A 41119-nucleotide genomic window follows, 5' to 3' on the forward strand; every position below is an offset into this window, starting at 1 on the left:
TTCTGCGCCGCCGCCGCGCTGGTGATGACCCACATCTCGCGCATGTCGGAAGAACTGGTGATCTGGATGAGCCCGCGCATCGGCTTCATCGACATCGCCGACCGCTTCTGCACCGGCTCCTCGATCATGCCGCAGAAGAAAAATCCCGACGTGCCGGAACTGGCGCGCGGCAAGACCGGCAGAGTCAACGGCCATCTCATTGCCTTGCTGACCCTGATGAAGGGCCAGCCGCTGGCCTATAACAAGGACAACCAGGAAGACAAGGAACCCTTGTTCGACACCGTCGATACCCTGACCGACACGCTGCGCATCTTTGCCGACATGGCGCGCGGCATCAGCGTCAAGCCGGAAGCCATGCGCGCCGCCGCCCTGCAAGGCTACGCCACCGCCACCGACCTGGCCGACTACCTGGTCAAGAAAGGCTTGCCGTTCCGCGACGCCCATGAAGCCGTGGCGCGCGCCGTGCGCAGCTGCGTCGACCAGGCTTGCGACCTGAGCGATCTGTCGCTGGATCAATTGCGCGCATTCTCGCCCTTGATCGAGGATGACATTTTTGCGGTGCTGACACTGGAAGGCTCGGTGGCGGCGCGCGATCATATCGGCGGCACCGCGCCGCGCCAGGTACGCCTGGCAATCCAGCATCTGCATCAGCAACTGGCTTGATTCCATCTTTAGCATCATGGGATGCGCAATGTTTCCCATGATGCCAATTTGGCATAACGTCGCCAGCGCAACACCCGAACGCCGAGTATAATATGCGAAAACCGCGCAACAACTCGCCATAATCGACCAAAAGTCGCAACACCTCCGCGTAAAACATCCGCTTTACCTGGCTTGTGAGCAATTTGAGCGCCAGGAATTTCTGACCGAAAATCCCTTATACTTTGTTCACTTTTGGTGCGTCCACCCAGCACGCTCCGAAATAAAAACGCTAGCTGATTTCTTACTTCATAATGCTTTTCGGCAGCAGCTGCTCGCTGTCCGCTGCTGCCTGGAGACACGTGGTAAGTCGTCGCTCAAAAAAACGGTACCTGGAGGATTTATAAATGCGAGTCAACACACTCTTGAAAACACTCCCTTTGCTGATGCTTGCCGCCGGCCTGGGCAGCTCCGCGCATGCGGCCGACGTCAAGCTCGGCCTGGCCGCGGCGCTGACCGGACCAGCCGCCAAATACGGCGTCGCCATTAAAAACGGCTTTGCGCTGGCCGCCGATGAAGTCAACGCTGCCGGCGGCGTCAACGGCAACAAGCTGCAACTGATCATCGAAGACGAGCAAGGCAAAAAAGAAGAAGCGATCAATGTCTTCAAGAAACTGATCTTCAAGGACAAGGCCTTGCTGGTATTCGGGCCTACCCTGTCCAACTCGGCATTCGCTGCCGACCCGATCGCCAATGCCGCCAAAGTAGTGGCGTTCGGCACCAGCAATACCGCCGACGGCATCACTGCCATGGGCCCGTTCACCTTCCGCAACTCCGTCATGGAAGCCGACGTTCTGCCGGTCACCACACGTGCCGCGGTCAAGCATTTCGGCATCAAGAAAGTCGCCATCATCTACGGTAACGATGACGCTTTCACCAAGAGCGGCTACGATGTTTTCAAGGGCACCCTGGCGGACCAGAAGATTGCGGTCACCACCACTGAAGCGTATGCCAAGGGCGACGTCGATTTCAAGGCGCAGCTGACCAAGATCAAAGCGTCGAATCCAGACGCCATCGTTTGCTCCTGCCTGACTGAAGAAGCGGCCAACATCATCCTGCAAACCCGCGCGCTGGGCATGAAGCAGCCGTTCATCGGCGGCAACGGCCTGAACTCGCCGAAGCTGTTTGATATCGCCAAGGGCGCCGGCGACGACACCATCATGGGCAGTCCATGGTCGTCCGAGAACCTGACGCCGGCCAACAAGGCATTCATCGCTGCCTACAAAGCCAAGTTCGGCAGCGATCCGGATCAGTTCGCTGCGCAAGCCTATGATGCTTTGCACGTTGTTGCCGCCGCCTTGAAGAACGTCAAGCTGAGCGGTGCGCTTGACAAGGACCGGATTGCGTTGCAACAGGCTCTGCCGGCAGTGAAGATCGAAGGCGCCACCGGCAAATTCGCATTCCGCAAGGCGCCGCCGGTAACCGGCAAGGAAGTCGGCTATGACGCGCAACAGGAAGCGATTGTGAATATTGCCAAGGGTGGCAAGTTCGTATTGCTGAAGTAACAGAGTTAATAGGGGACAGAGTTTACGAGTCGCCGCCGTGCGACGAGTTACTCTGTCCCCTATTAACGGCGTCCGGAGAAAGAATGGCGGCAGTTGCGCCAACCAGAACATCGGATCCACTGCAGAATTTTGTACTCCGTGGTCCGTTAATTGGGGTCAGAGTAATTTACGACGATACAACTGTCGTAAAAAAACTCCGACCCCAATTAACTGCATTTGCGGCTGATTTTTAGAAAAAAACTCCATGCTTGAACAACAACTCATCAACGCCCTTTCGCTGGGCAGCGTCTATGCGCTGTTTGCCTTGGGTTTCACGCTGGTCTTCGGCGTGCTGGGCGTGATCAATTTATCGCACGGCGCCATTTTCATGCTGGGCAGCTACGCGGCGTTGCTGCTGGTGGAACATCTGGCGCTGCCGCTGTGGCTGGCGATGCTGGCGGCGATGCTGGCGTCGGGGCTGATCGGGCTGCTGGTCGACTATCTGGTGCTGAAGCCGCTGCGCGCACGCAACGCTCCGCATCTGGCGCCGATGATCGCCACCATCGGCGTCGCCACCATCCTTACCAGCCTGGCGCAAGGTTTGTTTGGCGCCGAAAACAAGCGTTTCCCGGTTGGCACCATTCCGGAAGACAGCTATAACTGGGGCCATCTGCATGTCACCGCGGTGCAAATCGGCATCGTCCTGATTTCCTTCATCCTGATGCTGGTGCTGCTGGCGGTCATGCGCCGCACCCAGCTCGGCCGTGCCTTGCGCGCGATTGCCGAATCGCCGAAAGCAGCATACCTGCTCGGCATCAATGTCGAAGGGCTGTTCTACCTGACTTCGTTCGCCGCCGCCGCCCTGGGCGGCGCCGCCGGCGTGCTGGTCGGCCTGTCGTTCAACGCGATCACGCCGTTCATGGGCCAGCCGATGCTGCACAAAGGCATCGCCGTCATCATCCTCGGCGGCATGGGCGACATTCGCGGCGCCATGATTGCCGGCCTGTTCCTCGGTTTCGCCGAGGTGCTGACGGTAGCCTATATTTCCAGCGATTTCCGCGACGCCGTGGGGTTCGGATTGCTGTTTCTGATTTTACTGGTCAAGCCTTCCGGGATGTTTGGCAAAGTACTGGAAAGGAAGGCCTGACATGAGCGAACTGCTTACAACGGTCGGCGCTGCCGGCTTCCTGGATTGGTGGGATGGTTTCTGGTCTACCTACAACACCGTCATTTTCAGCCTCGGCGTCAACGCCATGCTGGCGCTCTCGATTTATGTCACCCTGTCGTGCGGCCTGCTGTCGCTGGCCAATGCAGCGTTCATGGGCATCGGCGCTTATGCCGCCTCGCTGATCAGCATGCAGACCGGCCTGCCGTTTCCGGCGGCGCTGGCCATCGGCGGCGCATTGCCGGCGCTGGTGGCGCTGATCATCGGCATTCCAACCTTGCGCCTGTCCGGCGTCTATCTGGCGATGGCGACCCTCGGTTTCGGCGAGGTGGTAAGAGTGGTGGTGCTCAACATGGATATCACCGGCGGCCCGCTCGGCCTGAACGGCATTCCCTTGAAAACCGAATGGTGGCACATCGTGTTGCTGCTGGCGCTTACGCTGTACATCCTGGCGCGCATCCGCCGTTCGAAAATCGGCCGCGCCTTCGAAGCCATCAAGGAAGATGAAGTTGCGGCGCGCCTGATGGGCGTCAATGTCGCCGGCTACAAGCTGCTGGCGTTTGTCGTCGGCGCCGCCATTGCCGGCGTGGCCGGCGGCCTCAACGCCCACTACACTTTCACCATCGGCCCCGGCAACTATGCTTTCGAAAACGCCGTCGAGATCCTGACCATGGCCGTGTTCGGCGGCACTAGCACCCTGATCGGCCCGACCCTAGGCGGCATGGTGCTGACGCTGCTGCCGGAAGTGCTGCGCGATTTCAACAGCTATCGGTCGGTCGTCAACGGCTTGATCCTGGTGCTGGTGATCCTGTATCTGCCGAAGGGCATCTGGGATCCGCGCCGAATTCAAAGCTTGACCCGCGCATTTTTCCAGCGCAAGGCGCAGGCTGGAGGAAACCGCTAATGCTGCAACTCAAAAACATCAGCAAGAACTTCGGCGGCCTGCAGGTTTTGCAAGACGTCAACTTCAATGTCCCGCAAGGCGGCATCTTTGGCCTGATCGGTCCTAACGGCGCCGGCAAGACCACCGTCTTCAACCTGATCACCGGTTTGCTGCGCGCCTCCGGCGGCGCGATCGAATTCGACGGCCAGGACATCGGCAAGGTCGCAGCGCACAAGATTACCGAACGCGGCATCGCCCGCACGTTCCAGAACATCCGCGTGTTCAAGGAAATGACCTTGCTGGAAAACGTCGTGGTCGGCATGCACGATCATATGCATTACGGCTTCGGCAGCCTGCTGCTCAATCTTGGCGGCTTCAGAAAGATCGAAGCCCAGGCACGCGAGCGGGCATTGGAATTATTGTCCTGGGTGCGTTTGGATCACAAGGCGCAGATGCTGGCCGACAGCCTCTCCTACGGCGAGCAGCGCAAGCTGGAATTCGCCCGGGCGCTGGCGACCAAGCCGAAACTGTTGCTGCTCGACGAGCCGGTCGCAGGCATGAATCCCGCCGAAAAAACCGAGCTGATGACGGAGATCCTGAACATCAAGCAGCGCGGCTTCAGCATCTTCATGATCGAGCACGACATGCGTTTCGTGATGGGCCTGTGCGACCGCATCGCGGTGCTCAACTTCGGCCGCATCATCGCCGAAGGCAGCCCCGATCAGATCAAGAATAACCAGGAGGTGATTGAAGCCTACCTGGGTAAGGAAGACGCAGAATGAAGGCCGCAGCGAACATGAACAAGACACCGATTCTGCAAGTGCAGGACCTGGCGGTTTCATACGGCCATATCGAGGCGGTCAAAGGCATCGACCTGACGCTCAATGAAGGCGAAATCACCGCGCTGGTAGGCGCTAACGGCGCCGGCAAAAGCACTGCCCTGCTCGCCATCTCCGGCCTGCTGAAACCAAGCCGCGGCCAGGTGCTGTTCAATCAGCAAGACCTGACCAGGCTGGCGCCGCACAAGATCGTCCAGAGCGGCGTAGTACAGGTAGCCGAGGGCCGCGCCACGCTCACCACCCTGAGCATCGCCGAAAACCTGGCTCTGGGCGCATACACCCGCAAGGACAAGGCGCAGATCGGCAAGGATCTGGACTGGGTGTATTCCTTGTTCCCTGTGCTGCAACGACGCAAGGATGGCCTGGCCGGCAATCTGTCCGGCGGCGAACAGCAGATGCTGGCCATCGGCCGCGCGCTGATGGCCAAGCCGCGTGTGCTATTGCTGGATGAACCGTCGATGGGCTTGGCGCCATTGCTGGTGCAGGAGATTTTCCGCATCGTCAAGGAAATCAACCGCACCGGCCTGACGATTCTGCTGGTCGAACAAAACGTCCGGCAAGCGCTGCGCATCGCCCAGCGCGGCTATGTACTGGAAACCGGCAAGATCGTGCTGGCTGACAGCGGCAGCAACTTGCTGAACAATCCCAAGGTGCTGGAAGCGTATCTGGGGGGCTGACCTGCCCGTCTATGCCATCCTCGCATTAAACTCCGCATTAATCCTATGTGGCGATCAAATTCAAGGCCAATATTCATATTGGCCTTATGCATTTCCGACACACCTGCATATAGGTGAATCGGGTATCTTCCCTGCAAGTTCGGAAAATCCGACAAAACCATCGATAGTCTTGCAGAAGGAAATAAACCATGTTGGGCATTGCTCTCCTGTTCATCGGCGCGGTGCTAGTCGTCAATGGCGTCGGCTTGACCGGCCGCATCGAGGCGCGTGAAAACGCCGTCTTCAATTTTCTGGTCGGCATCCTGGCGCTGTTCATCAGTTTGCTGGGCCTGGTCCGCAGCGTCGACAATGCCGGTTACCTCAGTGCTGCGACTGGCCTGCTGTTTGCATTCACCTATCTGTATCTGGCGGCGGTGCAATGGAAAGGCATGAACGGCAGAGGTTTAGGCTGGTATTGCCTGTTTGTCGCCATCAATACCTTGCCGATGGCGTGGCTGGCCGTGAGCCAGGATATCCGTTCTACCGTGATGTGGCTGGCATGGGGCGCGCTGTGGTTCCTATTTTTCCTGGCTATGGCGCTTCAAAAAAGCATCCGCTCCCTCGGCCCCATCACCGCGATAATCGGGATTTTTTCGTGCTGGATTCCGGGCTTTTTAATGCTGGCCGGCCACTGGTAAAAAAGCAGTTACTACAGGCTGCCCCAGCGTTCCACCGCAGGTTCGGCCAGCGCCCATTTCCACACTTCGTCGCTGCTTGCATGCCGAGACCGATACCGGCCGCTGCCGAACTGCCCTCGGTCACGACGGAACTACACGCACTCAACATCACCACGCTACCCAACACCAGCCAACCACTTGTCTGCTTTAACTGCATTACCGAATCCAATATGCAAGCACCGGCCACGGAGGCATCGGTAGGCCTCGGTCAAAACAGCTGCTTGGCGTGCATAACAATCTCCCGTAGATGAACCCGCTATTTAAGCGGAGTTGCCGCGCCAGCGAAGCAGGTGAATCATTTGGCAGCAGCTAGCCACGGTTCGATACACGATGTTGCGCGGCGCAATGTGTCGCACATTGCTTTATTATTAGCGACTTATATTGCCATCATACCTCCCCACGTCACCTAATCGACTGACTAATTGATTGATTCAACCTCATGATAAAAATCTCCGGCCTTACCTTCGATTACCCCGGTCACCGCGCTTTGCATCAGGTCAGCCTGCAGGTAGAGACTGGCAGCGTGACCGCGCTGGTCGGCTCCAACGGCGCCGGCAAAACCACGCTGATGCGCTGCATTGCGGGCCTGGAAACACCGCTCTCAGGTTCGATCAGCGTGGCTGGCATGGATGTGCTGGAACAGCCGCGTGAAGTACATCGGATCATGGGTTACCTGTCCGATTTCTATGGCTTGTATCAAGCGCTGACAGTGGCGCAATGTTTTGAATACGCGGCCGCCGCCCAAGGTTTGCCGGCAGCGGCGATCCCGCAGGCGATCCAGACTACCGCGCAGCAGCTGGGACTGACAGAACGCCTGCAACAGACCTGCGACAAGCTGTCGCGCGGCTTGCGCCAGCGCGTCGCCATCGGCCAGGCCATCATTCACGGTCCGAAAATCCTGCTGCTGGACGAACCGGCGTCAGGCCTCGACCCGGAAGCGCGCGCCAGCCTGGCCGGACTGTTTCGGCAGTTGCAAGCGCAGGGCATGACGCTGCTGGTATCGTCGCATATCCTGGCGGAACTGGATGAATATTCGACCCATATGCTGGCACTACGCGATGGCAAAGTGCTGGAATATCGCGCGCTGGCGCACGACAGCACCGAACTCGTTCGGCACAAATCGCTGCGGATCACCCTGGCTCAAGCCAATCCCGGCTTGCGCGCGCAACTGGCCGCCGAGCCGTCGGTGCAGATAAGCGCCAGCGACGAGCGTAGCGCCGATTTCATCTTCAGCGGCGACGAGCACGCCCAGGCGGCATTGCTGGCGCGCCTGATAGCCGGCGGATTGACGGTTGCCAGCTACGCCGATCAAAAGGAAAACCTGCAGCAATCGTATCTGCGCTCAGTCGCCAGCTATGAAAATAACGGACAAACCGCCAGGAGCGCATCATGATCAATCCTGAATTCAAGCGTAACCTGTGGCTGCAATTCTCCCCGCATCGCCTGATCGCCATGCCGGCCATCTTGGGATTGATTTTTTTCACGCTCAACATCGCCAGTAAAAATTTTTCCAGCGGCATAGCACTGGACAGCGTGGCCGTCATCCTATTCGTCGGCATCATCTTCCTGTGGGGAACTCGCAACGCCAGCAACGCCATCATCGAAGAAATCCGCGACAAGACCTGGGACCAGCAGCGTATGAGCGCACTCACCCCATGGACCATGACCTGGGGCAAGCTGTTCGGCGCCACTGCCTTCAACTGGTATGGCGGCCTTCTTTGCCTGCTGGCATTCGTGATTGCCGCGCTGGCGCGCGAGCGCAGCATGATCTTGAGCGACGGCTTGACGCTGGTGGCGCTCGGCATCCTGATGCATGCGGCGACTATGGCCTTCAACCTGCATCTGATGCGTAGCGACGTACGCGCAGTACAACGCGGCGGCATCGCCTGGGCGGTGGTGCTGATCGCCTACGTGTTTATGCCATCCTTCCGCTCCGTCGCCGATAGTTCCGTGGTTTGGTGGGGTCAGGTGTTTTACTACAGGTCGTTTCTGGCGGCCAGCACGGTATTCTTCGCCATCTTCGCCGTATTTGCGGCATGGCGCAGCATGAGCAGCGCACTGCAAATCACCACCATCCCCTGGGCCTGGCCGCTGGCTTGCTGTCTGCTGGCAGTCTATATTGCCGGTTTTTACGACGGCGCCGGGCTGCTGTGGATAGCTCTGTTGCTCTCAGTGGCCATGACCTATGCGGCGCTATTTTCGGAAGAAAACGACATCGCGCTTTGGCAACGTGTCGTGGCCCGGGCGCAGGCCGGCGATTGGCATGGCCTGTTCCGCAATTTGCCAATCTGGCCGACCACGCTGGTCTTGAGTTTCTGTTTTGCGCTGCTGCTGCAGTTCGGTAACGGCGCAGACTTGCCATTCAGCTTGCCGGCAACCATTGCCAGTCTTTCTTTCCTGACTCTGACGCTGGCCCTGATGCTGTTACGCGATTGCTGTGTCTACCTGTTCTTCGCTTTTTCCGGCAAGAGCAAGCGGGTCGGCGCCACCACCATCCTGTACCTGGCGCTCATCAACGGTTTGCTGCCGTTCCTGAGCAAGCTGATGGGATTGAACGCCCTGGCCATATTCTTCATGCCTCTGCATATCGGCAATGGCTGGCTCATGCTTGGCATAGCAGCGCTGCACGCCCTGCTGGCTTTGGCGTTGCTGGGCTGGCGCTGGCGCCAGCAAGCCTTGGAGGACGACTTGCCACAAGCAGCTTAAGCTTAAGGCGAAAGTCTAAAAATTCCGTCATCTCCGCGAACGCGGACACCAAGGTGAGGGAATCCAACTTACTGATTAAAATGGATTCCCGCGTTCGCGGGAATGACGCAGCCTCGTAGGGTGCCGCAGGCGGCCTAAGCTAAAATGCGCGCCGATGCAAGCAAACCCTCGATGATCTTGTCGAGCTTGACCGCATCGGCGGCAAAGCCGCGTATCCCTTCGGCCAGTTTTTCGGTAGCCATGGCGTCTTCATTGAGCGCATAGCGGAAACTCGCTTCGTCGTAGCTGACAGCTTGCAAGCCGGCGCCAGCGGCAGCGTTCTTATCCAGCGCACGCGGCAAGGCGGCGTCGCTCGCCTGCAGTTGCGCCAGCAAATCAGGACTGATGGTAAGCAGATCGCAACCTGCAAGCGCGGCGATCTGGCCGACGTTACGGAAACTGGCGCCCATTACTTCCGTTTCAATGCCGAAGCGCTTGTAATAACTGTAGATCTGCGCCACCGACCTGACGCCAGGGTCGTTCGAGAGCGTGTTGGCGGATTCGTCCCAGGCGCTGCCGGCTGATTTCTTGTACCAGTCGTAGATGCGGCCGACGAAAGGCGAGATCAGGCGCACCTTGGCGGCGCCGCAGGCAACCGCCTGGCAGAATGCAAACAGCAAGGTCAGGTTGCAACGGATGCCTTCACGTTCCAGAATAGCTGCGGCCTGAATTCCCTCCCAGGTCGAGGCGATCTTGATCAGCACGCGCTCGCGGCCGATACCGGCAGCTTCATATAAAGCCATGATGCGGCGCGCCCGAGCGACCGTGGCGGCCGTGTCGAAACTGAGTCGCGCATCGACTTCGGTAGACACCCGGCCCGGCACCACTTGCAGAATCTCCAGGCCAAACCGCACCAGCACCCGATCGACGATCTGGTCCAGCGCACTGTCGGCATGGGCCGCGACTGTTTCCGCCAGCAACGGCGCGTATTCGGCTTGCTGGACTGCTTTCAGGATCAGCGATGGATTGGTGGTGGCGTCGCGCGGCTTGAATTGCGCCAGCTGTTTGAAATTTCCGGTGTCGGCCACTACTGTCGTGTATTGCTTGAGCTGGTCCAGCTGATTCATGGTTCATGTCCTTGTAGAAAATAGATTAAATAATTAGCAAGAATTCAGTCATGCAAGGCTTGCGCCGCCGCGAACAATCCGCGGAATTTCTGGTAACGCGCTTGCAGCGTCTCCTGCTGGGCGACAGCAGGAATGAAGCGTGCCTTTACCGGCATGCCCTGGCCCGGCAATTCGCGGCCGCATCCAAGCGCCAGGAAACCCAGCTTGGCGGCGCCGATGCAGGCGCTGAATTCACTGCCCGACAAGGTGCAAATCTCCCGGTCGAGGATGTTCGATAGCAATTGCGCCCAATAGTTGCTGCGTGCCCCGCCGCCGACCAGCGCACACTGGCCGACCGCTGCCCCTGCCGATTGCACCGCATGCATCGCATCGAGCAGGCCGAAACCGACGCCTTCCAGCACCGCGTAGCCGAGCATCGCCGGCGTCGTGTCATGCGCCAGATTCATGAATCCGCCGCGCAGCAGCGGATCGTTGTGCGGCGTGCGTTCGCCGGCAAGATAGGGCAAAAATAGGGGTATCGCCGCAGGCACCGGCTGAATAATCGGCAAACGCTGCTCCACCAGCTGCAGCAAGGCTTGTTCATCGGCCTGCCCCAGCAACTGGCTAACCCAGCGCAGGCAGCTGGCGCCGGCCAGCATCGCGCCCATGGTGTACCAGCGCTGCGGCAGCGCGTGGCAGAAGCTGTGCACGGCGCTAGCCGGATTGCCGGCCACCCGGTCGGTAACGGCGACAATAGCGGCGCTGGTGCCGAGCGTGACAAAGGCCTGGCCGGCGTCGATCGCACCGATGCCGACTGCCGCTGCCGGATTGTCACCGCCGCCGCCAGCCACCAGCACCGGCTGCTGCAACGCCAATAACGATGCCGCAGAAGCACTCAAGTCAGCCGACGCCGCCGAGCCCTCCACCAGCTGCGGCATCTGCTTCAGCGTAAGCCCGGTCGCTTGCAGCATGGGTTCGAACCAGCCGCGCTTGCGCACATCCAGCCAGAGCGTACCGGCGGCGTCGGAGACGTCGCTGATGCGCTCGCCAGTCAAGCGCAGGCGTAGATAATCCTTGGGCGACAACACGCAGCAAATCCGGCTGAATACTTGCGGCTCATGCTCGCGCAGCCATAGCAGCTTGGGAGCGGTCAGGCCGGCCATCGGCAAGCTGCCGGTGATATCGGCGAACTCGGGATGCTCACGGCCCAGCCATTGCGCCTGCGCCATGGCGCGCGCATCGTCCCAGAGTATCGCCGGACGCAACGCCTGGTCGCCTTGGCCTAGCAACACGGCCCCATGCATCTGCCCCGACAAGCCGATGCAACGGACTCTGGCATACGCATCCGGCTGCTGCTGTCTTAACTGATGCAAGGCCGCCAGGCAGGCTTGCCACCAGTCCTCCGGGTTTTGCTCGGACCAGCCGGCTTGCGGCCGCGCGATGCTCAGCCGGACTCCGGCATGCGTCAGCACCGTACCGCTGTCATCCAGCAATACCGCCTTCAGTTCCGAAGTGCCGAGATCTATCCCGAGCGAGATGGGACTAGCCATAAATATCCATTTGCAAAATTCCAAATTTCTAACGCAGGTTCAAATCAGGAAGGTATCAAAGACAGCCGCAGGAATTACGAATGCGCAGAGTCGGCGCCAACCGTACCGTCTGCTTTTTTCCTTCAGGCGTTTCAATCCGCTTCAGCAACAGCTTGACCGCCCGCGCTCCCAATTCCTTGACCGGTTGCGCCATCACGGTCAGGCGCGGAATAAAGAAATCGGCCCAGTCGAAATCATCGAAACCGACCAGGGCGATCTGCTCCGGCACATCAATCTTGGCGTCGCGCAAGGCATGCATGGCGCCGATGGTCATCAGGTTATTGGCGGTCATGATGGCTGTCGGCGGCTCTGCCAGCGCCAGCAGCTGGCGGGTTGCCTGCCGCGCCGGTTCGCTGCTGGATTCGCCGCTGACCTGCAGCGCCGGGTCGAACGGCAGGCCGGCGGCATCCAGCGCGGCCCGATAACCTTCAATCCGTTCATCGGTGGTAGGCAGGCCCACGCTGCCGGAAATCAGTGCGATGCGCTGGTGCCCATGCTGGATCAAGTGGCTGACCAGTTCCTGCGACGATTTCTTGTTTTCCACGCCGACCTGGTCGAAGCCCTGCGCCACCAGCCGGTCGACCAGCACCGCCGGGATCTCGTTGGCGCGCAGGTACTCCAGCGCCAGGTGCTGCGGATCGGCGGACGGCGCCAGCAGGATGCCGTCAACCCGCCGATGATGCAGCGCCTTGACCGCGCGCAGCTCTTGCTCGGGATCGTCGCGGGTATCGACATACAGCATCATGATGCCGTGCTTGGCGCATTCGGTTTCGATGGCGTGCACGGTTTCGCTGAAATAGTGATTGGAGAGCGCGGAAATCGCCACGCCGATGGTGTTCGATGTCGAGCGCGCCAGCGAGCGCGCCAATGTATTCGGTATGTAGCCGAGCTCCCGGATTGCCGCTTCCACTGCAAGTACGGTCGCCGGCCGCACTTTGCGCGTGCCGTTCAAGACATGCGAGACCGTCGAAGTAGATACCTTCGCGATTCTTGCGACATCATCCATCGTAGCCAATTTTCGTCCCCTTTTTTATGCTTTAAACCGGCGGCCGCGAATACCTCCGCTGCGGCAGCCGCCGCACCACCATTACCGCTGGCTGGACCAGCCTTTATAAGTAGCGACATTATCGTGGGTAATCAGCGTCGGTGTCAGCAGCACGACAGGCTTGGCCGGGCGTTTGCCGTTCAGGATGTCATAGCCGATGGCAACCGCATCCTGCGCCTGGGCCCAAGGGTCCTGGCTGGAGGAAGCCTGGATCGAGGTGTCCGACTTCAGCGCGGCTTCGATGTCCGGTGCGCCATCGACCGAAGTGATGACGATGCCCTTGCGCTTCAGCTGCTTGGCGGCGAGATCGCTGCCGATCGCTTGCGGATCGTTGATGGTGAACAAGCCGTCGATTTTCGGGAAGCGCGTCAGATAGCCTTGCATGGCATTCAGGCCGCCTTCGCGCGAACCCTTGCCATCCTGGTCGTCGGACAATATCTTGATGCCTGGCGCTGCGGCGAACACTGTCTTGCAACCCTTGACCCGGTCGATCACGGCAGTGACCTGCGGCCCGTTCTGGATAATCACGTTGCCCTTGCCGCCCAGTTTGTCGACCAGGTATTTACAGGCCAGCCGGCCAGCCATTTCGTTGTCGGTCTGTACCGTGGCGTCGACGCCCTTGGCGCCGACATCCACCGCCACCACCACAATCCCCGCCTTCTGCGCCTTCTTGATGGCCGGCTCGATGGCGACCGGATCGGTGGCGTTCAGCAAGATCAGGTCGACCCCGGCTGAAATGAAATTATCGATCTGCGTAAACTGCTTGCTCAGATCATAGTCGGCCGACACCGCAGTGACCTTGGCGCCGGGATTGATTTGCAGCGCCTTTGCCTTGGCGCCGTTGGCCAGCGTCACAAAATAGGGATTACCGAGCGAACCGACGGTGATGCCTACCGATTTCAGTTCACGTGCCTGGGCCGGAGCCGACAGGGTCAGGGCCAAAGTGAGCGGAAGTAATACCGATGCCGCGAGAGCGATTTTTTTCATGATGCACTTATCTCCTGTTGCTGGTCATATGAAAATCCCGGCGCGACGACCAGCTTGTCGCGCCGAGCGGTCTGTTAATCGATTTATTAAGCTTATTTATAAAATTTATGTGCGCGCGCCAGATTGCCGATAGCGGTCAAGCGCCACCGCGCCGATAATCACGATGCCCTTGATGATGTATTGCCAGATATCGGATACGCCCAGCAGCACCAGGCCGTTGGTCAGTACCGCGATGATCAGCGCACCGATCAGGGTGCCGCCGATGGAGCCGACGCCGCCGGTGAAGCTGGTGCCGCCCAGGATCACCGCGGCGATCGCATCCAGTTCATAGGATTGCCCCAGCTGAAGGCCGTTGGCGGCAGACAGGCGCGAGGCCGTCATCACCGCGCCCAGGCCGGCCAGCAAGCCCGATACCGCATACACGAACAGCAGCACCTTCCACACCTTGATCCCCGACAGGCGCGCCGCCTCGTGATTGCCGCCAACCGCGTAGATCTGCACGCCGATCACGGTGCGGCGCAGGATGAACCAGGAAAGCGCCACCACCAGCAAGGCGATGATGACCAGCCACGGCACGCCCAGCACCGAATCGTTGCCGATAAATGCGAACGGCAATTCCGGGTTGAAGACGGTCTTGTCATCCGCCAGCAGACGCGCCAGGCCGCGCATCGCGGTCAAGGCGCCGAGCGTGACGATGAACGGCGGCAGCCGCATGAAGGCAATCAGCACGCCGTTGGCCAGTCCCAGCAACAGGCCGAAACCGATGCCGGCGGCAATCCCCAGCATGCCGAATTGCGGCGACAGCGAAGCCAGCATGGCGACCACTGCCGACGCCGCCAGGATCGCACCGACCGACAAGTCGATGCCGGCAGTCAGGATCACAAAGGTCATGCCGGCGGCGAGGACGATATTTACCGAAGCCTGCTGGCTGATGATCGACAGGTTCTGCACCGTGAAGAAGTTTTCGCTCATCAGGGCAAACCCCAGGACCAGCAACAGCAGCACCGGCAACATGCCGACCGTGCGTAACAGATTGCGCATTTGTTCGCGCTTGCCGACTGCAACGGCGGCGCTATTACTTGCTAATTCCATGATGTTTGTCTCCTTGCTATTCTGATTCATGATGTCAATATGCTGTGCATTCAGGCGGCTTGCGGTTCGACCTGCTGAGCGCCGGTGGCCAGTTCGATAATGTTTTCCTGGCTGATTTCACGCCCCGAATGACCGCCCAGCTCCGCCACCAGCTCGCCTTCACGCATTACCAGTACGCGATCCGAGGTACCGACGATTTCCGGCAGCTCGCTGGAAATCACCACCACACCGATACCGGCTTGCGCCAGTTGGTTGATGATCCGGTAGATCTCTGACTTGGCGCCGATGTCGACGCCGCGCGTCGGCTCATCCAGGATCAGCACATGCGGCTTGATTTCCAGCAGACGCGCCAGCAATACTTTTTGTTGATTGCCGCCCGACAGCGCACCGACGTTGATATTCGGCGAGGCAACCCGGATCGCCAGCGACTTGATGGCTTCGCCGGCACGTTGCGCGCCGCGCCGGCGATCCAGCACGCCGCCATAACTGGCGTCAGGCACACAAGCGCAGACATTGATGTTGTCGCGTACGCTCATGTCCAGGAACAGGCCCTGCGATTTACGATCCTCGGTCAGGTACACCACGCCGGCGCGGATCGCATCGACCGGGCCACGCAGTGAAGTCACCGCTTTGCCGGCCACTTCAAGCGTGCCGGAAATGCGCGGATCGGCAGCAAAAATCAGACGCGCCAATTCGGTACGGCCGGCGCCGACCAGGCCGGCGATGCCCAGCACTTCGCCCGCATGCAGATCGAAACTGCAGCCTCGAACCCGCCCGCCATCAGCCATATCGCGCACCCGCATGACGACATTGCCAGGATCGTAAGGCGCATGTTCCTTCTTGTAGAAACCGGACAGATCGCGCCCCACCATCATCTTCACCAGCGCCTCGGCCGACAAGTCCTCGCGCGCCAGCATGCCGACGTGCTTGCCGTCGCGCAGTACCGAGACCCGGTCCGACAGCTCGTAGATTTCAGCCATCCGATGGCTGATATAGACGATGGCCAAACCCTCCTGGCGCAACTGCCTGATCAGTGCGAACAAACGATCAGTCTCACGCGAAGACAGCGGCGTAGTCGGCTCGTCCATCACCAGGATCCTGGCGTGGGCATGGATCGCACGCGCAATTTCCACCAGCTGGCGCTCGGCGATCGACAAGGTGCTGACCTTGGTCTGCGGCTTGAAATCGGCGCCCAGGCGGTTCAATACATCGATGCAGCCCGCCTCCATCGCCTTGCGGTCGACGGTCCAGCTGCGCCCGCGCAACTCCCGGCCGAGATAGATGTTCTCCGCCACGCTCAGGTTCGGACACAAGCTCAGCTCCTGATAGATGACGGCGACGCCATGCTCCTTGGCGGCGCGCGGACCGTAGCTGGCCACGCGCTGGCCGTCGATCCGGATCTCGCCGCCGGCATCGGCCTGATGGGCGCCCGACAGGACTTTCATCAGCGTCGACTTGCCGGCGCCGTTCTCGCCCATCAAGGCATGGACTTCGCCGGCAAACACGGTCAGGTCGACCTCTTTCAGTACCTTCAAGCCGCTGAAGGTCTTGGAAATGCCGCGCATCTCGAGAATGGGTGTTGCGCCTGATTCAGGTTTCATGAATAGCCCCTAAATTTGACCGATCAATCATTTTGATAAAAACGATTGCATGGAAAAACAGCTTGCGTGACAGGATGCAAATATTGCGAACCGGCTAACGAGATACGCGTATCGGCAGTTTCGAAATTGATGACCGGAGCGATCGCTCAATCTCAATTTTTGATGGAAGTGCGGAATGAGGCCGTAGCGCCTCTGTGCGATGCGGGATGTTCATTTGTCTCCTTGCGTCTTGGTTTTTTACCTAGGTAGCGCAACTGCCGGACAAAGCCGAACTAGTTCCAACGACCTGATTTGCGATCAATACTAGACGAAAGCAAGCGCTTGCGCAAGCGCTTGCTTTTTTTGATATTTACACAATGCAAACGATGGAGGCAAAAAAACACCTCCACGAAGGAGGTGTCGGATACTGCTCCGGATACCGCTCCGGATACCGCTAAAACCGCTTGACGCAGAGTGCCGGGACGCTCCCGATCAGTTCCCGGCCACGGTCATGCTTTCAATCAGCACCGAGCCGGTTTGCTTGGTGCCGCGAATCAGCGTATCGGCGCCGATCGCAACGATTTGCGCCAGCATGTCTTTCATGTTGCCGGCAATCGTGATTTCCTCGACCGGGTATTGGATCACGCCTTTTTCAACCCAGTAACCGGAAGCGCCGCGCGAATAGTCACCGGTGACGTAGTTGACGCCCTGCCCCATCAGCTCGGTCACCAGCAAGCCGGTGTCGAGCTTCTTCAGCATCGCCTTGAAATCATCCGCAGATTTGGTGAGCGAAGAAGTGATGCTCAGATTATGCGAGCCGCCGGAATTGCCGGTGGTTTTCATGCCCAGCTTGCGCGCCGAATAGGTCGACAGGAAGTAGCCCTGCACTACGCCATCCTTGACCACGTCGCGGCGCTGCGTCTTGACGCCCTCTTCATCGAACGGCGCCGAACCCACCGCGCCGATGATGTGCGGATCTTCCACAATCTGGATATGCGGCGCAAACACCGGCTTGCCCAGCGAATCCAGCAGGAAGGTCGACTTGCGATACAGCGCGCCGCCCGACACGGCTTGCACGAAAGCGCCCAGCAAGCCTGCCGCCAGCGGCGCCTCGAACAGCACCGGACACTTGCGGGTATCCAGCTGACGCGCGTTCAGCCGCGCCAATGCGCGCTCCGCCGCATAACGACCGATCGCTTCCGGCTTGGCCAGCTGCTGCGGATCGCGCATCGATGAATACCAGTCGTCGCGCTGCATCTTGCTGCCCTTGCCAGCGATAGGCGCCACCGAGATGGTGTGCCGTGAAAATGGATAGCCGCCCATGAAACCGCGCGAATTAGCGCTGACAAAGTGCGATTGCTGGGCGTAGACGCCAGCGCCTTCGCTGTTGGTGATACGTTTATCGACGGCAAATGCTGCCGCTTCGCAACGTTTTGCCAGTTCCACCGCCTCTTCGGCAGAGATCAGCCATGGCGAGCACAGCTTCAAATCCAGCGGATGCATTTCCAAAGTATCAACATCCGGCAAGCCGGCGCAATCGTCCTCGGCGGTAAAGCGGGCGATGTTGTACGCTGCTTCGACCGTGTCTTGCAGCGCTTTTGCCGAAAAATCGGAGGTGCTGGCATTGCCGCGCCGGGTATGGCCTTCCTCGCCCAGATAGACGGTGACGCCCATGCCCTTGTCCTTGTTTTGCTCGATGGTTTCGACGCTGCCCTTGCGCACGCCCACCGACAAACCGCTGCCTTCGCTGATTTCAACGGAGGCGCCGGAAGCGCCTTTTTCCCGTGCATAGCGCAAAACGTCCTGCGCAAGTTGTTGCAATTGCTCTTGGCTATGTATGAATACGGAGTCGCTCATGGGTCGGTTTTCTTCGAATAAGGTATAAAACGGTTATCATAGCAGTCGTTTACAGTATGGAAGTACCCTTAACATCATGCCAAATCCCAATCGGGGCTCCTGCGGCTTTCAGTCCAGCGAGTTCGAACAAGAATACGATCGTCCCTCCAAGTCCCAGCTCAAGCGCGAGATGACTGCATTGCAGAAGCTCGGCGAAGAGCTGATTGCCGAATCGCGCGACCGCGTCAAGCGGGTGCCGATGCCGGAAGATGTGCGCGACGCCATCCTCGAATGCCAGCAAATCAAGGATCACGAAGGACGCCGCCGCCAGACCCAGTACGTAGGCAAGAAGATGCGTACGCTGGAGCCGCACGAAATCGCCGAAATCCAGAAAACCCTGGATAGCTGGAGAGGCTTATCGAAAGCCGATACCGCCGCCATGCACGCGCTGGAACGCCACCGCGACCGTCTGCTGAAGGACGATAGCGCGCTGACCGAACTGCTGGCGCAGCATCCGGAACTGGATGTGCAGCACATCCGCACCCTGATCCGCAATGGCCGCAAGGAACAGGCCGAGAACAAGCCGCCCAAGGCTTATCGCGAAATTTTCCAGCTGCTGAAACAGCTGCAGAAACCTGCCGCCGGACAGGAAGATGGCGAACAGGACGACGAAGACCAGCAAGATGAGCACAACTAGTCCTGGACAAAGCTTGAAAATCGGCCTGGTCTCGATTTCGGACCGCGCCAGCACCGGCGTGTACCAGGATCAAGGCATCCCTGCCCTGCAAGACTGGCTGGCGGCGGCGCTCGTCAGTCCCTGGCAAGTCGAAACCCGCCTGATCGCCGACGAACGCGCGCTGATCGAACAAACTCTGATTGAGTTGACAGATCAACATCGTTGCGATCTGGTGCTGACCACCGGCGGCACCGGCCCTGCGCGGCGCGATGTGACGCCGGAAGCAACGCTGGCGGTCGCCACCAAGGAAATGCCCGGCTTCGGCGAACAGATGCGGCAGATCAGCCTGCAATTCGTTCCCACCGCGATCCTGTCGCGGCAAGTCGCGGTGATACGCGAAAGCGCCGATCACGCCGCATTGATCCTGAATTTGCCAGGGCAACCGAAGGCCATCAAGGAAACCCTGGAAGGCTTGAAAGATGCCGACGGCAAGCAGAAAGTGTCCGGCATCTTCGCTGCGCTGCCTTACTGCATCGACCTGATCGGCGGTCCCTACATTGAGACCAACGAAGCCGTCTGCAAGGCGTTCCGGCCGAAATCGGCGATCAAGCCCGCATAAATCCCTCTTCGCCTAACTCTTTCAGCGAACAGCATCCATGTTGCCAACGGTCTTTTCCAAGCCTCGCCTTGCCCAAATCTCATTACTGCCGATATTGACGCTGGCGCTGAACCCGCCCTCATTGGCTCAGCCTCAGACCCTGCGCCTGATCAACGAATATCCGGCAACGTCGATCACCGCCGTTGCCGACCTGCAATTTGCCGCCAGTGTCAAACAACTGGCCGGCGACACGCTCGCCATCAGCACCGAACAGGAAGCACAGAATCCGTTCAAGGGCAGCGCCCAGGTCAGCGCAGTGAGCGACGGCAAGGTCGAAATGGCCACGCTGTTTGCCGGCATCATCGGCGCCAGCGATCCCTTCTTCCTGCTATCTTCGCTGCCGTTCACGGTAAATGATTTTGACGATGCCGAGGCGCTTGCCAGTTGCTCGCAGCCGGTGCTTGAGCAGCATCTGAGCAAACTCAATGCGCATCTGCTGTACGTCACGCCATGGCCGCCGTCCGGCATCTGGTCGGCAACGCCGCTGACCGACTTGGCGTCTTTACGAGCGCTGCGGATTCGCACCTACGACGAAAACAGCCGTGCTGTATTTGCGCAAGTCGGCGCGCAAAGCGTGAATCTGCCGTTTTCGGCGGTTCCGCCCAAACTGGCTGCCGGCGAGTTGAATGCGGTACTGTCATCAGGCGACGGCGGCGCCGGCAACCGTTTGTGGGAACAGCTCGGCAATTTCAGCGCTGTCAGCTACGCGATTCCGCTGAGTTACACCGTCATCAACCAGGATGTCTGGCAGCGCTTGAAACCGGAACAGCAAGCGATACTGAGCGAAGCCGCCAAACGTACCGCAGCCAGCTCCTGGAACAAGGTCAAGGATCGCATCGCCAGCAATTACGCCAGCATGCGCGAACATAAAATGAGTTTGAATCTGACGCCTGCGCAAGAGATACAAGACAGTCTGCGCAGCGCTGCAAGAAGCCAGGTTTCGGCCTGGCAGCAAAAAGCCAACGCCGCCGATATCGTCGGACTCTGCTTCAGAAGCCCGTCACAAGCGTCAAAATAAGCCGGCAGCCGGCATCGATTAATCATCCACCACCTATATCCGGAACACCTCATGTCAAGCACTCTCGAAACCCTGGAAATCTCTACCTCCGAAACACCGACCGCCGCCGTCATCTGGATGCACGGCCTGGGCGCCGACGGCTCCGATTTTGTGCCGATCGTGAAAGAACTGGATCTGAGCGGCTGCCCCGGCATCCGCTTCGTCTTCCCGAGTGCGCCAGCGATACCGGTGACCATCAACAACGGCTACGTGATGCCAGCCTGGTACGACATTCTGGCCACCGACCTGACCCGCCGCGAAGACGAAGCCGGCCTGCGCAAATCGCAGATCGAGATCGAAGCCCTGATCGCGCAGCAGATCGCGCTCGGGATTACGGCCGACAAAATCGTGGTCGCCGGTTTTTCCCAAGGTTGCGCGATGGCGCTGCAAACCGGTTTGCGTTACCCGCAAAAGCTGGCCGGCCTGATGTGCCTGTCCGGTTACCTGCCGCTGAGCGACAAGACCGATGCGGAGCGGAATGCCGCCAACCAGCACACACCGATCTTCCAGGCCCACGGCCGTGCCGACCCGGTGGTGCTGGTCGACCGCGCCGAAAAATCGCGCGACTTCCTGAAACAACTCGGCTACCAGGTCGAATGGCATGAATACATGATGCAGCATTCGGTGTGTGCGGAAGAAGTTGCCGATATCGGTAACTGGTTGCGGCGCGTGCTGGCATAAAGCAGGCTGCTGCGCCAGCCCATAAAAAACCCGCATCGCACGCGGGTTTTTTATGGCGGCAAAATTTATATCACCTGCGGCGTATAACCAGCGTCCGTGATCGCTTCAGCAAGCTCATCCGCGCTTGCCTTGCTCTCAACCGACACGGTCCGCCCTTCTATCTTGATATCCACCTTGGCGTTTGCATCAACGCCAATGATGGCTTTGGTAATGCGGCCGGCGCAGTGGCCGCAAGTCATGTCCTGCACATTGAATTCGATCATTTTCCTGCTCCGTTTTTGCCTGCTTAGGCAGATGCATCGACTATAAACCTTCCCATCGCGGCAAGGTCAAGCCCTAGCTGGCGCAATACAGCGACACAACAAGCAAACGATCCAAACCCGCTGCAGGACGGCAAGCGCGACTTAATTCAAGCCGTTCTTGCCTTCGATTTCATTGGCTTTCAAACCACCCAGGCGCGCATGCAGGCGGCCACGGGTCGCCACTGCGAACGCCACCACGATTTCATCGGCGTTGGGGGCGTCGAAGAACCGGGTAGTCACGGTGTCGTAATGCGATGGCACATACAAGGCATTTTTGTGGGCCAGCGGAATATCGAGCTCAGTGCCGGGTACGCCGCGTTTGCCGGACGACGGGATCCAGGCCTTGCCGCCGCCGATGGCTGCGCGGATCGGCATCACCATGGCCGGCGTCAGGAAGGCATTGCCGTGCTCGTATTCACCGCCGATGCCGACGATGCAAGCCTTGCCGTAGCTTTCCACCTGGTCCTGACCCAGCGCGGCGACAAGCCGACGGCCGAATTCATGGCCGAGCGCTGGCGAATTAGCCAGGATCAGCTCCAGGTTTTCACTGAAACGCCCGGCGTAGGGATTGTGGATGGCCGCGCCGATCACGATCTTGCGCAGCAAGCTGCCATCGGCCAGCACGCCGTTTTCATTGGCCAGGGTGTCGTCGATCTGGGTGTACCACTTGCGGATATGATAATTGTCGAAATTGGCTGGTTTGCTCATGATGGTTTCCTGGCAAGTTGATCGATTTGAAGAAATCTGATGGACAGGAATCCTAACTTGCCTTCACCCCTCGCCGTATAGCGCATTACGTATAAGCAGTAGAGCTTTTGGCAGCGCACAAGGCGAACTGTTAAAATTGTGCTTGACCTTCCCATCATGGGAAGGCCGATCATGCATCATCCCCACTCATCAAGTTGAGCCCATCATGAGCAGCGCCGGCGCCACCCAAGCGACAGAATTCCAATTAGCGATAGACGGCATGAGCTGTGCATCGTGCGTCTCCCATGTCGAAAAAGCATTGCGCAAAGTTGCCGGCGTGCACCAAGTCAACGTCAACCTGGCGACCGAACTGGCGACCGTGCAAGCCGATGCGGCAAACACTATCGGGCCGTTGGTCGCCGCGGTGGAAAAAGCCGGCTACCAGGTCAGGCAGCAGGAATTGACGCTGGATATCGAGGGCATGAGTTGCGCTTCCTGCGTCAGCCGGGTGGAAAAAGCGCTGCATAAAGTGGCTGGCGTACAAACCGTTGCCGTCAATCTGGCCAGCGAGAAGGCCACGCTGACCACCGCCGGCGCGGTAGCTGTCGACAGTATGATCGCTGCCGTCAAGGCTGCAGGCTATGCAGCCTCGCTGCCAAAATCCACGCCGGAAGCATCGGCAAGCCAGGCCAGCAAGCGCCTATTGCCGGGCTGGTGGCCAGTCGCCGCTGCTGCATTGTTTACCCTGCCTCTGATCCTGCCGATGCTGCTGATGCCTGTCGGCGGCAGCTGGGCCCTGCCCGGCTGGTGGCAGCTGGCGCTGGCGACGCCGGTGCAGTTCTGGCTCGGCGCCCGTTTCTATCGGGCCGGCTGGCGCGCCCTGAAGGCCGGCAGCGGCAATATGGACTTGCTGGTGGCGCTCGGCACCAGCGCTGCTTACGGCTTGTCGCTGTATCTGCTGCTGGCGGCCGCACATGGCGCGATGGCGCATCTGTATTTCGAAGCATCGGCGGCGGTGATCACGCTGGTGCTGCTCGGAAAATGGCTGGAAACCCGCGCCAAGCGCCAGACCGCCGACGCCATCCGGGCCTTGAATGCATTGCGCCCGGAACGCGCCACCGTGCGGCGCGCCGGCGTTGACCGCGAGATCGCCATCGCCGACCTGCAGATCAACGATCTGGTGGTGGTGCGTGCCGGCGAACGCATCGCGGTTGACGGCCTGGTGTCAGAGGGTCACAGCCAGGTCGACGAATCCTTGCTGACCGGCGAGAACCTGCCGGTAGAAAAACAGCCGCACGACCGGGTGACCGCCGGCGCCATCAACGGCGCAGGTTTGCTGCTGGTGAGCACCACCGCAATCGGCGCCGAAACCACGCTGGCCCGCATCATCCGCATGGTGGAACATGCCCAAGCCGCCAAAGCGCCGATCCAGCGCCTGGTAGACCAGGTCAGCGCGGTCTTCGTGCCGGTGGTGCTGCTGATCGCCGCCGTTACCTTGCTGGCTTGGGGCTTGAGCAGCGGCGACTGGCAGCAAGCCTTGCTCAATTCAGTGGCGGTGCTGGTGATCGCCTGCCCATGCGCACTGGGACTGGCGACGCCGACTGCGATCATGGCCGGCACCGGGATCGCCGCCCGCTTCGGCATCTTGATCAAAGATGCCGAAGCGCTCGAAATCGCCCATCGCATCAATGTCGTGGCCTTCGATAAAACCGGTACCTTGACGGTCGGACATCCGGCCTTGCAGGCCTTTCTGCCGCGCGTGCAAGGCGCAAGCGCCGGCGACGACTTGCTGGCACTGGCCGCAGCCGTACAACGCGGCAGCGAACATCCGCTGGCGCGCGCGGTGATCGCCGCCGCCGAGAAAAAAGGATTGCAAGCCACGCCCGACATCCACGCCAGCAAGGTGCAAAGCATCGCCGGACGCGGCGTGCAAGCCACTGTCGGCGATCGGCAATGTTATCTGGGCAGCTCGCGCTGGATGCAGGAACTGGGAGTCGACCTCGGGACGTTGGCAAGCGAGGCGCAGACGCTGGAAGCTGAAGGCCGCACCGTTTCCTGGCTCGCCACCGCAGAGAATGGCAAATTATTACTCGCCGGTTTGCTGGCTTTCGGCGACGACATCAAGCCGACGGCCAGGGCCGCAGTCCAGCAATTGCAACAACGTTCGATCCGGGTTGCCATGCTGAGCGGCGATAACCACGGCAGCGCCAATGCCGTCGGCCGGCAGTTGGGAATCGCCGAAATCCATGCGGAAATCCTGCCCGGTGAAAAAGCCAGGGTGATCAGCAACCTGAAATCCGGCGCCGCCGTGGTCGCCATGGTCGGCGACGGCATCAACGATGCGCCGGCGCTGGCTGCCGCCGATGTCGGCATCGCCATGTCGACCGGCACCGATGTCGCCATGCAGGCCGCCGGCATCACGTTGATGCGCGGCGATCCGGGCCTGGTCGCAGATGCCATCGATATCTCGCGCCGCACTTACAACAAGATTCGGCAAAACCTGTTCTGGGCTTTTATCTATAATCTGATCGGCGTCCCGCTGGCGGCGCTGGGGTATCTGAATCCTGTGCTGGCCGGCGCGGCGATGGCGTTCAGCAGCGTCAGCGTGGTCAGCAACGCCCTGCTGCTGCGCCGCTGGCGGCCCTTATCGTTCAAGGAAATTCCACATGTCGACTAATGCGATGAATATCGGCGACGCCGCACTGGCTTCAGGCGTTTCGGCCAAAATGATACGGCACTATGAAGAAACCGGCCTGATCCCGAAAGCCAGCCGCAGCGACGGCGGCTACCGCACTTATGCCGAACGCGATATCCATCTGCTGCGTTTTATCCGCCAAGGCCGCCTGCTGGGGTTTTCGATGAAGCAGATTGCCGAGCTGATCGGCCTCTGGCTGGATCAATCGCGCCCCAGCAGCAAGGTCAAGCAACTGGCGCTGGACCATATCGCTGAATTGGACGACAAGATCAAGGAGTTGCAAGCCATGAAAGCCACGCTGGAACAATTGGCCTGCCATTGCCACGGCGATGCGCGGCCGGATTGCCCGATTCTTGAGGGTCTTGCCAAACAACAAAACATCAGCATTAAGTAATATAAATCAATGCTAGAATCCCATCCATGTTTGCCATGAACCGACTCAAGAACCTGCTGATTTTATTGCTGGCGCTGACACTCCCGATACAGGGATATGCAGCGGCGGCGATGGTTTTTTGCGGCTCGGAAAAAATCACGGCGGCAAGCGCCGCCGGCGATGGCGACGCAACAGCGCATCATATGCATGCGCAAAATGCGGACCTGCCGTCCAAGGCTCGGCACGGCGGTCATGAGCACTCAGCGCAAGACAAGAACTCAAGCTCCTGCAGCTCTTGCGCGGCTTGCTGTGTGGGCGCGATTCCCATGCAGTCGGCGCTGCCCGCGGCGCAAGCGCTGCCGGCCATGCATTTCACGCAACTCCCTCTTTCAGGTTTTGTCGGCTACACCCCGGAAAACCCCGAACGACCTCCCTCAGTCCTCGCGTAACGCTCCCAACTCAAACGTCTTGCCGCCCGACCGGGATCGGCAAGTTTGATTGATGGGCCATGCCCTGGCGCAGTCTGCCGCGTGTCTTTGACCCGGCCGCATGGCAGCCAGGCAGGCTCCATTGTTCGGCTAACGAGGACATCATGTTCATTTTTTTACGCAGGCGCATGCTGCCTGCCGCGTTGCTGGTCGCCCTGACCGGTTGCGCCAGCTTGAGCGCCGATCACGGTTTTAGCGCAGTCAGCGAGATTGCCAAACAACGGCTGGGACAAACCCCGCTTCAACCGCGCTCCGAACAGGAACATGGCGAAGCCCGGGCGATCGTTCAGAAACTGCTGCAAGAGCCGCTCACCGCCGATGGCGCGCTACAAATCGCCTTGCTCAACAACCGCAGCCTGCAAGCCGACTATCAAGAACTCGGGATTGCCGAAGCAAACTGGGTGCAAGCCAGCCGTTTGCCGAATCCCGGCTTTAGCTTCGGCCGCACCCGCAGCGGCGGCGATCTCAAGATAGACCGCAGCTTTTCGATGGCGATCATGGGCTTGCTGACTTTACCGTTGAGTTCGAACATCGAACAGCGCCAGTTCGAGGTCCGCAAGCTGACGATCGTCAATCGTATCCTGCAGGTGGCCGCCGAGACACGCAACGCTTACTACCAGAGTGTCGCCGCGAACCAGAGCATTGCCTACCAGGAGCAAGTGGAGAGCGCAGCGGCAGCCGGCAGCGAACTGGCGGGCAAGATGGCTGAGGCAGGCAATTTCAATCAGTTGGAACTGGCGCGCGAACAAGCATTTCACGCCGACGCCGTGACGCAATTGACACGCTCGCGCCAACAAGCAGTGGCGGCACGCGAGCAGCTGATCCGGCTGCTGGGCCTCGGTTCTGCGCAAGCTGCAATGCAATTGCCGCTGCGATTACCGGAGCTGCCTGCCCAGCGTCCGTCTTTGCAAGATGCAGAGAACCTGGCCATGGCGCAGCGGCTGGACATCGCTGCCGCCAGGCTGGAAGTCGAAGGTTTGCAGGCAACGCTGGGATTGAATCGGGCTACCCGCTTCATCAATGTGCTGGATTTGGCTTATCTGCACAATTCCGAACCCGGCATCCCGCACGAAACCGGCTACCAGATCAGCCTTGAAATCCCCTTGTTCGACTGGGGCGGCGCGCGCATCGCCAAATCGGAAGCGATCTATATGCAAGCAGCCCATCGTCTCGCGGCCACCGCTGTGGACGCCCAGTCGCAAGTACGCGTGGCATATCAGGGCTACCAGGCTGCTTACGATCTGGCGCGGCATTACCGCGATCAGGTGGTGCCTTTGCGCAAACGGGTGTCGGACGAATATCTGCTGCGCTACAACGGCATGCTGTCCAGCGTGTTCGAGCTATTGGCCGATGCCCGCGAACAAGCCAGTGCCGTCAACGCCGCCATCGATGCCAACCGCGATTTCTGGCTGGCGGACAGCGAGATGCAACTGGCGCTCGGCGGCTCCTTGCCGCCTCCCGCACCGGCATCGTCATCTTCACCTGCAAAACCACAAGGGAAACAGCCATGAAGCACTTATCACGACGCGCCTTTTTGCAAGGCTCGGCGCTGGCGGTCAGCGCTACCGCCGTCAGCCGGATCGGCGCCGCCAGCCTGCCGGAAGCAGTATTGCAAACCCGGGCCGATACCCAGCCGCCGCTCAGCCCGGCCAACGGCCGCCCTTATCAGCCGGTTGTCACCTTGAACGGCTGGACGCTGCCGTGGCGCATGAACAATGGCGTCAAGGAATTCCATCTGGTGGCGGAGCCGGTAGTGCGCGAAATCGCGCCCGGCATGAAAGCCAATCTGTGGGGTTACAACGGCCAGAGTCCGGGGCCGACGATAGAGGTGGTGGAAGGGGACCGGGTGCGGATTTTCGTGACGAATAAACTGCCGGAACATACCTCCGTGCACTGGCACGGCCAGCGTTTGCCGAATGGCATGGATGGCGTTACCGGCCTGACCCAGCCTGGCATCGCGCCCGGCAAGACCTTCGTCTACGAATTCGTGGCGCGCCGCGCCGGCACGTTCATGTACCACCCGCATGCCGATGAAATGGTGCAGATGGCGATGGGCATGATGGGCTTCTGGATCACCCATCCGAAAGACCCGTCGCTGATGCGGGTCGACCGCGATTTCGTGTTCTTGCTGAACGCCTATGACATCGAACCGGGGGCCGCCACGCCCAGAGTCAATCAAATGACCGACTTCAACCTGTGGACCTGGAACAGCCGCGCCTTCCCCGGCATCGATCCGCTGGTGGTGCGCCAGCATGACCGGGTCCGTATCAGAGTCGGCAACCTGACCATGACCAACCATCCTATCCATCTGCACGGCCACGAATTCGTGGTGACCGGCACCGACGGCGGCTGGACTCCGCCGGCCGGGCGCTGGCCGGAAGTCAGCACCGACATCGCCGTCGGCCAGATGCGTGCGATTGAATTCGACGCCAGCGAGCCGGGCGACTGGGCATTGCATTGCCATAAATCGCATCACACCATGAATGCCATGGGCCACGAGGTGCCGACCATGATCGGCGTCGACCAGAAATCGGTGCTGAAAAAAATCAACCAGCTGATTCCCGACTACATGGTGATGGGCGACAAAGGCGGCTCGATGGGCGATATGGAAATGCCCCTGCCAGACAACACCCTGCCGATGATGAGCGGCGCCGGCCCGTTTGGCGGGATTGAAATGGGCGGCATGTTTACTACGATGAAGGTACGCAAAGGCATCGCCAGCAACGATTACAAAGATCCCGGCTGGTACCGGCATCCGGCCGGCACCGTCGCCTATGAGTGGAAAGGCGGCGACGCCGCCATGCCAGCCGCCGCCCATGCGCCCGACGCCAGGCGCATGGCTGGCAAGCCGGGGGAAATGATCATGAATGCCGTCAAGGGAGGCTCACATAGCGACCATTAATCACATTTAACCGATTACGGCTTGCGCTCTGAAGCAAACCAATATTTTATTTTTTTATCAAAAGGTATTTCCATGAAATTCATATTAATTGCATCAACCCTGGCTTTGTCGCTGCTATCCCTCAATGCCTACTCCCACGGCGAAGAAACGCACAGTCCGGCCGCTGAAAAACAAGACGGGCATGCGGCGGCGTTGGGCAAACCCGGGGTTGCCGGCAAGGTATCGAAAACCATGAACGTCGATATGAACGACACGATGCGTTTCACGCCGGCGACCATCTCGGTCAAACGTGGTGAAACCGTCAAATTCATCGTCAGGAATTCCGGCAATATCAAACACGAAATGGTGCTTGGCTCCGTCAAGGAATTAAAGGAACACGCGGCCCTGATGGCGAAATTTCCGGAAATGGAACATTCCGACCCAAATCAGGTATCGGTTGAACCAGGTAAAACCGGAGAGCTGATCTGGGAGTTCAGCAAAGCCGGTACATTTGATTTCGCCTGTTTGCAGGCGGGGCATTTTGAAGCCGGCATGCGCGGAAACATCATCGTTAAATGATATTTTTCCACAAGACACACAGCAAAGGAATTTTCATGAAAACCAGTTCTGTTTTATCTGCAGCATTCGCTTTGACGTTAGCCGTTTCGTTCAACTTGCCGTTTTCGGCGATAGCTGCCGAGGAAGTCGAGAAATCCAGTGGCGTGGCGGAAATGAAGCCCGCCGACGCCGCGGCCATGTCGGCCGGGGAAGTGAAAAAAATCGATAAAGAGACTGGCAAGATCACGATCAAACATGGTCCATTGGTGAACCTGGACATGCCGCCGATGACGATGGTGTTTCGTGTAAAAGACCCGGCAATGCTGGATCAGGTAAAGCCTGGCGACAAGATCAATTTTGTCGTCGAAAAAGCCAACGGCGCTTTGACTGTCACGCAGATACAAGCTGGCAGCTGAGATTTATCTGCATATGAGACGGTGCACTTGCTTTCGCAACTATCCACCCCGTTTGACGATATGGATTTGATAAGGTGTGTGCGGGTGCATCCTCATTCAGGTAATGAAACAACGTGTTCCTGGCAGGCTATGCTGCGAGGAACACTTAAAACCATTGTTTCTGTTTCCTGACATCGGCAAAACAGGGCATTTATATATCTTCAACATGATTTAATCAATAGTTGAAGACGCTGATGACTTGCTGAATCCGCCACGTTGCGCAGCTTGTCTGATCGACTCCTGCAAATAAAAAAAGGATTGTTCTTCCAACGTAGGCAAAGTAACTCCAGAAGCATGTCCCCTCTATTTCGCCACCGCGTCCTTCAATTCCATCGCTGGACCGGTTTTACTCTTGGCTTGGTCATGGTCTTGATTGCGGTTACCGGCGCCGGCATGGTTTTTCGTCCTCAGCTCGATCCTGTAATCAATCGCGATCAGTTCACAATGGCCGCTTGCCATGCGAGTTTACCGCTTGACACCCTGATTTCCAATGCACGTGCGGCTAATCCGAAAGGCGGAGCACTCACTTACATACGACTTTACCCGGATACGAATGCGGCTACGCACATCCGCTTTAGTGATGACAAATGGGTGAACATGAATCCGTGTTCCGGCGCGGTGCTTGGGCAAGATGATCGCTATGGCGGTCTATTCGGTACGCTGGCGCTGTTGCATAGTTTTCATTTTATAAAGAGCGGCCACCTGATTGCCGGCACAGTTACCCTGGCGTTTGCCATCATGCTTATTCTGGGCGGCCTCGCGGTCTGGTGGTCCGGCAGGCCACGCAGCGGCAGAAAATTCAGCGGCCGCGCCTTGCCGCAGCATCTTCACAAGACCACGGCGCTATATACCAGCCTGATTCTTTTGACCAGCGCACTCACCGGCTTGCCGCAAGCCTTTGAGTGGTGCCGGCACGGTATCTACCTGCTTGCGGGATCGCAGCTGCCTGCGCCAATATCGCCATCGGCGGCGCCAGCGGGCATTCGACGCTTGTCGGCAGAAGCAGTCCGGCAGCATGCGCATTCCCTGATGCCGCAGGCCAGGCAAGTGCAAATTCGTTTCGCCGAAAAACCTGACGATGCGGTTGACATTAGATTGATCGGGACTGACGCACCACATGCCCAGGCATTCTCCTACCTGGAACTGGACTCCTACACCGGAAAGGTGCTGCGTTTCACTCCCTATGCCAAAAACAGTCCCGGAGAAAAAATCTATCTTTGGGCCTTATCCATCCACTACGGCTGGGTAGGCGGCCTGTTCGGCCAGCTGCTGCTGTTAGCCGGTGCACTATCCGTGCCGGTGCTGGCCTATACCGGCATCGGCAGCTATCTGCGCAGAAAATCCAAACAAGCCGCCAATAAACGAATGCTATTGCGCATCAGTAAAAAGACGATCGAAGCAGAAGGAATCTGCAGCTTCGAACTGGTAGATCCGGCAGGAAAGAAACTGCCTCCCTTCAGCCCCGGCTCCCACATCGACGTCTATCTGCGTACCGGCCTGGTACGGCAATATTCGCTGTGCAACGATCCGCGAGAGCGACATCGCTACCTGATCGGGGTGTTGCGCACGCAGGATTCGCGCGGCGGGTCGCAGGCTATGCATGACGATCTCGAAGAAGGTTCCATATTGGAAATCGGCATGCCGAAAAACCATTTTCCACTCGTGCCCGCAGCCAAACGATCGCTATTGATCGCCGGCGGCATCGGCGTGACTCCCATCCTGTCGATGGCGGAACAGCTTGCCGGCAGGGACGCCGATTTCAGCATGCATTACTGCAGCCGTTCATTGCTACGCACCGCTTTTGTGAATCGGATCAAATCCGCGACATATGCGCAACACGTGACATTTCACTTCAGCGAGGGTGCATCGTCCCAGCGCCTCAACCTGCAGACGCTGCTCGCCGATCCGGATGCGACAAGCCATCTCTATGTCTGCGGCCCGGCAGGTTTCATGGATACGGTAATTGACACCGCAAGGAAGAATGGCTGGGGCAATGAGCGCCTGCACCGTGAATATTTTGCGGCTGGGGTGAGCAGTTCAAGCCGCGATGCGGAATTCGACATCCAGCTTGCCAGCACGGGAAAAATCTACCGTATCGCAAAAGATAAAACCATTGTTGCCGCTCTATCCGAAGCCGGTATCCGGATACCGACCATGTGTGAACAGGGTGTATGCGGCACTTGCCTGACCCGCGTACTGAATGGCGAACCGGATCATCGAGATAGCTTTCTAAGCGAAGAAGACAGGATGAAGAACGATCGCTTGCTGCCTTGTTGTTCTCGCGCATTGAGCACCATGCTGGTGCTGGATCTGTAGCTGATACTTTACGGTAACAAGCCGGGAACAATAAAACGGATAGCAAGCGCTACAAACTGCCCCGCACTCTCTCGTCCGAATGCATTGCCGAAAGTGGTACTAAAATCAATCCGATCAGGTAGCAGCACAGTGCGCAACCCGGCTTGATACGAGGGTTTTCCTTTATGCTCGCCATAAATTTCAGCAATCACCATGAAGCGCCTGGACAACAATTTTTCCATCCCCATGCCCCAGGTCATACGTGCAGTGTGTTGCGTGTCCGAGTAAGTGATGCCTAGATTGGCATGCAGCAAAAACGCATCATCTGATAGCGATAGAGTGACCGGAATTTTCGCATAAGAGTGCAAAGAACGCTCTCTGCTGCCCGCCTCCGTTTCTCCATCTGTTCCCGCAATCAAGCCGATTCCGACGGCATTGGTTTGCAGTTCTCTCAAGACGGTTTTAAGCTGGATCTGCGTATGCGCCATGTAAAGACCTTGAACGTCTCTCTGCACCGCGCCCCCAGCAGCAATTTCAAGATTGCCGGTCGCATTGCAGGCCGGCATGAACCAACGTTCAGTGCGATCCCGGTTGAAACGTGCCCACGATTCAAACTGGCAAGCGTGCGGTTCGACGATCGCCGCATCGTCTACATTCAATGCGCCAGACGCCATGGCATTCGGAAACATAGCAATGCCGGATGCCAGCAATGCGGCGCTCACTAGGATTTTCTTCATAGAGATAGCGTGGCCAGCGAAAATGGCCGGTACAAAGAATCAGGGGATCTTATGCTCGAATGCGCCAGCCGCATTTTCTGCATTCCGCAGAAAACCGATAACGCTGCAGGCTTATCCGAGCGTTGCCAGGCTGGCGCAGCAGCGTCGTAATGAATCGCGCCACTACCTAGATTACTTAGTCGTGAAGCTGGCGCTGACTTTTGTTGTCTTATCTTTTAAAACCACCATCGCAACCACCTTTGAACCAGCTGGGATTTTGACTCCCTTAGCCTCGAATTTGTTGCCGCCGGCGGGCTTGAGTAGTGCTTCCGACTTGGCTCCTTTGCTGGTGATCGTCAGCTTGCCGCTCAGGTCGGCGCTCGGCAGTTCGTCGTCGTCATCCACGACGTACAACTCGGCTCCGTCTTTGCCCTGAACCAGTTCCAGCGACATGTCGCCATCGATCTGAATCAAGCCGCCATGTTCCGGTTTTGTATTGCCGTGCGCATGTGCCGCGTTGAACGTCACGGACATAGCGCCCAGCAGCAATAGAATTGCAATCTTCTTCATTGAATCACCTCTGTATAAAGCGGCACCCGTGGACGGGGAGCGCCGAAGGCCCGATACCAGACAGGCCGGCAGGAAAACTGCGGGCCAGGATTGTTCATTATTCGGGAGCGTGCGGCAGCACAAACGAAAGCGACGCCAGGTGTTCCACCGTATTCGTCTTCTTTGGATCTTCCGGCGGCGAATTGAAAATGGCGACGACGACGTTCAGCCCTTGATTCCTGACTTTGATCGTCACCGTACCGTCCGCGGCTGTTTTGAGCTGCTCGCTGTCAGGATCGTTGATCCAGTCATGCAATACGCGCGCGCCTGCTACCGGCTTGCCTTGATACATGACGCGCAGTTTCATCGATTGCCCCAATAGTGCAGGCAGCGTTGCATCGACCGGCAAGATCTGTAGCGTTTGTCCCGGCAAGAGCGGCAAAGGCGCTGTCATTTGACCGCGAATGAGCACCGCATATTTGTAGTTCTGCTCGCTGACGACGGCGTCAGGCACCTCGTCCTTGCCTTTCTTCAGCCATTTTCCTTCAGGTGTTTTGCTCCACGTGCCGTTGTCGAGAACCGCTGCCACCAGCGCCGGCTGGTTTTCCGTATCGACCAGGATCAAATGATCGGTTTTGATCAATGACGTCGGCACCGGCTTACCCGTTGCATCGAATCCGGCAATGCTTTTCACCATGGAAAAACGCTTGACCATGTCGAGATCGTCAGCTCCTATACCATACAACAACGCCAGTTGATTGTTGCGTTGGGCAAACCAGATGCCATGTGCATGCGAAGCCGCGCTTACCAGTAAGCTTGCAGCCACGGCCGCAGTCGTAAAGAGTTTGGTGATGTTATTCATTTTCTTCCTTCAGGTTGACGAAATTCAATCGGTTGACTAAGAAATCAATTAAAACGATGCTCAAGACGGCACATAAAGTTTCTCGAAAAATCCGCTGACTTTCACTTTTATCGTGACCGGCTTATCGCTGTGATTACGCCAGAACCAGCCGTGTATGCCGTCAAACGGCGCGACAAAAGATCCCTGGTCGCCCGCTTGCTGCTTATCTTTCCAATATCGGGTAAATTCCTTGCCGGCATTGGGCCGTTCGCCGTGCATGTCGACGGTAACTTTGCCGCCTTCGGCGGACCACGTATAGACGAAGTGTTCACCCTGCCGCATCAAGGCTTTAATTTCGCCACCTTGATTTGGTTGCAATATCAGAGACATTTCACTTTCATTGAACGGCATCTGGCTTTTGATCAAGGTCACTTCCGCGGCACCTGCGCTTGCTGTTGCGAGGGGTGCGGGACTAGGCGGCGCCTCGGCGTTCAATTTCTTGATCTGCAGAAGCTTGCCGATGCCGGTGACGTCAATTCCATACTCGGCAGGTAGAACGAAGGCGACCAGTATGGCTGTCGCAGCGACGATGGCGACGCCGGTTGCCTTGCGCAATTGCGGCACAGTCGGTAGCGTTGGATTGTTTGCGGGTGTCATGTCGGGATCCTTGGTGAATTCATGAAATAGCCAGTCAGCTGATAGCCCATTAAAATAAAACCGGCAGTCATCAAAACGACGTTGGCGGAAACCGCCTGACGCCGGAAATTTTCCGTGCGGCGCCAGAATCCCATTGCGATCATGATGGCGCTGAGAGCCAGCAACTGCCCCATCTCCACCCCGACATTGAAAGCGAAGATGTTCGGGATCAAGCCATCTTGCGACAGTGTCAGCTCTTGCAGCTTGGTAGCCAGGCCGAAACCGTGAAAGAAGCCGAAAATAAGCACGGCGGCCTTGGTATTCGGCTGGAAGCCCAGGACCAGTTTGAACGCTCCAAGATTGTCGAGCGCCTTGTAGACGACCGACAAGCCGATGATGGCGTCCACGATATAAGGATTGACATGGGTGCCTGTCAGCACGCCAGACAATAAAGTGGCGCTATGGCCGATAGCAAACAAGCTGACGTAGGTACCGACATCCTTCATCCGGTACAAGAAAAAAATGACGCCGAACAGGAACAGCAGATGGTCATAACCGGTAACCATATGCTTGGCGCCGAGATAGATGAACGGCAGCAGGTGGACGCCGGTGTTTTGTTCGATGAAGGTCTTATCTTCATCCGCAACTCCATGCGCAAAAGCATGTTGCGCGGTGAACGCCAGAAGCAAAAGCAGAGCGGGGATCAATGCGCATTTGGCGATGCCTAGCCAATGCGCCTTTCGACTTAATAAGTCTTGCATGCAAATTCTCCGGTGTGCATGATCAATCAATAAAACGTGCGTCGGATATGCTTCATATCTGCCTGAATAAATGTTCTGCCGCATGCTTGTGCGGCGGAACGCCTTAAACCAAAGCATTAGAATTTATATTGCGCCTTCAGCGTGATCGTGCGCTCCGTCCCCGGAGCAACCCAGAGCTGGCTGTAAGAGCTGGCGTAGTAAGTCTTGTTGAACAGGTTGTCGATGTTCAAGGAAATACGCAGCTTTTTGGTCGGTTTATAAGAGGCGATCATTTTGTAGGTGGTGTAGGCTGGCAATTTGAAATTGCTGCTTATCGCCACGTCACCGCTACGTTCGCCGACATAATTCGCACCGCCGCCGAAAGACGCGACGCCGTCCCCAAGTTTGAAATCCTGAACCAGGAGCAGGTTGGCGCTGTTTTTAGGAACATCCGGCAACGCGCTGCCAACCTTGAACAAATTGTCTTTGGTGATTTTGGTATCGGTGTAGGCATACGCTGCGGTAAGACGCAGATTACGAACGATTTCTCCGGAGACGTCGAGTTCGACGCCGCGGCTTTCGACCTCGCCGGCAGCGACCGAGAAATTGGGATCCAAAGGATCCACCGTCAGCACATTCTGTTTCTGAATCTTATAAACCGCCAGAGTGCTGCTGAGTTTGCCGTTAGCCGCATCGTACTTTGTACCGACTTCATAAGAACGGCTGCTTTCCGGAGCAAAAGGCAGACCGCCCGATGTAGTGCCGCTGCTTGGCCGGAAACCTTTGGATACGCTGGCATAGAACGATAGTGTCTTGAGCGGCTGATAGACGATGCCGAAGCGCGGGCTGGTCGCATTGCCGGATTGCTCGGTATAGCGCAAGAAACGCCGGTCATCGAAAGTTTGCGTGTAGTTATCGTAACGCACCCCGATCAAGGCCTTCCATTGCTTGGTAATGTCGATCTGGTCTTGCGCATACAAGCCATGTGCGCGCTGCTTTTCCTTGGTGCTGATATTGAGCGTCATGGCCGCCGGCACGGATTGACCGTATACAGGATTGTAAATATCGATCGCATACGGAGAGGCCGCAGTTGGATTGGCGCGCATCAAAACGCGATCGTCGTCGAAACGATAAGCGTCGACGCCAAACAGCAGATTATTCACCACGGGTCCGGTTGCAACTTTGCCGAGTAATTCCACGCGGCCAGAGGTATCGGTGGCCGAGAAATCACGAAGGCGGTGCTGCCGCCATAAGGTGCGTCCATCGGCAAGCAGTTTGCTGGCCTCTGTCGACAATCCCTTGAGCGAACTTTCGCGATAGGACAATCCGCTCTGCAGCGACCAGTCATCGTTGAATTGATGTTGTATAAACAGCTGGTGGCCGAGCGACTTGATGGTTATCGGGCCGTCGCCAGGTTCGCCGAGAAAGCGCGAATTGGGAATCAGGCCGAGCTGCCCTTTGACTGCCAGGACGCCGCGATCGAACGGCGTTCTTTGCTGGACCGCCTCCATTTCATAAGAAAGAGTGGTATCCGGCGAGATCATCCAGATAAAGGAAGGCGAAATCACGTAACTCTCCGAATGCTCGGTATCTCGGAAACTGTTGCCGTTCTGATAGGCGGCGTTAAGGCGGTAGGCGACTGTTTCGCTAAGGGGGCCGGTCAGATCGACTGCGGTTCTGTAGGTACTGTAGTTGCCGACGGATTGCTCGATGGTTTGAGACGGTTGAAACAAAGGTTTCTTGGTCGTGATATTGACGGTGCCGCCTGGATCGCCGCGGCCATACAGTGCAGAAGCAGGACCCTTCAATATTTCGACGGTGTTGGTATTGGCAGAATCGCGCTGGCCGTTATAGCCGCGGCTGGAGTTAAAGCCGTTGACCAGGAAGTCAGAGCCGAAATTCGGATCGCCCGTGAAGCCGCGCATGGCATAACTGTCCCACAGGCCGCCCAGATTGCTTTGGCGAGCGATGCCGCTGGCCAGATCCAAGGCGTCGGAAAACTTGACCGCGCCGACATCCTGCAACAGGTCGGCAGTCAATACGCGTGCGCTCTGCGGCAAATCCATCAAGAGCGTGTCGGTCTTGGTCGCGCCGGTAGCGGAGATGCTGCGATACGGTTGTTTTTGGCCGACGACGACCACTTCCGGAGAACTATCGGTGTCAGCGGCAGAGGCTGCAAGCGGATAGGCAGCCGCAAGAAAAAGTGCGAGATGAAAACGTGGCGAGGCGTGCATGGAAACTCCCTGTTGGAATAGATATCGTGTGGAAGTCCGACTCCCTGCGGAACCGCGGCTCGCAAAAACATCGTCTTCTGGTATTGATTACAGCATGTCGAAATTACGCAGTTATCTTGTTTTCGGCAGGTCACAGAACAGAAATATCTGTTTTGTCCGGCAGAATCAGCATGCCGTGCCGAGATGGGCGCAGATGCGTTGAAACTGTGCGATTTCCTGCGGTTCTCCCCAAGGAAGTGCAATTTCCAGATCGTTTTCACCGTCTTGGCGTCACTGCAGATTTGTTTTTTTCCGGATGACGCCGACACAATATGCGGGCACGCCATTGCTGCAATGATTTTCCATGCGGCCTTTCAGCAGGAACGATAGAAAATGCTATATCACTGTATTTTTTCAAGGAGAAAAGCCTGCATTCCCCCCAAAGAAAGCAGAATAATTGGTAGGCGGGATTTAGAATAATCGAGCACTTCTTGTTATCTGCCCCCTCCAACCAAACCAGGCCAACACCATGACGAATCCGACGGTCAATCCGAAAGTCCCGCTGTCATACGGCGCCAGCACATACACAGCACATTCACCTGCAAAATCGACCACTGCATCACGTTCACGGATAGCTGTAATCGATGTTCTTCGCGGTCTGGTGATGTTGATCATGCTGTTCGATCACGTGCGCGAGACAATTTATCTGCACATGCAAGTCAGCGATCCGATGGATGTCGGCGCCACCGAACCTGCCATGTTCTTCATGCGCGTTGCTGCGCACTTCTGCGCGCCGATGTTTGTATTTCTTACCGGATTATCCGCTTGGCTATATGCCAACCCGCCGTCCGGCGTGCCGCGTTCCGCCACGGGTTTCCTGGTCAAACGCGGATTGCTGCTGGTAGTTCTCGAATGGACTCTGGTCACGTTTGCATGGTCCGGCCAATTCCCGCCATCGACCATTTACCTGCAGGTGATCTGGGTTATCGGACTGGCCATGATCGTGCTCGCCTTGCTGCACCGGCAGCCGCGCTGGCTGCTCGCTGCTATCGGCTTGACCATAGTGTTCGGCCATAATCTGTTGGCCTCACTGAGCTTCGATCCCGGCAGCCTCGGTTACTATCTGTGGACGCTGCTGCTGCATCGCGGTTATCTGGTGGCCGACGGTGTTATCAAAATCAAGGTCACCTATCCTTTGCTGCCGTGGATTGGCGTGATCCTGCTGGGATATGTCGCCGGCCCGCTGTATGCGCAAACTGTCGCCGCAGCCCGCCGCAAACGCTTGCTGGTTGGCATAGGCGTCGGCTGCCTGGCATTGCTGGGATTGTTGCGCGGTTTTAATATTTATGGAGAAACGCTGCCGTGGGTGCATGGCGAGGATTTTGTACATACGCTCATGTCGTGGCTGAATTTCACCAAATATCCGCCGTCGCTGTCTTTCCTGCTGCTCACCCTGGGTACGGGATTCGTGCTGCTGGCCTGGTTCGAGTCTATCGATAACTGGTTCACTCGCGTATGCGCAACTTTTGGCGGCGCGCCGATGTTCTACTATTTGCTGCACCTGTATGTACTATTGATCCTGCAGCATCTGCTGGTTGCCGTCTTCGGCGCAAACCACGGCGTGCGCTTTGGCGTCGATCACTACTGGATAGTATGGCCGACGGCCTTTGCACTGATGCCCTTGCTGTACTTTCCTTGCCGTGCATTTGCCCGATTCAAACGGGTATCGACCCAAAAATGGGTACGCTACTTCTAGGAGCCGCCGTTGGACGGAAAATGCGTGCCGCTTATATCGCCGCCGACGGACAAGAAAACCGTCGGCAGGAGAAAATGCTGATATCGGATGTGCCGGCCGCCATCAGAAATCGCGCTTGCTTCAGCCGAGCGCCTGGTTGATCATGGCGTACTGATGCAAGTTTTTATCGAGTAGCGGCGGCTCCCCTCTTGCCATCGTGACGACGTCACGCACCGGCATCAAGCCCACCTCGCTCAGCCATGGACTCATATCACCGGTCAGTGCGACGTCGATGCGCATGAAAGCGCCGGCGTGCGAGCCCGCCCAATGGCTGATCAGGGCTTTGGCGCGAGCGATATCCGGCGCAATCACCGGTCCGATCGCATAACCCTGTCCGAAACGGCGTAATACAGCGCAACCGACCACCTGCTCATAACTCTCGATGACGACCCCGCCCTCCGCCGCTTCCAGCAGCGCCGCCATCACGGTACCGCGCGGCATGCCTGCGGCACGGCTGCTGAGGGCCGCGATCTTGATTTTGTCGCTGGCGCCGATTGGACGGATTCTGTCGCCCGGCACAGGCAGTGTGATCTGCGATGGAATCACTGTCCCTTGATGCTGGCGAACTTCGCCAAATGGCGTAAATCCAAGCTGTTCGTAGAGTGGCAGGCATTGCGGCGAGGAGCTGAGCAGGATAGTACGGTCGCCGATTTCGGTCAGCACCTGGGATAGCAATTGCCGCCTTATGAGCTGGCCTTGACAGTCGGGCGGCACAATCACCATGCCGAGAGAAGCATATTGCTGGCCATGCCCCCAGCACATCGCCGTGCCGATTACACCTTCTTCGCTTTCCGCCACAAAACCGGCGCCGAGCCGCTGGACAAATTGCCAGTCGGCCAGCCGATGCGGCCAGCCGGCCGCCAGCGACAGCGCATGCGCAGCTGCCGCATCTTCTGCGGTGAAGCGGCGGTATTTGACGTTGCTATTGGCAATGTGCTTTTTCACTGAGAGCTCCTGCAATTCCGGAATTGATTTCGAGTGATGTAGAGAGGATGCCTTGTAAAGAAATATTTCGATCGATGAATCAGTTCTTTGCCTCAATTTTTATATCGAATCGAGGATATTATTCAAGGTACTGCTCATTGCCGACGATACCGATCTTGGTCACGCCCAGCCGCTGCGCCGACGCCATCACGGCAGCGACCGACTTGTACTCCACCAGCTTGTTCGGCCGCAGATGCACTTCATCGATATTGCCGCCTGCCACCACCGTCTTCAAGCGGTCTTCCAGTTCCGCACGGCTGGCCATCGGCGTACCGTTCCACATCACCGTGCCAGCCGGATCGATATCCACCGTGTCCACCACCGGCAAGGCCAGTGGCGGCGGCGGATTACCGGTCGGCATGTTCAGCTTGATGGCGTGATTCTGGATCGGAATCGTGATGATCAGCATGATGATCAGCACCAGCATGACGTCGATCAACGGCGTCATGTTCATTT

General features: G+C 58.1%; 39 protein-coding genes and 1 pseudogene. 23 read left to right on the plus strand and 17 right to left on the minus strand.

All coding sequences use genetic code 11. From position 1 onward, the window contains the following. The 10 genes and pseudogenes from argH to BLV81_RS21630 form a co-directional block, all read left to right on the plus strand. Positions 1-663: argininosuccinate lyase (argH, locus tag BLV81_RS21585; RefSeq protein WP_092359974.1), on the plus strand; the 663-nt coding region annotated here is incomplete at its 5' end. A gap of 383 nt (positions 664-1046) precedes the next feature. Next, the gene (locus BLV81_RS21590) at positions 1047-2204 is read left to right on the plus strand and encodes an ABC transporter substrate-binding protein (RefSeq protein ID WP_092359975.1); all 1158 of its coding nucleotides are present in this window, start codon (positions 1047-1049) and stop codon (positions 2202-2204) included. A 244-nt stretch (positions 2205-2448) separates the two neighbouring features. Beyond that, a complete protein-coding gene (locus BLV81_RS21595; protein ID WP_092359976.1) occupies positions 2449-3330 on the plus strand; it encodes a branched-chain amino acid ABC transporter permease in 882 nt (293 codons plus the stop codon). Between the two features lies 1 nt (position 3331). After that, a complete protein-coding gene (locus BLV81_RS21600; protein ID WP_092359977.1) occupies positions 3332-4252 on the plus strand; it encodes a branched-chain amino acid ABC transporter permease in 921 nt (306 codons plus the stop codon). Next, a complete protein-coding gene (locus BLV81_RS21605; protein WP_092359978.1) occupies positions 4252-5013 on the plus strand; it encodes an ABC transporter ATP-binding protein in 762 nt (253 codons plus the stop codon). The genes BLV81_RS21600 and BLV81_RS21605 overlap by 1 nt, the downstream gene beginning before the upstream one ends. Beyond that, positions 5010-5747 carry an ABC transporter ATP-binding protein gene (locus tag BLV81_RS21610; RefSeq protein WP_092359979.1) on the plus strand — a complete coding sequence of 246 codons (738 nt, stop codon included), beginning with the start codon at positions 5010-5012 and terminating at the stop codon, positions 5745-5747. The genes BLV81_RS21605 and BLV81_RS21610 overlap by 4 nt, the downstream gene beginning before the upstream one ends. A gap of 188 nt (positions 5748-5935) precedes the next feature. Continuing rightward, positions 5936-6424 (plus strand): AmiS/UreI family transporter, encoded by a 489-nt coding sequence (locus tag BLV81_RS21615; RefSeq protein ID WP_092359980.1) that lies wholly within the window; start codon positions 5936-5938, stop codon positions 6422-6424. Between the two features lie 556 nt (positions 6425-6980). Continuing rightward, positions 6981-7322, plus strand: a pseudogene (locus tag BLV81_RS24500) (ATP-binding cassette domain-containing protein); the annotation flags it as partial. Next, positions 7311-7856: an AAA family ATPase gene (locus BLV81_RS24505; RefSeq protein ID WP_369823918.1), complete on the plus strand. Its 546-nt coding sequence runs from the start codon at positions 7311-7313 to the stop codon at positions 7854-7856. The pseudogene BLV81_RS24500 and the gene BLV81_RS24505, both read left to right, overlap by 12 nt. Continuing rightward, entirely contained in the window at positions 7853-9169 is a 1317-nt protein-coding gene (locus BLV81_RS21630) for a hypothetical protein (protein ID WP_092359983.1), read from the plus strand. The genes BLV81_RS24505 and BLV81_RS21630 overlap by 4 nt, the downstream gene beginning before the upstream one ends. 134 nt (positions 9170-9303) lie before the next feature. Here the strand turns inward: BLV81_RS21630 and tal are convergent, their stop codons facing one another. From tal to pmbA, 7 genes are all read right to left on the minus strand, one after another. Further along, entirely contained in the window at positions 9304-10275 is a 972-nt protein-coding gene (gene tal, locus BLV81_RS21635) for a transaldolase (RefSeq protein WP_092359984.1), read from the minus strand. Between the two features lie 44 nt (positions 10276-10319). Then, positions 10320-11792, minus strand: a complete 1473-nt coding sequence (gene xylB, locus BLV81_RS21640; RefSeq protein ID WP_369823919.1) for a xylulokinase — start codon at positions 11790-11792, stop codon at positions 10320-10322. Between the two features lie 67 nt (positions 11793-11859). Continuing rightward, the gene (locus BLV81_RS21645; RefSeq protein WP_255365415.1) at positions 11860-12849 is read right to left on the minus strand and encodes a LacI family DNA-binding transcriptional regulator; all 990 of its coding nucleotides are present in this window, start codon (positions 12847-12849) and stop codon (positions 11860-11862) included. 81 nt (positions 12850-12930) lie between these two features. After that, a complete protein-coding gene (locus BLV81_RS21650) occupies positions 12931-13878 on the minus strand; it encodes an ABC transporter substrate-binding protein (RefSeq protein ID WP_369823920.1) in 948 nt (315 codons plus the stop codon). A 102-nt stretch (positions 13879-13980) separates the two neighbouring features. Next, positions 13981-14967 carry an ABC transporter permease subunit gene (locus BLV81_RS21655; protein WP_092360011.1) on the minus strand — a complete coding sequence of 329 codons (987 nt, stop codon included), beginning with the start codon at positions 14965-14967 and terminating at the stop codon, positions 13981-13983. A 50-nt stretch (positions 14968-15017) separates the two neighbouring features. Continuing rightward, a complete protein-coding gene (locus tag BLV81_RS21660; RefSeq protein ID WP_092359988.1) occupies positions 15018-16568 on the minus strand; it encodes a sugar ABC transporter ATP-binding protein in 1551 nt (516 codons plus the stop codon). Positions 16569-17039: 471 nt separating this feature from the next. Beyond that, entirely contained in the window at positions 17040-18404 is a 1365-nt protein-coding gene (gene pmbA / locus BLV81_RS21665; RefSeq protein WP_092359989.1) for a metalloprotease PmbA, read from the minus strand. A gap of 76 nt (positions 18405-18480) precedes the next feature. Here pmbA and yjgA point away from each other — a divergent pair, with 76 nt between their 5' ends. From yjgA to BLV81_RS21685, 4 genes are read left to right on the plus strand one after another with little or no spacing between them, the layout of a single operon-like run. Then, positions 18481-19080 (plus strand): ribosome biogenesis factor YjgA, encoded by a 600-nt coding sequence (gene yjgA / locus BLV81_RS21670; protein WP_092359990.1) that lies wholly within the window; start codon positions 18481-18483, stop codon positions 19078-19080. After that, the gene (mog, locus tag BLV81_RS21675) at positions 19067-19678 is read left to right on the plus strand and encodes a molybdopterin adenylyltransferase (RefSeq protein WP_092359991.1); all 612 of its coding nucleotides are present in this window, start codon (positions 19067-19069) and stop codon (positions 19676-19678) included. Before yjgA ends, mog begins: the two co-directional genes overlap by 14 nt. A gap of 37 nt (positions 19679-19715) precedes the next feature. Continuing rightward, the gene (locus BLV81_RS21680) at positions 19716-20735 is read left to right on the plus strand and encodes a TRAP transporter substrate-binding protein (RefSeq protein ID WP_092359992.1); all 1020 of its coding nucleotides are present in this window, start codon (positions 19716-19718) and stop codon (positions 20733-20735) included. A 51-nt stretch (positions 20736-20786) separates the two neighbouring features. Continuing rightward, the gene (locus BLV81_RS21685) at positions 20787-21455 is read left to right on the plus strand and encodes an alpha/beta hydrolase (protein WP_092359993.1); all 669 of its coding nucleotides are present in this window, start codon (positions 20787-20789) and stop codon (positions 21453-21455) included. A 65-nt stretch (positions 21456-21520) separates the two neighbouring features. Here the strand turns inward: BLV81_RS21685 and BLV81_RS21690 are convergent, their stop codons facing one another. Together BLV81_RS21690 and BLV81_RS21695 are read right to left on the minus strand one after the other, a co-directional pair. Further along, positions 21521-21718, minus strand: coding sequence for a heavy-metal-associated domain-containing protein (locus BLV81_RS21690; RefSeq protein WP_092359994.1), 198 nt, complete (start codon positions 21716-21718; stop codon positions 21521-21523). 141 nt (positions 21719-21859) lie between these two features. After that, on the minus strand, positions 21860-22465 hold the full coding sequence (locus BLV81_RS21695; RefSeq protein ID WP_092359995.1) for an amino acid synthesis family protein: 606 nt from the start codon (positions 22463-22465) through the stop codon (positions 21860-21862). Positions 22466-22670: 205 nt separating this feature from the next. Between BLV81_RS21695 and BLV81_RS21700 the strand changes: the two genes are divergently transcribed. The 8 genes from BLV81_RS21700 to BLV81_RS24510 all read left to right on the plus strand — a co-directional run bounded on the left by BLV81_RS21700 (position 22671) and on the right by BLV81_RS24510 (position 32210). Further along, a complete protein-coding gene (locus BLV81_RS21700; RefSeq protein WP_092359996.1) occupies positions 22671-25121 on the plus strand; it encodes a heavy metal translocating P-type ATPase in 2451 nt (816 codons plus the stop codon). Positions 25122-25125: 4 nt separating this feature from the next. Further along, on the plus strand, positions 25126-25533 hold the full coding sequence (cueR, locus tag BLV81_RS21705) for a Cu(I)-responsive transcriptional regulator (protein WP_092360012.1): 408 nt from the start codon (positions 25126-25128) through the stop codon (positions 25531-25533). Positions 25534-25559: 26 nt separating this feature from the next. Continuing rightward, on the plus strand, positions 25560-25961 hold the full coding sequence (locus BLV81_RS21710; protein WP_092359997.1) for a hypothetical protein: 402 nt from the start codon (positions 25560-25562) through the stop codon (positions 25959-25961). Between the two features lie 143 nt (positions 25962-26104). Continuing rightward, positions 26105-27511: a TolC family protein gene (locus tag BLV81_RS21715; protein ID WP_092360013.1), complete on the plus strand. Its 1407-nt coding sequence runs from the start codon at positions 26105-26107 to the stop codon at positions 27509-27511. Beyond that, positions 27508-28902 (plus strand): multicopper oxidase family protein, encoded by a 1395-nt coding sequence (locus tag BLV81_RS21720; protein ID WP_092359998.1) that lies wholly within the window; start codon positions 27508-27510, stop codon positions 28900-28902. Before BLV81_RS21715 ends, BLV81_RS21720 begins: the two co-directional genes overlap by 4 nt. A gap of 72 nt (positions 28903-28974) precedes the next feature. Then, positions 28975-29460, plus strand: a complete 486-nt coding sequence (locus BLV81_RS21725) for a cupredoxin domain-containing protein (RefSeq protein ID WP_092359999.1) — start codon at positions 28975-28977, stop codon at positions 29458-29460. Positions 29461-29495: 35 nt separating this feature from the next. Then, entirely contained in the window at positions 29496-29855 is a 360-nt protein-coding gene (locus BLV81_RS21730; protein WP_092360014.1) for a copper-binding protein, read from the plus strand. A gap of 333 nt (positions 29856-30188) precedes the next feature. Further along, a complete protein-coding gene (locus BLV81_RS24510; RefSeq protein WP_092360000.1) occupies positions 30189-32210 on the plus strand; it encodes a PepSY domain-containing protein in 2022 nt (673 codons plus the stop codon). An 8-nt stretch (positions 32211-32218) separates the two neighbouring features. Here the strand turns inward: BLV81_RS24510 and BLV81_RS21740 are convergent, their stop codons facing one another. The 6 genes from BLV81_RS21740 to BLV81_RS21765 form a co-directional block, all read right to left on the minus strand. Further along, the gene (locus tag BLV81_RS21740) at positions 32219-32926 is read right to left on the minus strand and encodes a hypothetical protein (RefSeq protein WP_092360001.1); all 708 of its coding nucleotides are present in this window, start codon (positions 32924-32926) and stop codon (positions 32219-32221) included. A 171-nt stretch (positions 32927-33097) separates the two neighbouring features. Next, entirely contained in the window at positions 33098-33475 is a 378-nt protein-coding gene (locus tag BLV81_RS21745; RefSeq protein ID WP_092360002.1) for a hypothetical protein, read from the minus strand. A gap of 97 nt (positions 33476-33572) precedes the next feature. Beyond that, the gene (locus BLV81_RS21750; RefSeq protein WP_092360003.1) at positions 33573-34316 is read right to left on the minus strand and encodes a DUF4198 domain-containing protein; all 744 of its coding nucleotides are present in this window, start codon (positions 34314-34316) and stop codon (positions 33573-33575) included. A gap of 60 nt (positions 34317-34376) precedes the next feature. After that, positions 34377-34952 (minus strand): hypothetical protein, encoded by a 576-nt coding sequence (locus tag BLV81_RS21755; protein WP_092360004.1) that lies wholly within the window; start codon positions 34950-34952, stop codon positions 34377-34379. Next, on the minus strand, positions 34949-35692 hold the full coding sequence (locus BLV81_RS21760) for a HupE/UreJ family protein (RefSeq protein WP_092360005.1): 744 nt from the start codon (positions 35690-35692) through the stop codon (positions 34949-34951). Before BLV81_RS21760 ends, BLV81_RS21755 begins: the two co-directional genes overlap by 4 nt. A 116-nt stretch (positions 35693-35808) precedes the next feature. Then, entirely contained in the window at positions 35809-37905 is a 2097-nt protein-coding gene (locus BLV81_RS21765; protein WP_092360006.1) for a TonB-dependent siderophore receptor, read from the minus strand. A 508-nt stretch (positions 37906-38413) separates the two neighbouring features. On the opposite strand from BLV81_RS21765, the gene BLV81_RS21775 reads away from it, so the two are divergent. Further along, a complete protein-coding gene (locus tag BLV81_RS21775; RefSeq protein ID WP_092360008.1) occupies positions 38414-39640 on the plus strand; it encodes an acetyltransferase domain-containing protein in 1227 nt (408 codons plus the stop codon). Between the two features lie 120 nt (positions 39641-39760). On the opposite strand, the gene BLV81_RS21780 is transcribed toward BLV81_RS21775, so the two are convergent. Both BLV81_RS21780 and BLV81_RS21785 read right to left on the minus strand, forming a co-directional pair. Next, positions 39761-40624, minus strand: coding sequence for a GNAT family N-acetyltransferase (locus BLV81_RS21780; protein WP_092360009.1), 864 nt, complete (start codon positions 40622-40624; stop codon positions 39761-39763). A gap of 118 nt (positions 40625-40742) precedes the next feature. Further along, positions 40743-41117, minus strand: a complete 375-nt coding sequence (locus BLV81_RS21785; RefSeq protein WP_092360010.1) for an ExbD/TolR family protein — start codon at positions 41115-41117, stop codon at positions 40743-40745. Positions 41118-41119: the final 2 nt, after the last annotated feature.

The organism is Collimonas sp. OK242, assembly GCF_900107095.1.
GTDB lineage: Bacteria > Pseudomonadota > Gammaproteobacteria > Burkholderiales > Burkholderiaceae_D > Collimonas.

Coding starts and splice junctions, on each gene's coding strand:
- BLV81_RS21590 (WP_092359975.1), top strand. CDS start 1,047: ATGCGAGTCAACACACTCTTGAAAACACTCCCTTTGCTGATGCTTGCC.
- BLV81_RS21595 (WP_092359976.1), top strand. CDS start 2,449: ATGCTTGAACAACAACTCATCAACGCCCTTTCGCTGGGCAGCGTCTAT.
- BLV81_RS21600 (WP_092359977.1), top strand. CDS start 3,332: ATGAGCGAACTGCTTACAACGGTCGGCGCTGCCGGCTTCCTGGATTGG.
- BLV81_RS21605 (WP_092359978.1), top strand. CDS start 4,252: ATGCTGCAACTCAAAAACATCAGCAAGAACTTCGGCGGCCTGCAGGTT.
- BLV81_RS21610 (WP_092359979.1), top strand. CDS start 5,010: ATGAAGGCCGCAGCGAACATGAACAAGACACCGATTCTGCAAGTGCAG.
- BLV81_RS21615 (WP_092359980.1), top strand. CDS start 5,936: ATGTTGGGCATTGCTCTCCTGTTCATCGGCGCGGTGCTAGTCGTCAAT.
- BLV81_RS21630 (WP_092359983.1), top strand. CDS start 7,853: ATGATCAATCCTGAATTCAAGCGTAACCTGTGGCTGCAATTCTCCCCG.
- tal (WP_092359984.1), bottom strand. CDS start 10,275: ATGAATCAGCTGGACCAGCTCAAGCAATACACGACAGTAGTGGCCGAC.
- BLV81_RS21645 (WP_255365415.1), bottom strand. CDS start 12,849: ATGGATGATGTCGCAAGAATCGCGAAGGTATCTACTTCGACGGTCTCG.
- BLV81_RS21655 (WP_092360011.1), bottom strand. CDS start 14,967: ATGGAATTAGCAAGTAATAGCGCCGCCGTTGCAGTCGGCAAGCGCGAA.
- BLV81_RS21660 (WP_092359988.1), bottom strand. CDS start 16,568: ATGAAACCTGAATCAGGCGCAACACCCATTCTCGAGATGCGCGGCATT.
- pmbA (WP_092359989.1), bottom strand. CDS start 18,404: ATGAGCGACTCCGTATTCATACATAGCCAAGAGCAATTGCAACAACTT.
- yjgA (WP_092359990.1), top strand. CDS start 18,481: ATGCCAAATCCCAATCGGGGCTCCTGCGGCTTTCAGTCCAGCGAGTTC.
- mog (WP_092359991.1), top strand. CDS start 19,067: ATGAGCACAACTAGTCCTGGACAAAGCTTGAAAATCGGCCTGGTCTCG.
- BLV81_RS21680 (WP_092359992.1), top strand. CDS start 19,716: ATGTTGCCAACGGTCTTTTCCAAGCCTCGCCTTGCCCAAATCTCATTA.
- BLV81_RS21685 (WP_092359993.1), top strand. CDS start 20,787: ATGTCAAGCACTCTCGAAACCCTGGAAATCTCTACCTCCGAAACACCG.
- BLV81_RS21690 (WP_092359994.1), bottom strand. CDS start 21,718: ATGATCGAATTCAATGTGCAGGACATGACTTGCGGCCACTGCGCCGGC.
- BLV81_RS21695 (WP_092359995.1), bottom strand. CDS start 22,465: ATGAGCAAACCAGCCAATTTCGACAATTATCATATCCGCAAGTGGTAC.
- BLV81_RS21700 (WP_092359996.1), top strand. CDS start 22,671: ATGAGCAGCGCCGGCGCCACCCAAGCGACAGAATTCCAATTAGCGATA.
- cueR (WP_092360012.1), top strand. CDS start 25,126: ATGAATATCGGCGACGCCGCACTGGCTTCAGGCGTTTCGGCCAAAATG.
- BLV81_RS21710 (WP_092359997.1), top strand. CDS start 25,560: ATGTTTGCCATGAACCGACTCAAGAACCTGCTGATTTTATTGCTGGCG.
- BLV81_RS21715 (WP_092360013.1), top strand. CDS start 26,105: ATGTTCATTTTTTTACGCAGGCGCATGCTGCCTGCCGCGTTGCTGGTC.
- BLV81_RS21720 (WP_092359998.1), top strand. CDS start 27,508: ATGAAGCACTTATCACGACGCGCCTTTTTGCAAGGCTCGGCGCTGGCG.
- BLV81_RS21725 (WP_092359999.1), top strand. CDS start 28,975: ATGAAATTCATATTAATTGCATCAACCCTGGCTTTGTCGCTGCTATCC.
- BLV81_RS21730 (WP_092360014.1), top strand. CDS start 29,496: ATGAAAACCAGTTCTGTTTTATCTGCAGCATTCGCTTTGACGTTAGCC.
- BLV81_RS24510 (WP_092360000.1), top strand. CDS start 30,189: ATGTCCCCTCTATTTCGCCACCGCGTCCTTCAATTCCATCGCTGGACC.
- BLV81_RS21740 (WP_092360001.1), bottom strand. CDS start 32,926: ATGAAGAAAATCCTAGTGAGCGCCGCATTGCTGGCATCCGGCATTGCT.
- BLV81_RS21745 (WP_092360002.1), bottom strand. CDS start 33,475: ATGAAGAAGATTGCAATTCTATTGCTGCTGGGCGCTATGTCCGTGACG.
- BLV81_RS21750 (WP_092360003.1), bottom strand. CDS start 34,316: ATGAATAACATCACCAAACTCTTTACGACTGCGGCCGTGGCTGCAAGC.
- BLV81_RS21755 (WP_092360004.1), bottom strand. CDS start 34,952: ATGACACCCGCAAACAATCCAACGCTACCGACTGTGCCGCAATTGCGC.
- BLV81_RS21760 (WP_092360005.1), bottom strand. CDS start 35,692: ATGCAAGACTTATTAAGTCGAAAGGCGCATTGGCTAGGCATCGCCAAA.
- BLV81_RS21765 (WP_092360006.1), bottom strand. CDS start 37,905: ATGCACGCCTCGCCACGTTTTCATCTCGCACTTTTTCTTGCGGCTGCC.
- BLV81_RS21775 (WP_092360008.1), top strand. CDS start 38,414: ATGACGAATCCGACGGTCAATCCGAAAGTCCCGCTGTCATACGGCGCC.
- BLV81_RS21785 (WP_092360010.1), bottom strand. CDS start 41,117: ATGAACATGACGCCGTTGATCGACGTCATGCTGGTGCTGATCATCATG.